Genomic DNA, 56,196 nt, shown 5'->3' with positions numbered 1-56,196 from the left:
GCCCGACGTCGAGGACGCCATTTCCATTCTTCGCGGCCTGCGGGAGCGGCTTGAGGTCTTCCACGGCGTCCGGATCCAGGACAGTGCTCTGGTGGCTGCGGCCACCCTTTCCCACCGGTACATCACTGACCGGTTCCTTCCGGACAAGGCCATTGACCTTGTGGATGAGGCGTGCGCCAGGCTGCGGACGGAAATTGATTCGATGCCGGCGGAACTGGATGAGCTCACACGGAAAGTCACACGGCTCGAAATAGAAGAGGCAGCACTCTCCAAGGAGACCGATCCGGCCAGCAAGACCCGGCTCGAGGAGCTGAGGCGTGAATTGGCGGACCTGCGGGCTGAGGCCGACGCGAAGAGGGCCCAATGGGAAGCCGAGCGCCAGGCGATCCACAAACTGCAGGAAATCCGCAGTGAACTGGAGCGGCTGCGGCAGGAGGCCGAGGAAGCCGAGCGGAATTACGACCTCAACCGGGCGGCTGAGCTACGCTACGGCAGACTTGCCGACCTCGAGCGGCGGCTGGCCTCCGAGGAGGACCGGCTGACCGCGAAACAGGGTGAAAAACGCCTGCTCCGCGAGGTGGTGACGGAGGACGAGATCGCCGACATCGTCGCGGCGTGGACAGGCATACCGGTCGCACGGCTGAAGCAGGGCGAACGTGAAAAAGTCCTGCACCTGGATGAAATCCTGCGCGCCCGCGTCGTTGGGCAGGAAGAAGCAATTAGCGCGGTGTCGGACGCCATCATCCGCGCCCGCTCCGGTATCCGGGATCCCCGCCGGCCCATCGGCTCCTTCATCTTCCTCGGCCCGACCGGCGTCGGGAAGACCGAGCTTGCAAAGGCTCTGGCTGCGGCGCTTTTCGACAGCGAGAACGCAATGGTCCGGCTGGACATGAGTGAGTACCAGGAGCGCCACACCGTGAGCCGCCTGCTGGGGGCTCCTCCTGGCTACATCGGCTACGACGAAGGAGGACAGCTCACGGAAGCGGTACGCCGGAAGCCGTACTCGGTGGTGCTGTTCGATGAGGTGGAAAAGGCCCACCCGGACATTTTCAACACCTTGCTACAGGTACTCGACGACGGAAGGATTACGGACTCGCAGGGCCGCACCGTCGATTTCCGCAACACCGTCATCATCATGACTTCCAATATCGGCTCCCAGTATCTTCTGGAGGGTTCGGCCGAAGGCGGGGCGATCACCGAGGAGGCGCGCGGCATGGTGATGGGCGAGCTCCGGGCGCACTTCCGCCCCGAGTTCCTCAACCGCGTGGACGACACGGTCCTGTTCGCACCCCTGGGACTGCCGCAAATCGAGCGCATCGTTGATCTGCAGTTCCAGCAGCTGCGGCAGCGGCTGGCCGAGCAGCAAATAGAGCTGCACCTGACCGAGGAGGCGCGCCTTCTGATAGCCGAACGAGGCTTCGATCCGGTCTACGGAGCCCGCCCCCTGCGCCGCTACATTTCCCATGTGGTGGAAACGCAAGTGGGCCGGGCCCTGCTGCGTGGCAGCATCGCGGAAGGCGGAGTGGTCACGGTGACCGCATCCGGAGGGGAACTAGTGGTTGACTACAGCACGATGGAGCTGGAAGGGGCCGGAACAGCATGAACAAGGCCATCATCAAATGTCCCCATTGCGGCAAATCCAACCGCGTGCCGGCCGTCGCCGACGGCCGGCCACGCTGCGGGAATTGCCACCGGGAGCTTCCCTGGGTTGTTGAGGCAGGCGACGACGACTTCGGCGAGATCGCCGAACGGTCCGGCGTTCCGGTACTGGTGGACTTTTGGGCGGTGTGGTGCGGACCCTGCCGGATGGTCAGCCCTGTGTTGGACGAGTTGGCTCACGAACGCGCGGGACAAATCAAACTTGTAAAGGTCGACGTCGACCACTCACCGAATCTCTCCGCCAGATTCGCCATACAGGCAGTGCCGACGTTGATGATCATCGTCGACGGCAAGATCGTCGCGAGGCAGGCCGGCGCAGCTCCCGCCCCCGCGCTGAGGTCGTGGCTGGAGGGGGCGCTCACGAAGTAGCACAAGAACAGCGGACGACGGCGGGCGGTTCCGGCCAGCGACCCTCACGCTGTCTGCGGGTTAATGCGAAACCGGCCAATTACGTTCCCGGGCCTCGCTCTCAGGAGAACTCTTTCAGCGCGTCTGTGAGAAGTATGCCCGGTGTGCCAAGCCGCAAGTGGACGCCGTTTGAAGCCACCATTTTTCCCGCAATGACGACGTCGGTTACGTCGCTGGCCGTGGCGCTGAATGGAAACTGCAGGGGCTTGGATCCAGCGGTTCGGGTTGAATCGGGACCCACGGCCATCAGGTCGCAGACGGAGCCGACCGCCAGGGCCGATGGAGCGATGGGCGTTGCCATGGATCGGGCGGCACCGCCTGTAGCGGCCTGCAGCAGTTCCTGCGGGGAGAACCTGCCGCGCTGGCCGGAGCCGAGCCGTTCCCCGTGTTCCAACATTCGCATTTCGATCCAGGGGTCGATCACGGCATGCTGGTCCGTGCCTAGCGCGATTGCGGCTCCTGCGTCGGAAAGTGCGCGTGCCGGGCCGATCCCGTCGGCGAGGTCCGCCTCGGTGCTGGGGCACATCACCACCGTTGCAGCGGCGTTGCCCAGCAATGCGATGTCGCCGGGTGTCAGGTGTGTGGAATGGACGGCCGAGAGCCGCCCTGACATCAGGCCGTGCCGCTCCAGAAGGCCCGCAGGGGTGACTCCGTAGGCCGCTAGGCAGGCCTCGTTCTCAGCAGGCTGTTCGCTGAGGTGGATGTGAAGGGGCATATCCTCGGGCAGCTGCTCGGCCACCACCGCCAGGTCCTTATCTGGGACGCCACGCACGGAATGAAGGGCGGCCCCCACACTGATCATTTCCGCTGGAAAGCCTCGCGCCACTTCTGTTCGAAGCGACGCGAGCCTCTCCAGCCAGGACTGGACGGTGGCATCGCCGAACCGCGACTGTTCGGGACTCAGCGGCGCACCGATCCCTCCTGCCAGATACAGCGTGTCCAGGAGGGTCAGGCGTATGCCGGCCGCCATTGCTGCCCGGGCCAGGGCCAGCTCCATGGCATGCGGTTCCGCGTAGCGGGCGCCGCCCGGCCGGTGGTGGACATAGTGGAACTCCGCCACGCTGCTGAAGCCGGCAACCACCATTTCCGCAAACACCGCACTGGCGAGCTTTTCGTAGGTCTCTGGCGTCAGCTCGGCCGCGCTCCGGTACATCTGCTCCCGCCACACCCAAAAATCACCGCGTCCGTCATGCGTCCGTCCACGCAGGATCCTGTGGAAAGCGTGGGAGTGGGCGTTGGCGGCAGCCGGAAAGACGACCCCCTTCAAAATGTGGTCGCCGGGCTGCGCTTCCGCACCCCGTGTCAGTGTTGCAATGCGGCCGTCCCGTACATCCAGCCGCACCGACTCGAGTACGGCGGGACCGCCGTCGGCTTCGCGCGGGACACCATGGCCGCCCACCACTGCTGACTCGCACCAGAACCCGGTCACAGGAGGCCCTCCAAGACATCCGCCAGGGCCTCGGCGCCGGTGTTGGCGTCCTCGTCGGCGACATACTCTTCGGGGGAATGCGAGATGCCGCTGGGATTGCGGACGAAGAGCATCGCAGATGGCACATAGGCGGCGAGCACGCCGGCGTCGTGGCCGGCACCGGTCGCCAGCAGCGGAGCGCCGGGCAGGATCCCGCTGATCCGCCGGGTCAGGCCGGGATCGAAATGGACAGTGTCGCTGTAGGACTCCTCGATGAGGGAAATGGAGCACCCCTCGCCTGCCGCTATCTGCTGGGCGGCAGCGTATATCGATTCGATCAGCCGGGCGGTCACGGCGTCGTCGGGATGCCGGGCATCGAGCCAGATGTCCACGCGCGAGGCAATGACATTGGTTCCGCCGGGCACCGGCAGCAGGCGTCCTACCGTGGCACGCGCATCCGGCTGAGCTGCGGCGGCGTCGCGCACGGCGACGATGATCTGCGCCGCTGCGACCATCGGATCCGCGCGGTCCGCCATCAGGGTGGTGCCGGCGTGGTTGCCCTGTCCGCTGATGCTCAGCTTCCAGCGGCCGTGCCCCAGGATGGAACTTCCGACGGCGATGGCCGGGCCTCCCGTGCCCAGGCCCTTGCCCTGCTCCACGTGCAGTTCGACAAAGTCGCCAATCCGGGCCAGGGCCTGGGGATCCGGACCGACATGCCGGGGATCGAGGCCGTTCAACCGGGCGACGTCCGCAAACGTGTTGCCGTCACCGTCGCGCAGGTTCCGGGCCTTGTCGACGTCGATGGCCCCCGTGAGAAGGCGGGATCCGAGACAGGCCACACCGAAACGGGAGCCTTCCTCTTCGGGGAACACGGTGATGGCCAGAGACCGGTTCGGCACTATTCCGCGGGCCATAAGGATGTCGACGGCGGTTAGTGCCGATGCGACGCCGAGCGGGCCGTCGAAGGCGCCGCCGCCGGGTACTGAATCGAGATGGCTTCCCGTGACCAGTGCGCCATCCTGGGGCTTGCCCCACCACGCCCAGATGATGCCGTTGCGGTCGGTGTCGACGGCGAGGCCACGCTGGAGCGCCTGTTCGATGAACCACGCCCTCAGGTCGAGTTCCGCCGTCGAATAGACGGCCCGGGAATAGCCTCCGCGGACCGCATCACGGCCCACGTCCTTGATCGAGTCAAGGAGCTGATTGACGGTTTCCAAATGAACCTCCGAGTAGTACGAACTGCCACCAAGTAAAAACCACTTTCCACTGTATGACAAGGACTGGCGGGAAGGATCCCGGACAATTAACGCGCCCGCAACATGGCCGAAACGGGACCGTTGCGCACGGCCTCCAGCAGCCCCCGCTTCATGAAGAACCCGTGAAATATAGAAATCACCTCTTGCCATCGGATGAAAGTTGATTTTTACTTGTTGGCAAGACAAGGTGATTCGGACCACGTGAAAGTGGGTCAAACAATGGCCGCAGATTCTTCAACACGGACGGTTGAGAGGGCGCTGGCGCTGCTCAGTGCAGTGTGTACTGACGGCTCCCTCACCCTGAGCGACGCCGCCCGCGTCGTCGACCTGTCAGCAAGCACGGCCCTTCGCCTCCTGCGCACTTTGGAAGGCAGCGGTTTCGTTTCACGGGATCCGGGCGGGAACTTCCGCCCCGGTGCAAGTGTCATCCAGCTGGGAGCCCTGGCCTTGGGCCAGGAGTCACTGGTTTCGCTTTGCACCCCGCACATGAAGCGGCTGGTGGCCCATACAGGCGAATCCTGCTATCTCAGCATTCCCGGTCCTGGGGACACCGGAATCTACATAGCAATTGTCGAAGGTACCCGCTCGGTCCGGCATGCCAGCTGGGTCGGCAGGAGCATCCCGCTGGAAGGGTCTGCCGCCGGGCAGGTCCTGACAGGCGGCCAGCCGGACCGCGGCTTCGCAATAGTGCGCAGCGGCGTTGAAGACGACATAACAGCCGTCGCCGCACCGATTGTGATTGGTGGCCGAACTGTGGCCGCCCTGAGCATCGTCGTACCCAGCTACCGGCTGGACGAGGCGAAGGCCGTGACCATCGGCGAGGAGCTCGTGAAGGTGGCCGACAACATCCTCACCGAGCCCTCCGGAGAGCATGAACTGCCCCAGGAAAGCATGGAAGAGAAATGATCAAGTTTGAAAATGTCACCAAGGCCTACCCGGACGGGACGGTTGCCGTCGACGGGCTGAACCTTGAAGCCCCCACCGGGAAGCTGACCATTCTGGTCGGGCCTTCGGGCTGCGGCAAGACCACGTCCCTGCGGATGATCAACCGGCTGATCGAACCCACCAGCGGCACCATCTACCTCGATGACCAGCCCACGTCCGGTATGGACGCGGCACTGCTGCGCCGCCGCATCGGCTATGTCATCCAGCACGCGGGACTCTTCCCGCACCGCACCATCGTGGATAACGTCGCAACCATGCCGGTGCTGCTCGGCGAGAGCCGGCAGAAGGCCCGCATGAAGGCCCTCGAGCTTATGGAGCGTGTGGGCCTTCCGGCGAACTTCGCCAAACGCTACCCTTGGCAGCTCTCGGGCGGCCAGCAGCAGCGTGTTGGCGTGGCGCGGGCCTTGGCTTCGGACCCTGCCTTCATGCTCATGGACGAACCCTTCAGCGCTGTGGACCCCGTGGTCCGTGCGCAGCTCCAGGACGAGTTCCTCCGCCTGCAGCGCGAAATCGGCAAGACCATCATCATGGTTACCCACGACATCGACGAGGCCCTGAAGCTCGGGGACCAGGTGGCCGTGATGCGCGTCGGCGGAAAGCTCGCCCAGATGGCCACGCCGTCGGAGCTGCTGACCTCCCCGGCCGACGACTTCGTGGCCGACTTCGTGGGACGCGACCGGGGCTACCGTTCCCTCGGCTTCACCAACGTGGCTGGAACCGTTACGGTCAGCGAAGAGGCAGTGGTTCAGCTCGGAGCGTCCGCCGCGGAGGCGCACGCGAAGGCCTCCGGCGCGTGGGTCCTGGTGGTCGACGGCGGACGGAAGCCGCTTGGCTGGGCACAGCCCGAGCTGATCACCGGTGAGCTGAAGCGGGAGCATGTGAACCTCAGCGGCACGTCCGCGACATCGTCCGGAACCATGCGCCAGCTGCTTGACGCCGCACTGTCTTCACCCAGCCGCCGCGGCGTCGTCGTCAATGACCGCGGCGAGCTCATCGGCACGGTCACTGCCTCCCACATCGTCAAAGCCATCGAGGCCGAACCGCATCTGGAGACGGCCCGATGAACATGGAATGGCTGGGCCGCCAGTTCGACAACATTGTGTTCCTGCTCGGCTGGCATGTGCTGTTGGCCGTCACCCCGCTGATCCTCGGCCTGCTGATTGCCTTGCCCCTGGGCTGGTGGGCACACCGCAGCCGCCGGATCTACCCCCTCCTGGTGGGCATCGCGGGCCTGCTCTACACGGTGCCATCGCTGGCATTGTTCGTGCTGCTGCCGCTGGTGCTGGGGACCAAGATCCTGGACCCCCTCAACATTGTGGCCGCGCTGACTATCTATACCGTGGCCCTGCTGGTCCGCGTGGTGGCAGACGCCCTCGATTCCGTGCCCGAGGACACCGTCCAGGCCGCGAAGGCAATGGGCTACCGCGGCTACCAGAGCCTCGTAAAGGTCGAGCTTCCCGTGGGCGTCCCTGTCATCGCTGCCGGCCTGCGCGTGGCCGCAGTCTCCAACGTGAGCCTCGTGTCCGTGGCCGCACTGCTGGGCATCCCGCAGCTCGGTTCCCTCTTCACCCAGGGCTTCCAGCTGCGGTTCTTCACCCCGATCATCGCCGGAATCATCCTCTGCGTGGTCCTCGCGATGATCCTTGACGGGCTGATCATTCTCCTCAACCGGTGGCTGACGCCGTGGACCCCCAAGGTGGTGGCATCATGAACTACTTGTTCGACCCCGCGCACTGGACCGGCGCCGACGGCATCCCCAACCTGCTCGGCGAGCACCTGCTCTACTCCCTCATTGCCCTCGCCATCGCTGCCGCTATCGCCATTCCGGTCGGCATCTACATCGGTGTCACCGGCAAGGGCGTGTTCCTGATCGCCGGCCTCGCCAATGCCCTCCGCGCCCTCCCCAGCGTGGGTCTGCTGATCCTGCTCGTGCTGCTGATCTCGCCGGCCTTCCCGTCCAAGATGGGCTACATCCTGCCGAGCCTCATCGTGCTGGTGCTGCTCGCTGTGCCGCCCATCCTGACCAACACCTATGCCGGCATTCGCGCGGTGGATGCGGCCGCCGTCGACGCCGCCAAGGGCATGGGCTTCCGCACCACGAAGATCCTCACGGATGTTCAGCTCCCCTGCTCACTCCCGCTGGTGCTGTCCGGCGTCCGTAGCGCATTGCTGCAGATCATCTCGACGGCGACCATCGCCGCCTACATTTCGCTCGGCGGCCTCGGCCGCCTGCTGATCGACGGCAAGGCCCAGAACGACTACGGCCAGATGGTTGCCGGCGCCGTGCTGGTGGCACTGATGGCTCTGTTCTTCGACCAGTTGCTCGCCTTCATCACCCGCCGGGTCGTCTCACCAGGACTCACCCGTCGTCTCGTCAAGACCGCCGCCGCGGCCGACACCGTGAAAATCCCCGCCACGGTCTGAACCACCCCGCGCATCATCCCAACTGCCATCCGGCAACAGACCCACCCCAGCCTTGCCGCTGCATGCCCTGCGCCGGCCTCCGAGAGAGCATTGACATGAAAAAGTACCTGACCGGCTTCACCCTCGCGGCTGCTGCAGCCCTTGCCCTGACCGCCTGCGGCGGGGATCCGATGAGCAGCTCCAATACCCAGACCGCCGCCTCGGGCGACAGCATCATCGTCGGCTCCGCGGACTTCCCGGAAAGCCAGCTGATCGCCAAGATTTACGCGGAAGCCCTCAAGGCCAAGGGCGTCCAAGTGACCGAAAAGCCCAGCATCGGCAGCCGCGAAGTCACCATCCCGGCCCTCAAGGACGGTTCCATCGACCTCATGCCCGAATACGGCGGGGCCCTCCTGCAGTACCTCAATTCCGCCACCAAGGCGGTCACCTCCGAGGAAGTTACCAAGGAGCTGGCCACGAAGATCCCCTCCGGACTGACCATGCTGACCGCCTCCGGAGCAGAGGACAAGGATGTCCTGGCCGTCAAGAAGGAAACGGCCGACAAGCATAACCTCAAGTCCGTCAGCGACCTTCAGCCTGTGGCCAAGGAGCTCGTCCTGGGCGGCCCGCCGGAATGGAAGACCCGCATCAACGGTGTGGCTGGCCTGAAGTCCGTCTACGGTCTTGAATTCAAGGAATTTTCGGCGCTCGACGCCGGCGGCCCCCTGACGCTGAACGCCCTCCTTTCCGGCCAGGTGCAGGTTGCAGACCTCTTCAGTACCGACCCCGCGCTGGCCGCCAACAACCTGGTTGCCCTCAAGGACGATAAGAACCTTTTCCTGTCCGAGAACATCGTCCCGGTCATCAACGAAAAGAAGTCCACGGCCACCGTCAAGGAGGTCCTGGACAAGGTCTCCGCCGCGCTCACCACGGAAGACCTGATCGAGATGAACGGCCGGGTGGCGAAGTTCGAGGACGCCGGCGAGATCGCCAAGGACTGGCTCAAGTCCAAGAACCTGGCCTAGGGCCGCGGCAATACAACAGGAGTACACAATGACAGCCGATTTCACCACCGGTGCCCGCCCGGTCAAAGCAGCCCGCGGCACCGAGCTCACCGCCAGGTCCTGGCAGACCGAGGCGCCCCTGCGCATGCTCATGAACAACCTCGACCCCGAGGTCGCCGAGCGTCCCGACGACCTCGTGGTCTACGGCGGAACCGGCCGGGCTGTGCGTTCCTGGGCTGCGTTCGACGCCATCACCCGCACCCTGGAAACCATGGACAAGGACGAGACCCTGCTGGTCCAGTCCGGCAAGCCGGTCGGCGTCTTCCGCACCAACGAATGGGCACCGCGGGTGCTGCTGGCCAACTCCAACCTCGTCGGGGACTGGGCCACGTGGCCCGAGTTCCGCCGGCTCGAGGCCGAGGGCCTGATGATGTACGGCCAGATGACGGCCGGCTCCTGGATCTACATCGGTACCCAGGGCATCCTGCAGGGCACGTTCGAGACCTTCGCCGCGATCGCCCGCAAGCTCACGGGGGACGAGAACGGCACCTTGGCCGGCACCCTGACGCTGACCGGCGGCTGCGGCGGCATGGGCGGCGCCCAGCCCCTCGCTGTCACCCTCAACGACGGCGCGTGCCTGATTGTCGACGTGGACGAGACCCGGCTGCGCCGCCGGGCCGGCAAGCGCTACCTCGACGAGGTGGAAACGGACCTCGACGCCGCGATCGCCAAGGTCCTCAAAGCCAAGGAGGAACGCCGCGGCTGGTCCGTGGGCTACGTGGGCAACGCCGCCGAGGTCTTCCCCGAACTGCTGCGCCGCCACAACGCCGGCGAGCTCACGGTGGACATCGTCACCGACCAGACCTCCGCCCACGACCCCCTGTCCTACCTGCCCGAAGGCATCTCCGTGGAGGAATGGCGCCGCGAAGCCGAAGCAGACCCGGAGGGCTTCACCAAGAAGGCCCAGGCCTCGATGGCCAGGCACGTCCAGGCCATGGTGGAGTTCCAGGACGCCGGCGCCGAGGTGTTCGATTACGGCAACTCCATCCGCGACGAGGCCCGCAAGGGCGGCTACAGCCGGGCGTTCGAGTTCCCCGGCTTCGTCCCGGCCTACATCCGCCCGCTGTTCTGCGAGGGCCTGGGCCCGTTCCGCTGGGTGGCGCTTTCCGGTGACCCCGAGGACATCGCCGTCACAGACAAGGCCATCAAGGAACTGTTCCCGGAGAACAAGCACCTGCACCGCTGGATCGACGCCGCCGGCGAGCGGGTCGAGTTCGAGGGCCTGCCGGCCCGTATCTGCTGGCTGGGCTACGGCGAACGCGCCAAGGCCGGCCTGCTGTTCAACCAGCTCGTCAAGGAAGGCAAGGTCAAAGCTCCCATCGTGATCGGCCGCGACCACCTGGACTCCGGCTCCGTCGCCTCCCCCTACCGCGAAACCGAAGCCATGGCGGACGGTTCGGACGCGATCGCCGACTGGCCGCTGCTCAACGCCCTGCTCAATACTTCCTCCGGCGCCACCTGGGTCTCGATCCACCACGGCGGGGGAGTGGGCATCGGCCGCTCCATCCACGCCGGCCAGGTCTCCGTTGCCGACGGCACCGACCTCGCGGCGCAGAAGCTTGAGAGGCTCCTCACCAACGACCCCGGCATGGGCGTGATCCGCCATGTCGACGCCGGCTACGACCGCGCCGTCGACGTCGCCAAGGAACGCGGCGTCCGCATCCCCATGAACGAAACAAACTAACTAGCCCCTTCGGCGGTCGGGCCTTGTCCGAACCTGGATTTGGACAAGCCCGGCCGCCGGTTGAGAGGAAACCCTTGATGCCATGCTAGAAATCAACGGCGTCCACCTGCCGCTCTCCGATATCGCCAAGGTAGCTGCGGGGGGCGTGGAACTAGGCCTGTCCCAGGGTGCGCTGCAGCGAATGGCCCAATCTCACCAATCCGCTCTAAGCACCTCGTCACGCAGGCCCGTCTACGGCCGCTCAACCGGCGTTGGCGCAAACCGCAACGTTCCTCTCCAAGCCTCCACGGAACCATCTCTTCACGGGCTGAACCTCCTCAGAAGCCACGCGGTGGACGCCGGTACCAGCCTCAGCCGGGAAACCGTTCGGGCAATGCTGCTGATCAGGCTGTCCCAGCTCGCGGCCGGCGCTTCGGGCATCGATCCGGCGATACCGCTCGCTTTGCTGGCGATGCTCAACGACGACACACTGCCGGACATCCGCAACTTCGGAGGCATCGGCACAGCCGACCTCCCGGCACTGGCCGGCACGGCGCTGACCCTGCTGGGAGAACGCCCAACACTCGGCGGAGGGAGAGTCAACGAACCCCTCAAAGGCTGGACAACAGACAATGCCCTTCCCTTCATTAGCTCCAACGCGCTCACCATCGCCCAGACCGTGCTGGCACATCAACGGGTGGAACGTATCCTCTACAACGCCGCAACAGTCAGCGCCCTGTCCTTCGTCGCGGTGTCTGGAAATCCGGAAGCGTTCAGCCCCGCCGTCGCTGCAGCCGCTGACACGAGATTTGTGGCGGATGCAGCCGCAACTATGCGATCGCTGGTTCTGGGCCACCGGTTGCCCGCCAGAATCCAGGACCCCTACAGCCTGCGCACCCTCCCTCAGGTCCACGGCTCCCAGGCCGAAGAACTCTGGCTGCTCAAAAAACTTCTTGAACGCCTCGTCACCGCTGGCCACGAAAACCCGATGATCCACGGCGGTTCCGCAGACCAGACAGAAGACGTCTCCCATCACGGCTTGTTTCAAATGACGAATCTGGCGCGGCGCATCGACTCCATGCACATCGCCCTTGGGACTGGATCCGCGGTCAACCTGCGCCGCATCGGGCTACTGTGCGATCCGGCCTACACAGGACTCAACCGCTTCCTGGCCGCCGATAACTCCGGCCAATCCGGTGTCATGATGCTCGAGTACGTTGCGGCGGCAGCCGTCGGCCGGATTCGCATTAACTCACAGCCAGCGAGCCTCCAAACCGTGGTGTTGTCCCTGGGCGCCGAAGAAGATGCTAGCTTCGCAACCCTGGCCGCGGCACAGCTGGAGTCAACCGCGGACGCACTGTCAAAGCTGGTCGCAATAGAGCTTATCTGTGCAATCCGTGCCCTGCGGCTGCAAGGCACGGAAGCGCAACAGCTCCCCTCTGAGAGAATCCGGAAGATCCTCGATGTGGCTCAAGCCCTGCCCGACTCCATCGAAGACCGCGACCTTCGAGACGATCTCGCCCTAGCTGAGAACATCGTGCTCACCGCCCATGAGTGACGGAGGATTCGGTTGTACCGGCCTCGGCCGGCGGAAGCTTTGTAGCGGAGATTGTTGTCTTGGTGAGGGGTAGCGGGTTCACAGCTAGGGCCCATGCCGCGGTCCACCAGGACTGACAAAATCCTACTTCGCGGCGATGGCCAGGAACCGGATGGGCAGGTCCAGCAGCTCCAGCGGACCATGCGGGCCTTCGCCGTCCAGGAGCAGGGAATCGCCGGGCTCCATGGTGTATTCATAGGCGCCGTGGCCGTAGACCATCCTGCCAGAGAGCATGTAGATGAACTCGGTGCCGGGGTGCTGGAACAGTGGGAACACGTCGGATGCGTCGGTCAGTGTCACCAGCGTCGGCTCGAGGGCGTCGGTCCGTCCCTTCAGGGTTCCCAGCACCCGGTATTCGTGCCCGTGCTGGGTTCCGCTGCGCACCGTCAGGCTGCCCTGGCCGTTCTTGGTGAAGGTAGCGTCCCGGTCTGTGTCCGCGCCCCGGAACAGGGCGGTGACCGGAATCTTCAGCCCGTCCGCAAGGCGCTGCAGCGTGGTGAGGGAACACGATGTGCTGGCGGTTTCAATCTTGGAGATCATCGCCTTGGACATCCCTGCCCGTGAGGCCAGCTCCGACGCGGAGAGCCCGTTTGCGGTCCGGTAGTGGCGGACCTGGCCGGCAATGATCCGTTCCAGCTTGCCGGCCACGCCGTCGTCGGTGTCTTCCGTGGCCATGTCCCTCGCTTCGCCAACCTGATCCGTCATCAAGCCATCATAGGCGGAGCCTGCAGGTCGGATCCGAGCACTCTGGCTGTTCCCAGCAGCCCTGCGAGGGTTTCCGCCAGTGCCGCCGCACCTGCCTCGGCGTCGGCATCCTCCACCAGTTCCTCAGGCGAATGCGAGATCCCGGTTGGGTTCCGCACGAACAGCATGGCGGTGGGAATGCGCCCTGCCAGCACGCCGGCGTCGTGGCCCGCTCCGGTGTCCAGCACCGGGGCCTCAGGAAGCATCGCCTTGAGCTGGTCACGCAGGCCGCCGTCGAAATGCACTGTGGGGCTGAGGGATTCGACGCCGAACGTCACCGTGCAGTTTTCCTCCGCCGCCATCACTTGGGCGTTGAGGTGGATGGATTCCACCAGGGCCGCGGTGACCTCGTCACGAGGATGCCGGACGTCGATCCACATGTCGGCGCGGGAGGCGATGACGTTGGTCCCACCGGGTACGGGCTGGAACCGGCCCACGGTGGCCCGCGCGTCACGGTACTTCGCAGCAGTATCCCTGATGCCGATCATGATCTTGGCCGCGGCAATCATGGGGTCTTTGCGGTCCTTCATGAGGGTGGTTCCGGCGTGGTTGCCCTGGCCGTGCACCGACAGTTTCCACCGGCCGTGGCCCAGGATCGAGGAGCCGACGGCCACTGGCTGGCCGAGGTCGGCCAACCCCCGTCCCTGTTCGACGTGCAGCTCCACAAACATGCCCAGCTGGCTGAGGGTCTTGTGGTCGGCACCGATGAGCCGGGGGTCCTGTCCGTTCTTGGTGGCCACCTCGGCGTATGTGTTGCCGTCCGCGTCCCTCAAGTTGCGGGCTTTGTTTGGATCCAGAGCGCCGGTCAGCAGCCGTGACCCGAGGCAGGCGACGCCGAAGCGGGAGCCTTCCTCCTCCGGGAAGACGGCTATGGCCAGGGGCCGCCGGGGACGGAACCCGCGGGTTTTCAGGATGTCGACGGCGACGAGTGCGGAGGCAACGCCGAGCGGCCCGTCGTATTCGCCGCCGCCGGGCACCGAGTCCAGGTGGCTGCCTGTGACAACGGCGTCCCGGCGGGTTCCGATTGCCGTGTCCCACCACGCCCAGATGATGCCGTTCTCATCAGTGTGGACGTCCAGCCCGCGCCGTTGGGCCTGCTCCATGAACCAGCTCCGGAGCTCGGTTTCAGCATTGGAGAAAACCGGCCTGGAGTAGCCGCCGCGGCGGGCGTCAGCACCGACGTCGGAGATGTCCCGCATGAGCCCTGCTACGGTGGCGGTTGCCGGTTTGGTTGCCGAGGAGGTCACTGGCTGGTCCGTTTCTCTTGGAGTGGTTCGTGGATGTCGGGAGTTAGCTGGCGCCGGCTTTGACGCCAGCCCCCGCCGGGCGAAACCGGCCTGGCGGCTCCGCCGCCCGGGTGGCGAGATCCGCCGCCCACTGGCCGATCAGCGGCGCGAATTTGGCGCCGTGGCCAGAGCACGGCGAGACGACCGTGACGCCGCCGGCCCTGTCGATGATGAAATCCTCGTTCGGTGTGCTGGTGAAAAGGCATGTGGTTTCCGCATAGGGCTCGGGGTACAGTCCGGGCAGGTACTTTCGCACGTAATCCACCACCCGCTGCCGGTTGGCCGGGTCCACGACACCTGTCTGCTGTGCGGCGGAGGGGATCAGGCCGCCGCCGTTGTACTCGGCCACCTTCTGGCCGGAGAAGCCGGCGTCCCGCCCCCCGGGCAGTCCGTATGTCTGGATCTCCGGTCCCTTGTGGATAAACGTTGGCCAAGGTCCCTCGTCGCGGTACCGGAAGTGGAAGGCCTGCTCCTGCCGGACGGTGATCCCGGGCATCCCCGCGAGGAACCCTGCCGGAAGCGAGAGCCGTCCCAGCAGATCCGGAAGCCAGCCGCCGGCGGTGATCACGACGTTCCCGGCAAGTACGGACTCGCCGCCGTCGGACAGCACGCGGTAGCCGGCACCCTCTTCCTCCACGCCGCTGACGTTCCACCCGGTCTTCAGCAAGGCCCCGTGCCCTACGGCCAGGTCCACCATGGCGTTGACCGAGCTCTCGGCGTCGATCACGCCGGCGCCGGGGTGCCAGAGCACAGGGGTGTCGAAGGCGATGTGGGGCCACCGTGCCTTGGCCTCGGCAGCGGTGAGGAGTTCGTGCTCAATCCCGGCGCGGGCGAGGACTCCGGCCAGCTGCTCCGGCTGTCGCCGGGAGCCGTAGTCCACGGCCCCGAACGGGGTGATCAGGTTCAGGCCGCTGGCCCGGTCCAGTTCGTCCCACAGGGACTTGGACTCGACGGCTGCCCGGGTGTAAAGCGCGTCGGGGTAGGCGTAGCGGAAGATCCGCGCCGAGCCGTGGGAGCTTCCGTCGTGGCTGGCCGGAACGTTGCGCTCCAGCAGGGTGACCTCGTGGCCGCGGGATGCGAGGTGCCAGGCGGTGGCGGCGCCGGCCAATCCGGCGCCCACCACCACGTAGTCGGAGGACTCTGCCATTACCCGGCTCCGGGGATCCAGCTGGTGCCGGCGAGGGGAACGCGGGCCATGGCCGACGCCTCGATGGTGAGGGCCACCAGGTCTTCGGGTTCGAGGTTGCGCAGGTGCGACTTTCCGCAGGCCCGGGCGATGGTCTGGGCTTCCATGGTCAGGACGCGGAGGTAGTTGGCCAGGCGCCGACCGCCGGCGATGGGGTCAAGCCGGGACGAGAGTTCCGGGTCCTGGGTGGTGATGCCGGCGGGGTCCCGGCCGTCCTGGAAGTCGTCGTAGAAGCCTGCGGCCGATCCCATGGCCGCGTATTCGGCGGCGTACCGGGGGTCGTTGTCGCCCAGCGCAATCAGCGCCGCCGTGCCGATGGCGACGGCGTCGGCGCCGAGGGCCATGGCCTTGGCGACGTCGGCGCCGGTGCGGATGCCGCCGGAGACGAGGAGCTGGACCTTGCGGTGGAGGCCGAGTTCCTGCAGTGCCTGGACGGCCTGGGGGATGGCCGCGAGCGTGGGGATCCCGACGTTTTCGATGAAGACCTGCTGCGTCGCGGCGGTTCCGCCCTGCATGCCATCGACGACGACGACGTCGGCTCCGGCCTTCACGGCCAGTGCGGTGTCGTAGTAGGGCCGGGAGGCGCCGATCTTGACGTAGATGGGCGTCTTCCAGTCGGTGATCTCCCGGAGCTCGCCGATCTTGATTTCCAGGTCGTCGGGTCCGGTCCAGTCGGGGTGCCGGCTAGCGGAGCGCTGGTCGATGCCGACCGGCAGGGTGCGCATGCCGGCCACGCGCTCGGTGATCTTCTGGCCGAGGAGCATGCCGCCGCCGCCGGGCTTGGCGCCCTGGCCAAGGACCACTTCGATCGCGTCGGCCTTCCGGAGGTCGTCCGGGTTCATGCCGTAGCGGGACGGCAGGTACTGGTAGACGAGGTGCTTGGACTGGCCGCGCTCCTCGGGGGTCATGCCGCCGTCGCCGGTGGTGGTGGAGGTGCCCACCTCGGACGCGCCGCGGCCCAGGGCCTCCTTGGCGTTGGCGGACAGGGCGCCGAAGCTCATGCCGGCGATGGTCACCGGCGTTTCCAGGTGCAGCGGCCGGGAGGCGTAGCGGTCACCGAGGACGACGTCGGTATCGCATTTTTCACGGTAGCCCTCCAGTGGGTAGCGGGACATGGAGGCGCCGAGGAACAGCAGGTCATCGAAGTGCGGGACCTTGCGCTTGGCTCCCCAGCCGCGGATGTCGTAGACGCCGGTGGCGGCTGCGCGCTGGATGTCGGCGATGGTGGCGCGGTCGAAGGTGGCCGATTCGCGCAGGCCCAGCTCTTCGGCCTGCCGTGCGGGGGAGGCTGCAGGAGCGCCCTGGGTCAGGGAGGTGATGGTCATGGCGTTGTCCTTCTAGTAAGACGTCGAGTTGTGGACGCTGAAGTGGTAGAGGTTCCGCGCCGAGCCGTAGCGCTTGAAGTCCGCGGGGTTGTCGGTGCGGCCGGCGGCGGCGAGCAGCCCGGCGAGCTCCTCCAGGTGCTCGGCCTTCATCGGCTTCTCGATGCAGTCCGCCCCCAGGGAAGCTACGGATCCCTTGACGTAGATGCGGGCCTCGTAGATGGAGTCACCGAGGGCGTCCCCCGCATCGCCGCAGACCACGAGCCGGCCGGCCTGGGCCATGAAGGCGGACATGTGGCCGATGTTGCCGCCCACCACAATGTCCACGCCCTTCATGGAGATCCCGCAGCGGGCTCCTGCGTTTCCGTCGATCACCACGAGGCCGCCGTGGCCGGTGGCCGCGGCAGACTGGGAGGCGTCACCCTTTACATGAACCTTTCCGGACATGATGTTCTCGGCGAGTCCGACGCCGGCATTGCCGTTGACGGTCACCTCGCCTTTTTGGTGCATCCCGGCAGCGTAATAGCCTGCATGGCCGTTGATGGTGACAGAGACCTCGGCATTGATGCCGACGGCCAGGCTGTGCTTCCCGCCCGGGCTCTCGACAGTCCAGGACTGCCCGTCGACTGCATCGTGCAGGGCCTGGTTGAGCCGGCGGACCGGGCTGTCGGCGAGGTCCACGAGGGTCGAAAACTCGTCGGTGACCGTGGCGTAATCCTGCGTCTGGGTTTCGATCAGAGTGACCATGTGTAGACCTTTCCGGGTTCCGGTTCAAATATGCGGGCTGTGTCGATGCCTGGCAGGGATGCCAGAGCACGGTATTCGGAGGCCATGGCCACATAGTCGTCAGTTTCGGCGATGATGGCCGGCTTGCAGGCGATGGGGTCGCGGACCACTGCCATGCTGTCGGCAGTGGTGACGACGAGCGTGTAGAAGCCGTCGAAGACCTTGCCGAGATTGGTCAGGGCCTCTTCGAGGGTGTCGCCCTGCTTCAGGCGGGAGGCGATGTACCGGGCGCCGACTTCGGTGTCGTTGTCGGAGTCGAACACCACGCCTTCGCGCAGCAGGTCCCGGCGGACGGTGGCGTGGTTGGAGAACGAGCCGTTGTGGACCAGGCACAGGTCGTCGGCGACGGAGAACGGGTGGGATCCGCCGGCGGTGACGGCCGATTCCGTGGCCATCCGGGTGTGGGACAGGCCCTGGCTGCCGGCCATGGCCTCCAGCCCGTGCTCGGCGGCGATGTCCATCGGATGGCCCACGCCCTTCATCACGGCCACGTGTTCGCCGCGGCCGATGATGGTGGACTCCGGAAGGGTTTCGCGCACCGCCTTGGCGAGCAGCTCGGTATCGACGGCGGAGCTGACGAAGGTGGTATCACCCACCACTTTCACTGCTGTCCCGGCGGAGGCGGGCAGCAGGTTTTCCAGTGCCGCGGCGATCCCGGCTGTCGGCAGGGCCTGCTCCTTGCCCAGGAGGCTGAGCGTGGAGGTGTTGCCGGAAACGATGCCCGGGGTGTCATAGACGGCGAGGCCGGCGGAGTCCGGGCCGCGGTCCACGATCTGGCACATCATGGAGGACAGAAGGCTGCCCATCTGTGGGTGCAGCAGGGGGTTGCGCAGCTGCAGCGCGGCGATTCCGCACATTTCAGGGTCCTTTGCTTAGGTGGGGGCTGATTCTTGGTTGGAGCCGGTCAGATCGAGGTCAGATAGGTGCGGATTTCCCAGTCGCTCACTTGGTTGTGCCAGGTCAGGAACTCCTCTTCCTTGGCGTCGGCGTAGTACCGGCCGATCGCCTCGTTCCCGCTGAGGCTGGAGAGGATGACGGGATCCCGGCGCAGCGCCTCCACGGCGTGGAGCAGCGTTGCCGGCAGCAAATGCGCATCGGGCCGCGCTTCACCCGGACCGGACGGGGCTCCCGGGTCCGTTGCCCGGGCAATGCCGTCCAGCCCTGCCTCGATGGCAGTGGCAATGGCGAGGTAGGGGTTGGCCGAGCCGTCCCCGGAGCGCAACTCGATGCGCTTTTCGTCCGGAACGCGCACCATGTGGGTACGGTCATTGCCGCCGAACGACGCCTTCCGCGGCGACCATGTTGCCCCGGAGGAGCTGGTGGTGGCACCGCTGCGCTTGTAGGAATTCACTGTCGGTGCAAGGAAAGCCTGCAGCGCCGGTGCATGTTCGAGGAGGCCGCCGATGAACGAATAGGCGAGCTCTGAGAGCCCAAGGCCGCGGTCGCCGTCGTCCCCGGGGAAGAGGGCGTCAGCCCCTGACCACAGCGAGAGGTGGAAGTGCAGCCCCGTGCCGGTGCGGTCGGTAAAGGGCTTGGGCATGAAGGTTGCCGTCATGCCCCGCTGTTCGGCGAGGATGTTCAGGATGTAGCGCAGGGAGACCACGCGGTCGGCCGTGGTGAGGGCGTCGGCGTAGTTGAAGTTCTGCTCGAACTGCCCGGCGGCGTCCTCGTGGTCGCTGGCGTAGTTGCCCCAGCCCAGGCTGTTCATGGCCGTGGAGATCGACGTGAGGTGCTCGTACATGCGGGTCACGCCGCGAGCGTCATAACAGGGGCGGGGAGAGTCGTCGCGGGCGTCGGCGGTGCTGAGGGTGCCGTCGGCGTTCTTGTTGACGAGGAAGTATTCCACCTCGGCGCCGATCTTTGCCTGCATGCCCTTCCCGGCCAGGCGGCCGAGGGTGTTCTTGAGGATGACGCGGGGCGCGTAGGGCCAGGGCATGCCGTCGACATAGGGGTCACAGTGGATCAGCGCCAGGCCTTCTTTGATGAATGGCACCGGGGTGAAGGACGCGAGGTCGGGAACGGCAATGAGGTCGGAATCCTGCGGCTTCTGGCCGATGAGGCCGGCCGCGTAGCCGGCGAATCCCATGGCGCCTGCCTCGAGCTCGTCGGCGGCCTCGACCGGCACCAGCTTGGCGCACGGCTTGCCGGTCATGTCCACGAAAGTGGCCAGCAGGAAGCGCACATCGTGGGCCTTGGCGATGTCCGCCAGGGAGATCCGGCCGGCTTCCATTGAAACGGCGGTCTCCGTTGCTACTTCAGGTGTTGCGAGACTTGTCATCGGAACTGTCCTGTTCGGATTGGGGTTACCTGCGATGAAACGTTGTTGAACCACAGTAGCCAAAGCGATGTTACAAAAGTGCGCTCCGTTTGTTAAACCTGCGTGACGCGCGAGGACGGCGATAGCAACGGGAAGTTAACCCAAGTGAAACCCAACGTAGTTCACTAGCGTGAATCATTGTTTCACGTCACTACTCATGCAGTTCACAGGAGGTACAGGTGGAAAGCACCACCGCAGGCACACTCAGCAAGGCCGGCTCCATCCACAAAGTGGAGGGTGGCTACGTCGGTCTGCCGTCCATGAACGAGCCCGGCTGCGAGGCAGCCATCGGCGACTCCCTGTCCAACCCGGAGGGCGCGGCCATCAGCGCGGGCTTCTTCGAGCTCAAGGCCTCGGAACCGCTGGTGTACGAGTACACCTACGACGAGATGAAGGTAGTGGTGCAGGGGGAATTCGTCCTCACCGACCAGGCCACCGGCGACGTCACCCATGCCAGGGAACGGGATGTCCTGTTTTTCCCCAAGGGCACAACGGTCAAGTTTGAAACCCCGGACTACGCCCTGGGGTTTTACACCGGCCACAGGTCCTTCGCACCCTAGCCCGCGGCCATGGGACCCACGTCCGCACCCCCGTCCAGAACCATTTACGCGACGTTCGGCGCCGAAGCGCACTCTGGCGCCTGTCCTGAGGCCGGCAACGGACACCCATCCGGCACCAAATTCCGCCAGGAACTGGCGTTCGGGCAGGCATCGCCCGAGTCCCTGGAACGTCTGAAGGATGTCCTCAACCGGGCCCATGTGGGGGTCCGCCTTGTGATCGCCGGCCCGTCGGCTGACATCCTTGCCGCCCGCTCCGCCGCGGCGGAGTGCGGCATGGTGGAGGAAGAAATGACCCTGCAGTACCGGGGCACGGGCCACCGCCGCGTATTCTGCGCCCATTGCCGCACAACAACGTCCCTGCCGGAGGCGTCCGCCAATGAGATCGGCTGCAGCGGCTGCGCCACTGTCTTAGCCGTCTCGGAGCACTTCTCGCGGCGTCTCGCCGCTTACCTGGGCTACGCTGCCAACGCGGAGGAGGCGGCGTGACAGCCACAGCAGCACTGCGGGCAACGGCCGGCCCGAACGCCCTTCACCCCGGTTTGGCGGGCGGCCTCGAGCTGCAGGTTGCCGGCGTCGATGCCCAGACACCGTCCATCACCAGCATCAGGTTCACGGATCCGGCCGGCAGCCCGCTGCCAACATATGTTCCGGGGAGCCATCTGCTGATCCGGTGCGGCGACGGCGTCAACGCCTATTCCCTCACGGATTCAGGCAGGTCGCCGTCGGATTACAGCGTCTCGGTCCTCCGCGTTGCGAGCGGCGCGGGCGGATCAGCCGCCATGCACCGCCTCCGTGTTGGTGACCGGGTAACGGTTTCACACCCCCGCAGCGCCTTCGCCCCCCTGGCCACAGCCAGGCACCAGCTGCTCGTGGCGGGAGGGATTGGCGTCACGCCCATGCTCTCCCATGCGCGGGCCGCCGCTGAGCGGGGCACTCCGGCATCCATGCTCTACACGTACCGGGCCGGGGAAGGGGCTCATTTGCCGGAACTCAGGGAGCGGAAGGGCGTCTGCGGCGAATCTTCCATTCCAGTGCTCCGCGGCACCCCGCAGCACCGGGACCTGTACCTCGGCGAGGACCAGAAGGCTGCCGGCCGGACCATGATGTGCTGCGTTTCCCGCAGCCTGGACCAAGAATTGGAGCTCGATCTTTGAGCACCAACCTCATCCACCACGAAATCGACAGCGAAGCCGGGACCGGCCTGCCGGAGCGCATCACCCGCTTCCCGTTCCCGTTCCCCGGCGACAGCTACCGCTACAGCACCAACATCGAGCCAGCCCTCAAGCCGGTGGCCACCGAAGCCGGCGAATGGGGCACCCGCCTGCTGAACGTCGACGAACACTACCTGCAGGAACTCGGCGAGCGCACGACCGTGCTGCAGCGGGACCCGTCCCGGCTGCAGGTCCTGCCCCACATGGGCCCGGCCGTGTGGGACGCCATCACCACACTGCTGCCGATCCTGGCGGGGGAATACCCGGAAACGATGGCCTTCCACCGCGAAGGCGACTCCTGCCGGTGGCAGAACCGGAAGCAGGGCCTCGACCTCGAGTTCACGGCCGGCGTCGATGCGTCCCTGCCCGCCGAACCCCTCCTGTTCCTGGGCAGCCAGATCCAGGACGACATCGCCCTCCTGGACCAGCGCGAGAACGCCCTCTGGCTCGACGCCGGGCTGGTCACCTTCGCCGCTGACTGGTCCCTGGGATTCGACGTCGGCATGAAGTTCCTGGAAGTCCACGGCCCCGTCCCCCGCGTGCACGACGAGCAAATCATCACCCGTGCCCAGCAGTTCCTCATGAATCTCCAACCCGGAGAGATGTACCGGCGGACCAACTGGACCATGACCGTGGACCGGCGCCTGGACACCTCCACGGAGACCTACCCCGAGTGGGCACAGGACTGCAGCGCCGTCGTGGCGGACCCCGCCCTTCCCCGCAGGCTCCACCTGCGGGTGGAGGTCCAGCACCTCATCCGCCTCCCGCACTCGGGAGCAATCCTGTTCCTGGTCCGCACCCGCCTGCTGTCCCTGTCCGACATAGCCCGGGTACCGGCCTGGCGGGAACGCCTCGGCAGGGTCCTGGCCGAGCTCCCGCCTGACACGGCCGACTACAAGGGCATCAGCCGCTACCGCGAGGCAGCTTCCGCCTGGCTCCTGGCCGGCTGAGCGCCCGGCTGAACAAATCCGCCCCACCCTCAAGGCCGCATTGGCCGCCCCCTTCCGTCCCTGATTGGAGTTCCCATGAATTCTGGAGATGTTGCCTGGATTCTCGCCGCGAGTTCTTTGGTGTGCATGATGATCCCCGCGCTTGCCCTTTTCTACGGGGGCATGGTGGGTTCCCGCCGGATCCTGAACATGATGATGATGTGCTTCGGCGGCGTCAGCGTCGTCGCTGTCCTCTGGGCAGTGTTCGGCTACTCGATGGTCTTCGGCAATTCCCTCGGCGGCGCCGGCCTCCTCGGTGATCCCCTCGAATACCTCGGCCTGGGCCAGCTGCTGGCCGAGGATCCCGACGCCGCCCTGCCGCCGGCCCTTTTCGCAGCCTTCCAGCTGTTCTTCGCCGGAATTACTACTGCCATCATCGCCGGAGCCGCGGCGGGCCGGATGAAGTTCGGCGCCTGGATGACCTTCGCCGCCCTGTGGGCAGCCCTGGTCTACTTTCCGGTCGCCCACTGGGTCTTCGCCTTCAGCTCGGCGGACGCTTCCGTAACCGGCGGCTGGATCGTCAACAACCTCAAGGCGATCGACTTCGCCGGCGGAACGGCCGTGCACATGAACGCCGGCATCGCCGCCCTGGCCCTCGCACTGGTCCTGGGACGCAGCGCCGGCTGGCCCAAGAGCGAGCATGTCAAGCCGCACAGCCGCCCGTTGGTGCTGGTCGGCGCAGGACTGCTCTGGGCCGGCTGGTTCGGCTTCAACGCCGGCTCCGCCCTCACCGCCGGGCACTCCGCCTCGGTGGTGTTCCTGAACACGGCTGTTGCCGGCGCCGCCGGCCTGCTCGCCTGGGCGCTCGTGGAACGCATCAGGCTCGGCAGCGCCAGCAGCATGGGCGCCGCCTCCGGACTGATTTCCGCCCTCGTGGCCATCACCCCGGCATGCGGCGCCGTGAGCCCCCTGGGCGCGCTGGCCGTCGGAGTGATCGCCGGGGCCGTCTGCTCCCTGGCCATTGAACTGAAGTTCCGCCTCGGCTTCGACGACTCGCTCGACGTCGTCGGCGTGCACCTCATCGGCGGCATCATCGGAACCCTGCTGATCGGGTTCTTCGCCACGGACGCCGCCCCGAACGAGGTCAACGGGCTCTTCTACGGCGGAGGGTTTGACCTCCTCGGCATCCAGACAGTCGCAACCGTTGCCGTGCTTGCCTACTCCTTTGCGGTCACCTGGGTCATCGCCAAGGTCATCAACATCACCGTGGGCCTCCGCATCGACGAGGCAGCCGAGCTCCGCGGCATCGACATTGCCGCCCACTCCGAATCCGCCTACCTGATGGATGAGGAACCGGTGGAATTGGGGTCCCCGCACCGCGTCTGACAAACAGAATCAGACCCCGATAGGGGAAGGGCCGCCGCCCGCGCATGCAGTTAGCCTGCTATGCGAGGGCGGCGCGCTTGGTCGCGGGCTTAACCGTCGGAACTTAAACTGGGAGCGGAGGCGATGGCCTTCTCGCCCAGGAAGGTGTTTTGTGATTCGCCTGACAGCCACCGCAGATCCGGTCAAACCAGCCAGCGCCACCAGCGTGACCGCTCCGGTTCCGGCGTCGGTTCCGGCTCCGGCTCCTCGCCCAAGGCCAGCGCGGCCCCGACGATGTCGTCCGCGGTGAGCGTCATGACGGCCTCACGATCGAGCGCATCGAGACTTTGTTCCTCGTCGAGCGACAGCCGCAGCGCCTGGCGGTTGAGCGCCTGCTCGAACAGCGTGCGGGCGAACCGTGCGTTACCGGAGTCCTCGCCCGCGTGGAGGCCGGTGAGGATACGGCGCAACATCTGGTCCGCACCCGGCTCCAATGTGTACTCGTGCTGAGCCAGCATCTGGTGGAATATCGTCTGGAGTGCATCGACGGAGTAGTCGGGGAACGTGATCTCGCGGGCGAACCGGGAGCGCAGTCCCGGGTTCGAGAGCAAGAAGGACTCCATCAGCCGCGGGTACCCGGCCACGATCACGACCAGGCGGTGGCGGTGGTCCTCCATCCGCTTGAGCAGGACCTCGATCGCCTCGGGGCCGAAGTCCATCCGGCCGTCCTCCGGGGCCAGCGCGTAGGCCTCGTCGATGAACAGGACGCCGTCCAGCGCACGCCGGATCACGCGGTCCGTCTTGATGGCTGTCGCTCCGACGTACTGCCCCACCAGGCCCGAACGGTCGACTTCGACCAGGTGGCCTTTCTGCAGCAGACCGACCGCGCGGTACATCTCGGCCAGGAGCCGCGCCACGGTGGTCTTGCCCGTGCCCGGGTTTCCGAGGAACACCAGATGTTGTGACGTGGCCACCTCCGGCAGGCCGTGCGCCTTCCGGCGGGCCTGGACCTGGAGCAGTGCGACGAGGGCCCGCACCTGTTCCTTCACTGTCTCCAGTCCGACCAGGGCGTCGAGCTCAGTCTGCACCGCGGACAGCGGCCGGGCCGGTCCGGGCCTCGCACCGATGAGATCGCCGACCAGGTCGTCAACCCGCTCCGAACCGGGCAGCTTGAGCTGATCGGCCAGATGGCCGATGGTTTCGCGCAGGTCGTCGAGCGGATGGCGGCTGGCAGCCATGTATCCACTGTAGTACTCGATTCCCACGTATTGAACGCGGCAACCCATCCTGCCTCACGCGCGCGGGACAGAATTAACGGGTGAATGCAAAGGACTTTTACTGCATTTGACTACGCTGTTTCCTACGCAGAGGCGGGTCCTCGCCTGCACGGAAAACGCTAAACCATCAATTTTACGGGAGTGGGGCGTGTCTTCCCGAACCTGGTTCCGCCGGCGCGGGCGATACCTTTCTGCCCCGTGGGGCAAGGAGTAGAGCGCGTAACGCCTGGATGGTGTCGGCCTCCGCGGCCGTCTTGTCGTCACGGTAGCGCTTGACGCGCGCGAACCGAAGGGCGATTCCACCCGGATAGCGGGGAGAGTGTTGGACGCCGTCGATGGCGATCTCGACCACGGTGACCGGCTCGGTCCACACCGTACCCGCCGTACGCCGCACCTCCAACTCCTGGAACCTTTGAGTCTGCCATTGCAGCAGCGCATCGGTGAGGCCCTTGAAAGTCTTGCCCACCATCACGTAGCCGCCGGGTTCGCCGAACTCGCCAACAGGGTCCAGGGCTCCGAGGTGCAGGTTCGACAGCAGCCCGGTCCGCCGTCCTGACCCCCATTCGCAGGCGAGCACCACCAGGTCGTAGGTGAGCACCGGCTTCACCTTGATCCAGTTCGAACCCCGCCGCCCGGCGGCGTAGGCCGAGCCCACCGCCTTCACGACCACACCCTCATGGCCGGCGGCCAGCGCATCGCGCGACACGCCCTCGGCAACAGCCGCATCCGCAGTGATTTTCCCCGGGATGCGGTGACCGGGGGCGATGCGCTCGAGCACGCCGATGCGTGTGGACAGCGGCTCGTCGAGCAGGTCGCGCCCGTCGATGTGCAGCACGTCGAAAAACCACGGATGCAGCAGCGTGGTGCGCGCCGCGTTCGCCCCGAACCGTGACATGGTCTCCTGGAACGGCCGGGGGCCGCCGTCCTCGTCTAGGGCTAGAGTCTCGCCGTCGAGGATCACATCGCGCACGGGCAGTCCGCGCACCACCTCCACAACCTCAGGCAGCCGATGGGTCACTTCGGCCAGGGTTCGGGTGTAGATGCGCACGTCGTCGCCGGCACGGTGAACCTGGATGCGTGCGCCGTCGAGCTTGTATTCCACCGACGCTTCCCCCGTCGCCTCCAGCGCCTCGCTGGCACTGGCCGCGGTTGCGGCGAGCATGGGCTGCACGGGACGCCCGACGACGAGGCCGACAGCGTCAAGCTGGGCCGCGGTGCCCGTGATCGCCAGCAGGGCGGCCCAGCCGAGATCGCCGGAGAGCATCGCTGCGCGGCGTATGGCCTCGACCGGCCGGCCGGCGGCGCGGGCGACCGCATCCGTCAGTACGCCTTCGAGTGCACCGGTACGAAGTTCTCCGAGCAGCACGCCGGCGATGAAGGCCTGCTCTCGTTCGGTGGCTTCCGCCATCAGAGTCCGAAGGGTGGCGGCGCGTTCCACGGTCGAGCCAGCGCCTGCGGCTGCCTGCAGCCTGTCCAAGGCAGCGTCGAGGTGGGCAATAGTGAGATTCGGCTCAGGAGCGGACTCGCCACTGGCCGCCCTCATGCCGCTCCAGCCGATCCCGACTCGGCCCTGGCGAGGCTTAGCGGTGAGCAGGCCGACCGCCGTCGGGATGTCCGCGGGGTCGAGCCGGAGCAGAAGGTCTGCAAGTTCGTTGACCTTGGCGAGCCGGGAGCGGGTGGCAGCGACGGCTTCCAAGGTCCTCACGAGCACGTCGAGCAGCATGGCACCAGTCTGTCACGGCCGCTGGCTATGGACAGCGATTAGCCCCTGTTCCAGAATGGGCGCGTGGGAATCATCATCGCCAACCTGTTTGTCACTCTCGACGGCGTCTACCAGGCGCCGGGCGGCAGCGAAGAAGATACCGCGGACGGATTTGCCTTCGGTGGCTGGCAGGCGCCGGTGTCCGATGACGAGGCCGGCGCTGCCATCGGCGAGGAGATTGGCCGCATCGACGCCCTGCTCCTCGGCCGGAAGACCTACGACATTTTCGCGGCCTACTGGCCGCACCAGTCCGACGAGATCGGCGGCACGCTTAACCGGGTTCCCAAGTTCGTCGTCTCCAACTCACTGGTTGATCCCGCCTGGGCGGGCACCAAGGTGCTGCCAAATGCCGAGGCAGCGGGCCGGCTCCGTGAAGAGTTCGACGAGGTGCACATGTTCGGCAGCGGCGTCCTCATCCGGTCGCTACTGGCGGCGGACGTGCTCGACCGCCTCCACCTCTGGCTCTATCCGATCACCCTCGGACAGGGCAAGCGCATCTTCGACGCCGGGACCGTCCCCGCCTCCTTCCGCCTCGCCGTGCCGGCGCGCACGTTCCCGAAGGGGGCAGTGTCGCTGGTCTACGAACGAGCGGGCAGCGTGGCGACGCAGGACATGCGGGGCGGTTGATGGGCAAGGGCGGAGATCCCTTACGTCGAATCCCAGCCTCCGGCATGCTCCCACAGCAGCCCTCAGTCAATGTAGTGCACCGGACTCCAAGTGGCTCCGGGAAAGAACGGTTAGGCGAGGCGGAGCGATGGCGTGCGTTGTGCCGAACTTTCACCGGCACTGGAGCAGGATCGGGTTGCTGGCCTCTGGGGGCTCTTCGTCAACGGCGAACTCGATATCCTGCGGCGCCTGATGGATCCGCTCCAGCCTCTTGCCGAGCGTTGCCAGGGCCACCACCTCTTCGCCCTGCAGGCACAGCACGTCCCGGTCCGGACCTGGCATGACGGCACCCGTGCATGGTCAGGTTCCCAGGGATGCGGCGCCGGCCGTGCTGGTGCGGTCGGAGACCGGTGCGCCGTGGTCATGAACTTGGTTCACGGCCACGGCGCCATCGGCTTTTAGGCGTTGTTGGCTACAAGCTGCGGATAGACGGCCTCGATTGGTGCGCTGAGTGCGGCCTTGAGCTGCACAGATGTCTCGTCGGCCAGAACGTCGTACTCACCGGCTTCCACGGCATCCAATACGGTCCGCACGAGATCGGCGGGGTCCATCTTGGGATCGGTGGCGTCCGCAGCCATCGCCGTGTCGACATAGCCGACGTGCAGGCCCACTACATGGACCCCTGCGGGGGCGAGTTCCAGGCGCAACGAGTTGGTGGCCGACCAGAGGGCGGCCTTGGTGGCGCTGTAAATGCCGCCGACGGCGTACCAGCTCATTGCGGAGTGGATGTCGATGATCACCGATTCATCATTCGCGGACAGGATCGGCGCGAGTGCGCGGGCAAGGAACAGCGGCCCGAGGAAGTTCGTCTCCACGTTCGTGCGGATTTCCTCCTCGGTGTGGGTAAGTATCCCGGCGCTGGCCACAGAGGCTCCGGCATTGTTGATTAACACCGTGACGTCCCCGGCGGCCTCGACTGCCGCTTGGATGGATGCGGGGTCGGTGACATCGAGGGTGAGCGGGACGATGCGCTCGTCATCCCAGGTGCGGGGGCTGCGGGCGGTGGCGTAGACCTTGCTGGCGCCGCGGGCGAGGGCGTCGTTGACGAAGTGGGCTCCGATGCCGCCGTTTGCTCCGGTGACGAGGACGACTGCTCCATTGAGTGAAGGCATTTCAAGGTTCTTTCTTGTTGCGGGGTGCATCCGCAGCGGTGGGCGCGCATGGTTTCTTGTTGGTTATGTTTGAGCCGCCTATCGGCTGGCCCGGGGAGTGGCCGCGCGGCGGCCGGCTGACCGGCCTCCGATCAGGCGGGGGCCAGGGCCGGCTTTCCGTAGCGGACCACGAGCACCGCCGTCGGCCACACGTCCCTGAAAGAGCGGAGGAGCTCGTCGTCGCCGACATGGTGCAGGTGCAGGTAGGCCAGGTTCAGCCTGGCGAGCTCAGTGACCAGGTGCCGGTACTGAGAGCGCGCGCGCTCGGTGTCGCCCTCGTCGATTCCGCCCAACGGCATGCCGGGGGAGAGGCGGATTCCAACCCGGTCTGCCCCGATTTCATCCGCGACTGGAGCCAGCGCAGTAGTGATTTTCATACCCGATCGATCAAAGGACCCCTTTCACATGACCTCGTCCTCTCTCTGGCAACCATTCACCCTCGGCCGCTTGGAAGGTGCTCCCGCCGGGGAGGGAGCGAAATCGAGGATTAGTGATTCTAATCATAACTGAGCATACTCAGTTTATGTTCCCGAGGAAGTGGGAGGTCAGCCTCTGGCGGCACTGGAGGGGGACTGGCAGGATGATCGAGGCGCCGGACTGCTATCAGCGGTCCGCCCGTTAGAGCCCCTTTGCTTGTGCGATAAGTCGGCTGGGGGAGCGCCGCTTTTTTGCCGGCTCCGCCACCCACCGTGATCGAGCGTGTGGGCTCGGGAGCAACAAGCTAGTTCGGTGCGCCCGGGCCGGATCCGCCTGCTGGATTCGTTTTCTGGGCAGCATCCCGCGTGGTAGTACGGATCCGGTAGAGGCTGGTGGTTGCTGTTATGAAGAGATCGCGGCCATCCGGGCCGCCGAAGCACAGGTTCGACACCCGCTCGGGCAACGGAAGAGTCGCGAGAAGTTCGGCCGACGGGGAGTAGACCTGTATCGAAGGCCCTGCCGAAGTCCAGATCCTGCCTTCAACATCGACACGGAGGCCGTCGGCCGGGTGATCGTCGTCGAACTCAAGGAAGGTACCGGTGGGGCGGCAGGAACCGTCGCTTACGGCGTACGCGGCAATCCGCAGCGGCACGCCGTGACTGGCACCGGCGGTGTCCGCCACGTACAGCACGGATTCGTCGGGTGAAAACGCGAGACCGTTCGGGTGGACCAGGTCTTTGATCTCGTCAGTGAGCGTGTCGGTCGCCGGCTCGTAGCGGAAGACGTAGCAACCGCCGTACTCCTGGGCGCCCTCGTGCCCCTCCACGGTGCCGGGCAGGATCCCGTAGGGCGGGTCGGTGAACCAGATCGTCCCGTCTCGGGCGGTCACCACATCGTTGGGCGAGTTCAGCCGCCTGCCCCCGAAGGAGTCGACCAGGGCGGTCACAGTCCCTTCGCGGTCGCGCTCAACCCGGCGCCGTCCGTGGCTGCACTGCACAACGCTGCCATCGGCGTCCAGGGTCCGGCCATTGGTGAACTCGACTCCCGTTGCATACTCGCGGGTCATTCCCGTCGCGGGGTAGAACTCGAGTATGCGGTCGTTCGGTATGTCGCTCCAGCGCACGGCCTCGGATGAGGGCACCCACACCGGGCCTTCGGCCCACACGGTGCCGTTGAAGAGCCGCTCCACTCGGCCAGTCATCAGTTCCGGACCCATGCAATCTCCTCCTTTGATCCACCTAGTATTCCCGCCTGCCATGGCGGAGCCTGTTACGGCACGCGCGACCGCTGGTTTCCGCCAACGAGCTCTTTTAGTAGGAACAAGTATCCGTCCGTCTGTTGAACCGTTTTCGTCAAGGCTTCCGCTGCCCGGATTGAAAAGCTGAATCACCTGCCGGGACGGTTGGGGCTTGGACTATTGCGTTGCTTTGATTTCGTGGATGGTCAGGTTCCGGAAGGTGGCGGCTCCTTCATGGGCGTAAAGCCGGATTCCGTTGTCGCCTTCAAGCGGGAACACCCGGTGTGAGTGCACCACCCGTCCGTCTCCCACGAACATCTCCACGCTCGTGAGGTCCACGAGGATGCGGATGGTGAGCCGGCCAGTCGAGGAATCGATCGGAGTCTGGGTTTCGCCGCCGGTTGGGTTGATCGTTGGCCGCCTGTTGAGATACGCGAAGGGGCCTCGCAGGAAAGCACCGGCGGCAACATGCCTGCCGCCACCCTGTGCGCGGCATACTTCAAGACCCACGTTGCAGTTCGGTCATGCGGAGGCCTTCACTTGAGCGTTCGACGCCGGGAGGTTGGGTTGCGTCGGTTCGCTCGCCAGGGCATGGCCGTCGGCACCAGCCCACGGCTGGTAGAGATGGCAGCGCACCCAATGGCGGTTTTCGGGGTCTCCAACCTGATGGCGCACGGGTTCTTCGGCCGAACAGGCTTGGTTCGGGTCGCCGTCGTAAGCGCAGTTCGTCGAAGCCATGACCGCTTGCCGCAGTTCGGCCCGGCGCACGGGATCGTACGAGCCTGCCCGGGCGGGGTCCGGGACAGCCGAAACCAGGAGTTGCGTGTAGGGGTGCGCGGGGTTTGACAGCAGGTCCAGGGACTCGCCTTCTTCAACGAGTTCGCCGGCGAACATGACTGCTGTCCGGTCCGCCAGGTAGCGGGCGGATGCGAGGTCGTGTGTGATGTAGAGCATGGAGATTCCCTGCTCGTCGCGGAGCTTTCGCATCAGGTTCAGCACGCCGATCCGGACGGAAACATCCAGCATGGAGGTGGGCTCGTCGGCCAGGATGACTTGTGGTTCGACGGCGAGGGCCCGGGCAATCGCAACACGTTGGCGCTGACCGCCGGAGAGCTCGTGCGGATAGGAGTTCAGCATGTCAGCCTGCAGGCCCACAGTGATCATGAGTTCTTTGAGCCGCCGCTGGGTCTCTTCCTCGGCACCGCCACTCTTGCCGTGGATCGCCAACGAACGCCGCAGGAAATGCTCGATCCTGTGGGCCGGGTTCAGGGAACCGAAGGGGTCCTGGAAAACCATCTGCAGCTGGGATCGAAACGCACGCGACGCGTGGAAACGATCGCGTTTGAGGATGTCGACGCCGTCGATCAGGATCGCGCCGGCGTTCGGCTTCTCGAGCCGGGCAACACAGCGGGCCAACGTGCTCTTGCCGGAACCGGACTCCCCGACAAGCGCCACGATTTCGCCGCGGTCAAGAGTCAAGTCGACACCGTGCAGGGCGCGGACCGACGCGCGGGTGAACAGCCCTCCAATGGGGAACGACTTGCCCAGGCCACGAATTTCAAGGGCCGGGGTGCTGGTGGTGGAACCAGCCGCCGGGGATGTTAGGGAGTGGCTCATCGTGCGGCTCCTGCCAGGGTTGCGGAATCAATCGCTGAAGCGTCGGCACTCACCGGAGCCACGAAATGCCCGGGTGCCGCCTCACTGAGGTCCGGGATGTTCCGGAACTTCACGCCGTCGGGCAGTCCCGTCAGCGGAACCCGCGGGCCGGTGAGCGGCGGGAACGCGCCCATCAGCGCCTGGGTGTAGGGGTGGCGGGGGTTGGCGTAGACGTCCTGGGCCTTCGCGGTCTCCACGATCCTGCCGGCGTACATCACGGCCATGCGGTGCGAAAGTTCCACCATGAGCGACATATCGTGCGTGATGAAGAGGACAGAGAAGCCGAGCTCGCGCTGGAGTTCCTTGATCTGAGCCATAATCTCCTGCTGCACCACCACGTCCAGCGCGGTGGTGGGCTCGTCGAGGATCAACAGCGACGGCTTGAGCGCCACGGCCATCGCTATCACAGCCCGTTGACGCATGCCGCCCGAGAGCTGGTGCGGGTAGGACTTGAGGCGCGCGGGGTCGATCCTCACGAGTTCCAGCAGTTCACCCGCGCGCCGCAGGGACTCCTTGCGGGAGTAACCGGCGTGGGTGGTGAAAATGTCCACGATCTGTTCGCCGATGGTCAGCACCGGATTGAGCGAGTTCATGGCTGACTGGAAGACCATGGCCACGTCCTGCCAGCGGAAGCGCCGCAGCTCCTCCGGGCTCATGGCCAGGACGTCCTTGCCGCCGAAGGAAATGCTGCCGCCTGCGATCTTCGCGGGATCCTTCAGGAGCCGCATGATCGAGTTGGCGATGGTGGACTTCCCACAGCCTGACTCCCCGGCGAGGCCGAACACCTCACCGGTGCCGATGCTGAAGGAAACGCGGTCTACGGCGGTGGTGGAGCGGGTGTCGCCGATGTACTTGACGGTGAGGTCCTTGACGTCCAGGACGGGTGCGTGGGAGCCGAAGGAAACTTGGGAGATGGTCATTTGGAGGCGCTCCTTTCGGTATCTTTCGGAGTTTTGATCTTCCGTAGCCGCGGGTTGGTGACCTCGTCCACGGCGTAGTTGATGAGGGCAAGAGCGAAGGCGACCAGCGCGATGCAAACGCCTGAGGGCACGAAGACCCACCAGCTGCCAGTGAGCAGGGCGCCTTCGTTGCCGGCCCAGAAGAGATTGTTGCCCCAAGAGACCGTGCTGACATCGCCCAGGCCCAGGAACTCCAGGCCCGCTTGCGCGCCGATGCCGTAGATCACGCAGGCCAGCAGGGTACCCATGACGATCGAGGCCATGTTCGGCAGGATCTCGCGGAACATGATCCGGCCCGCCCGTTCGCCGGACACCACGGCCGCGGCTACAAAGTCCTTGGAGCGGATGGACAGTGCCTGCGACCGCAACACACGTGCCGATCCCGCCCACCCCGTGACGACGAGTACAAGAATCACGGTGCCAAGGCCCGGAGGCAGGAACGCGGCAAGGATGACCAGCAGCGGCAGGCCGGGAAGAAGCAGGAAGACGTTGGTTACCAGGGACAGCGCTTCGTCGATGAACTTGCCGAAGTACGCGGAGGCAAGTCCCACCAGGATACCGATGAAGGTTGACGCGAGGCCCACGCTTAGCCCCACGAACAAGGAACTCCGGGAGCCGTGGACGGTCAGCGCGAGCACGTCCTGTCCCTTGGCTGTAGTTCCCAGCCAGTGCTCCGCTGATGGTTCCAGGGAGGCCATGGCGGTGATCCGCGACGGGTCGCCGGGAAAAAGCACTGGTGCCAGCAGGGCCAGTGCGATGAAGACGAGCATCACGGCCATGCCGGTCAGTGCCTTCTTGTTGGTGATAAGTCCGTGGACGAAACTGCGGTTGGGCTTGCGGGCCGCGGTGGTTTTGCCGGCCGTCTTGCCGGGCTGCTTCAGAATTGCGGTTGTCATGATCGGTCCCTCAGTTGCTGCGCACGCGCGGGTCGAGGCGGACATAGAGGATGTCCACCAGGAAGTTGGCCAGCAGCACGGCGGCGGTAATGGTCAGGAACAGGCCCTGCATGAGCGGGTAGTCCAGGCCCTGCACGGCGTTCAGCAGTTGGTAGCCCACGCCCGGGTAGGCGAACACCACCTCGGTGAGCAGCGCACCGCCCACTACGAAGCCCAGGCTCATGCCGAAGCTGGTCACGGACGGCAGCATGGCGTTGCGGGCGGCGTAGCGGAGCATGATGCGTCCGGGGCGCAGGCCCTTGGCCTCGGCCATGGTGATGTAGTCCTCGGAGTTGGTGGCAATCATGGTGTTGCGCATGCCGAGCATCCAGCCGCCCACCGAGACCAGCACGATGGTCAACGCGGGCAGCACCAAGTGCGCACCGGCGTCGGAGATGAACTCCCAGGTGAATCCGGGTTCCAGGCCGTCGCTGAACGCATGGCGCAGCGGGGACCAGCCCAGGATCACGCCGAACAGGTACAGCGCGCCCATCGCCAGCCAGAAGTACGGGAAGGAGCCGATGAAGATCAGCAGGGGCGGCAGGGCCGAGTCGATCGCGCCGCCGCGCCGCCAGGCGGCCAGGATGCCCAGGAGATTACCCACGACGGCGGCAATCACCAGAGAGGTTCCGCCCAGCAGGAGCGTCCAGCCGATCTGGGAGGCGATGACCTCCGTGACGGGCGTGGGGAAGCGGGAGATGGAAATACCCATGTTGCCGGTGACGATGTTGTGCATGTAGTCGGCGTACTGCTCCCAGATGGGGCGGTCGTCGACGCCGAGGAGCTTGCGCAGCGCCTCCAGTTGTTCGGGCTGCATCTTGCCCTGGGTGCGGGCAAACATGCGGGAGACAGGGTCACCGGGCATGAAGCGCGGGAGCAGGAAATTCAGCGTGATGGATGCCCAGAAGGCGATCAGGTAGAAACCTAAACGGCGCAGGATGAAGCGCACGGTTTCCCTCCATTCGGGAATTGCGGAGATGGGGGCGGTATGCCCGACGCGTAATCCGGCGCCGGGCATACCGGTCGTGGGCCCCGCCAGGGGCTACAGCAGAACCGTTACTTGCGTGGTTCCAGCGTGGTTAGGACAAGCACCGTCGTGGCGGACCGGTCCGAGAGGGTTGCGTAGGCGTTCTCTTCGGTGGGCCAGCCGGTGAAGCGGGTGTCGTTGTAGGCGCCCCATTCCGGGCCGGAGAAGAGCGGCACCAGCGGTGCCACCTCGTTGTACTCCTCCTGGAGCTTGTAGGCGATGTCCTTCTGCTTGGTTTCGTCACCGCTCGCGGCGAATTCCTTCAGGAGGGCGTCGGCCTTCGGATCGCCGAAGCGGTGGTAGTTGTCGAAGGTCTTGGTCCCGACGGGCTTGACCGAGGCGGTGCCCATGGAGTTGTTGAAGTACTTGTACGGGCTGGGATCGTTGGCGCTCCAGACGATGCCGGAATCGAAGGTGCCCTGTTCGTAGCCGGCCACCACCGAGGCCCAGTCCGGGGAGTCCACCCTGGCAGTGACGCCCACGGCCTGCAGGTTCTGGGAGATCACGTTGGCCACGGAGAGCCAGTCCGAAGAGCTGGCGCCCACGGAAATCTTGAACTCGAAGGGCTTGCCGTCCTTGAGGGTGCGCTTGCCGTCGGCGCCCTTGGCATAGCCTGCCTCGTCCAGCAGCTTGTTGGCTTCGTCCACGTTGAGCTTGGTCCAGCTGCAGTTGTCCTTGACAGCCGGGTTCTTCCAGCTCTCGTAATGGCCGGAGAGGCCGGTGCAGTCGGCGGGCTGGGCGTAGCCGCTCATGCCGATCTTGGTGACCTGGTCCCGGTCAACGGCCATGCTGAGCGCCTTGCGGACCTGGGGATCGTTGAACGGGGCCTTGGTGGTGTTGAGCTGCCAGTTGATCATGGCGCCCGTGGGCGGGAACCAATAGTGGCGGTGTTCCTTGTCCTTGGAGACGAAGGTCTTCTCGATGTTCGGAATGTATTGCGTGGCCCAGTCGACGTCGCCGTTCGCGGCGGCGAGGTTGGCTGCATCGTTGCCGGACATGGCCAGCATCTTGATGCCGGCGATCTTCTGCTTTTCCGGCTGCCAGTAGTTGGGGTTCTTCTTCAGTACGAAGGACTGGGCCTGGAAGGACTCCACCTCGGTGTACGGGCCGGTGCCCACGGGCTTGGCGTTGGCATCCTTGCCGGGATCCTTCACTGCGGACCAGACGTGCTTGGGCAGGATGGGGAGCTGCCCGACTTCGTAGAGGGCCGGTGACCACGGGGTGTTGAAGCTGAAGGTAACCTTGTTGCTTCCCTCGGCCGCGACCTCTTTCAGGTATTCGAAGCCGCCCTTGATCTTCTTCTGCAGCTGGAATGTCAGTACTACGTCCTCGGCCACGAGCGGCTTGCCGTCGGACCACTTCACGCCGTCCCGCAGGGTGAAGGTGATGGACTTGCCGTCGTTGGCCACGTCCCATTTGGTGGCGAGCCACGGCACCGCATCGCCCTTGAGCGGGTTGGAAATGAGCAGTGGCTCGTAGATTGCCTGCTGGACCATCGGGGTCACGGTGGGGGCGAACGGATTGAAGTTGCGGTCAAAGGTGCTCATGTCCTCACGCGGAATGGTGAGAAAGGCGCTGGCGTTCGCTGCGGCGTCGGTGCCGGCAGGCTTGTTGACGGTGGCTGCACAGCCGGTCAGCAGCAGTGCGCCTACCGCCAGCCCGGCTGCCGTCACGCGGGCAGCCCTCAGGAATCGGGGTTGTGTCATGATGGTTATCTCTTTCCTATCTTCATCAGCAAGGTGAAGGGGTGGGGGAGGGGTTGCTCTTCGCTATTGATTTCGCGGTCAGACCGAAGAGCGTTCTAGCAGCGGACAGTCGACTAATTGCTGGTCGGCAATTATCGGCTGTCCTGCTGTAAGAGCTGCGAGCGTCTGGACTCCCAGGGCGCCCATTTTTTCGAACGGCAACGCAACCGTGGTCAGCTTGGGCCTGAGGTAGGCCGCAATCAGTTCCTGGTTGTCGAAACCGATCACGGCGATGTCTCCGGGAATGGTCAGGCCCCGTTCCTTGATGGCGTCGTAAGCGCCCATCGCCATGCGGTCGTTGAGGCAGAACAGGGCCGTCGGCCGGCCTTCCCCCTCGTTGTACCGGTCAAGAATCGTGCAGGCGGCCGCATAGCCGCCGTCCGCCGTCGCGTATCCCGAGACGACGAGTTCCGGGTCCAGTTCCAGCCCGGCCTCGGCGAGTGCTTCGCGGGCACCCGCCAGGCGGCCGACGGCGGCCGGAATGTCCGGATCCAGGTTGATGACCCCAATGCGGGTGTGTCCCGCCTGGAGCAAACGTTCGACGGCGACCCGTCCCCCGGCGTGTTCGTCCGGGACGATCGAGGGGAGTTTGCCGTCCGCGTCGAAACAGTTGATGAGGACCGTGGGAACCTCGTTGGCACTCTTCGGAACGTGCACTCCCCGGTGGAATGTGGCGGCGTAGAGAACGCCTTCCACCCGCTGTTCCAGAAGCTTTTCAAAGGCGGCATCTTCGAGGCCCTGGTTGGGTCCTACGGCATCGGCCTGGTCGGAGGGCGCGATGAGCAGGAACCGACGGTCAAGCCAGGCCTGGTCCTGGGCTCCTTTGATGATGTCGACGGCGAACGGTGCCGTCACGATCTCGGTGACAATCCCGTACCAATCACTTCGTTGGGACGCCAGTGCACGTGCTCCGGCATTCGGGCGGTAGCCCAAGGCCTGAACAGCTTCGTTGATCCGAGCGCGGGTCTCCTCGGAAATGCTGGCACTTTCGCGGTTACTCAGCACGAACGAGACCGCGGTCCGGGAAACGCCGGCGCGCTTGGCGACATCACTCATGGTGACACCCCGCTGCCGCGTAGCCCCGGCATGGTTCGAGGTGGTGGTCTTCGCCATTGAATGCTCCGGTGGTCGTCATTGATGTTGCCGTGAAGTAACGCGCGTTACTGGCGCATGTGATACAGGTTACGCGCGTTACTGGATCACTGTCAAGAGGTACTTTGGGGCTATGAGATCAGTGGAGGAGCGACGTCCGACGTGGCGCCAAAACCTGGGGATCCTGCCTGAAGGGTGTTGGCGCTCACCCGGGCGAGACTGTCAGACGACGGCAGGAAAAGGCCCTTTACCAGCACTCTCCCGCTTATTTGGAAGGCCGATAGCCGGACCTTCCGTCAACTCTGTTTTTCCTGGCTTGGGTGCTGCCCCTACGCGAGCTGCGTCACCTGAAGGCTGCTGATGGTTGCCGTGCCGCCGATGGCGTAAACGGCGAGGTCGGTGCTGGTCTCGGCCGGGAAGATCAGTTCGGTCATGGTGACCTGGCCGCCTTGGGCAAAGACTTCCACGGAGCAGCGGTCCACATAGATGGTGAGGTCGTAGGACCCCTCCTTTGCCAGGATGGGAGCGGTGTCGATGGAGGCGAAGGATGCGTGGAAGTCCGTCCTGCCGGATTCCCGCCGGTCCACTAACAGTTTGGCTTGGCCGGGGCGGATGCCGACACGGGTTCCCTTCGCGCTGTCTCCACGCAGGATGAGGCCGAATTCCTCTGCGCTTCCGGGGGTGAAGCTGACGTCTATGCGCTGGACCGTGCCGGCTGCGCCGGCCAGAACCTGCACGCCGTCGTGGATGATGGTTTCAGAAAGGCAGAACGACTCCGGGTCAGCCAGGGCAGTCCAATCACCGGCGGGCTGCTGGACCAGGGACAGGTTTCCGTCGCTGGTCTGGAGTGAAATTTCGCGGGCGAGGCTCATGGGGCTGCGCCAGGGTGTGGTGGGGATGTGGTTGGCGTATTCCCAGTTGTTCATCCAGGCGATCATGAGGCGGCGGTTGTCGGGGGCGTCGCTGAAGGAGACGGCGGCATAGTAGTCCCGCCCCCAGTCCAGCCACCGGTATTCGCCCAGCCGGTCAGGGTCCTGGGGGCCTTCGGTTACGGTGCTGGCGGAGGTGAATGCGGTTCCGTCGAAGTCGCCGATGAAGTATTGGCCGGCTGAGCCGTTGTTGGGCCCGCCGGGGTTGAGGTTGACGGTAAGGACCCACTTGAGGTTTTGGGGGTCGCCGTCCACGGGCAGGGAAAACAGGTCGGGGCATTCCCAGATGCCGCCTGTGGCGTTTGCGGGGCCGAAAGTGCTCAGCAGTTCCCAGTTCTTGAGGTCTTCGGATTTGTAGAGGACCACCTGGAAGTCTGTGGCTTCGACGGCGATCATCACCCAGTAGCTGCCCGCGTCGCCGTTGTACCGGAAGACTTTGGGGTCGCGGAACTCGGCGGACCCGCGGTTCAGTACGGGGTTGCCAGTGTGTTTTGTCCAGGAGTAGCCCCCGTCCAGGCTGTAGGCCAGGGACTGGGCCTGGACGCCCTCATACACGGAGCCCGGCTTGAAGGCACTGGTGTAGATCGCCACGAGCGGGCCAACGGACCCGCTGCCGAATCCGCTGGTGTTGTGACGGTCATAGACGATGCTGCCGGAAAAGATGTCTTCGTTCTCGTCACAGGCGATGGCGACGGGATGTTCGGTCCAGGTCAGCAGGTCGGTAGAGGTGGCGTGACCCCAGGACATGTTTCCCCAGACGTTACCCAGCGGGTTGTTCTGGTAGTAAAGGTGATAGACGCCTTCATGAAAAATCAGGCCGTTGGGATCATTGAGCCAGGTGTCTTTTGCGGTGTAGTGCAGGGCCGGGCGGTAGCTGTCTGCTGTGGCTGCCGTGTGAGTCGAAGTAAGTGTTTCCACGAGGTTCCTTTTGAGAGTTTGTGTTATTTGCTGGCGCCGGCCGTGAGGCCTTCGCGCAGGGTGCGCTGGCCGAAGATAAAGACCACCAGTGCGGGCAGCATGGACAGGATCACGCCGGCGAGGACCACGGAAATGCTCCCGGTGCCAAGGTTGCCTTGGAGTGTGACCAGGCCGAGGGGGAGGGTGAAGTTCTGTTCGCTGATGGTGAGGATCAGCGGCCGGAAGAACTCGTTCCAGTGGAAATTGAAGGCCAGGATCCCGACGATTGCCATACCGGGGACCGCCAGCGGGACGTAGACAGAACGGAAGATCCGCCATGGTCCGGCGCCGTCCAGGGCGGCCGCTTCTGCGAAGTCGTTTGGCAGGCCCAGAAAGTATTGGCGCATCAGGAAGGTGCCGAAGGCTGTGGGAATGGCCGGCAGGATCAGGGCCAGCAGGGTGTCGGACAGACCCATCCCTCGGATGAGCATGAACACCGGGACGATAGTGACCTGCACCGGGACCATCATGGTGGCCAGCACCAGCGAGAAGATGGCCTTCTTGCCGCGGAAGTCCAGACGGGCGAAGGCGTAGCCGGCCAGGGTGGCGGAAGCCATCTGGCCAAGCGCGATCAGCCCGGTCACCAGGGCGCTGTTCAGGACCAGGACGCCGACATTGATCTGCCTGAACACCTCCTGGTAGGCGGTGAAGTCAGGATTGATGGGCAGGAAGGACGGCGGCAGGTTGAATGATTCCGACGGCGTACGCAGTGAGGTGGACAGTGTCCACAGGACAGGACCGAGGGTCAGCGCGGCCGCCACGGCCAAAGCGGCGTACCTGCCGACGGTTCCAGCGGCAGGCAGGCGGCGGCTGCGGTAGCGCTTGTGGGTGTTCGGCGTGCCGGTGGCGGAACCGGACTGCCTGTCGGTCCCGGTGTGCAGGGTCTGTGTGGACATGAGGGACCTCACTGGTAGAAGACGAAGCGGCGGCTAAGACGGAACTGCAGGGCGGTGACGGCAAGGATTAGCACGGTGAGTACCAGGCCGATGGCCGAGGCTTCGCCGAACTCCAGTTGCTGGAAGGCGGATTCAAAGATCACCATGACGGCGGTGCGGGTGGAATCCCCTGGACCGCCGTTGGTCAGGACGTAGGGCTGGTCGAAGACCTGCAGTGCACTGATGATTGCCATGACGGAGGCGACGAGCACCGTGGGACTGATCAGCGGAAGGGTGACATTGCTGAACTGTTTCCAGCCTGTGGCGCCGTCCAGGTTCGCGGCCTCGTGCAGTTCCTTTGGAATGTTGGTCAAGGCGCCGAGGAAGAGCAGAAAGGAGAACCCGAAGTTCTGCCATACATAAACCAGGACCACCACGGTTGCGGATGCCACGGGACTGGTCAGCCATGGCACTGCGGGAATGCCGACCAGGGACAGGAGCCAGTTCACTACGCCGAACTGTTCGTTGAACATGTACCGCATGAAGATGGACACGGACGCGGCGGAAAGGACCAGAGGGAAGAAGAAGGTGGAACGAAGGAATACCCTCAGCCAGGAAGGCATTCTGGCCTGCAGCATGGAAGCCAGGCCAAGGGCGATGCCCAGTTGAAGTACCACTGCGACAATGACGAACACGATGGTGTTCAGGAAGGACACACGGACGGTGGGGTCCTGTGCCAGCGAGGTGAAATTGGCGAAACCGACGAACTGGGGTGCTGAAATGATGTCCCAGCGGAAGAAGGCAAGCACCAGCGAGCCGATGATCGGCAGAAAGGTGAACAGGGCCATGCCGAGCACCGTGGGAGCAAGGAAGATCATGGCCAGCCACCGCTCGATCAACGAGCGGCGCGCGGCCGCTGGTTGCGCCGTTCGGCGTGGGGCGGTGGAAGTGGTGGTCATGAGTTCCTCCTCAGAGCCAGTTCGAGATCGCGCTGCAGGGTGCCCATCGCGGCCCGCACATCAGCGGAGCTGCCGCTGACGGCGGTGGAAACGTTTTTCATCAGGGCAGTTTCGACGGCGGCCTGCTGGGGCGGAGCGGGGATGGGGCCGGAGGTGGGGAACCTGTCGAGGGTGTCGTAGAAGACTTTCCAATGCCTGGGTCCGGTGCCCGCGTAAAAGGACTCATTGACCATCGAACGGCGGGTCGGAGTGGTGTTCGGCTTGGGAATGGCCAACTGCATCGCTTCCCGGCTCGAGCAGAACTTAACCCATTCCCAGGCGGCGTCCTTGTCCTTCGCCGTGCGCATGATCGCGTAGCCGGCGGCACCGAACTGATGCCGCTGCGTCCGCCAGCGGGGGAAGAACTGGACGTCGAACTGGTCGGCGGTCATTCCGGCGTCGTGCAGGCCCTGCGCCCAGTAACCGCCTGCCGGCGTGGTGCCGATGCGGTTGTTGCCGAACAAGCCGACCAGGGCGTTGCCGCCCCCGGATTCGGGACGCACGCCTAGTCCTTCGGCAACGAGTTCGCGCAGGTAGTCGAAGGTTTCGATAACGCGCCCGTCTTCGGCGTTGGGAGCCAGCCATTGATAGCCGCCTCCGCGGGTCGCCCGGGCCGGGTCGTTCGGGTAAAAACGGTCCCAAACCCAGTCCCCGCCGGAAGCCTTGGTTTCGGTCAGGAAGCTGGTGTCGTTGGCGTACAGCCACGGCACTACCCCGCCGAAAAGCCGGTTCGTCCAGTAGTACGGGGTGAAGTCGGCCGGGCGTGCTTTCCGCAGGGCGCGGAGGGTGGCGCTGAAGTCGTCCTGCGTCCAATCGTCCCTGGGCCGGTCGAGCCCGGCCTGGGCGAAGGTGGTGGTATTCAAATACATGTTCGCCGCGTTCCAGTCCAGCGGAAGCTGGTAAAGGCTGCCTTGGTACATGAAGGCTTCCAGCAGGCTCGGATGAACGTCATCGAAGTAATCGCCCATGTCCGCAGCGTCCCGGCGGACATAGTCATCCAGCGGCTCGGCGAGCTTGTCGGCAAACAGCTGGGCGCCCTCGGTGGCTACGTAGACGACGTCCGGCGGTGTTCCCGCGGCGACCATGGTGAGGATTTTGGAAAAGAAATCCTTCCAGTCCGCCCCCTGAATGGCCTGCACCTGGACCGGAATATCGGGGTGGGCGGCGGTAAAGGCCTGAACCAGACCCTGGCGGGCCGCCGCATCCGCTGCCGTTCCAAGGATGGCGATTTTCAGGGCCTTGCTGCTGCGGCCGGGAATGTCAGTCCCCGTCAGCCGTGGCCAGGCGCCCACAGTGGCTCCCGCCACAGCGAGTCCCGTAAGGCCCAGCATGGAACGCCGCGTGAGTTGCGAAAGTCCTCTGCCGGACCGCAGCGCACGCGAGGGGGCTGGTTGCCCCGGTGTCTCTTCAGACGTCATTGTCGGCTCCTCCTAACACGTGTTAAGTAGGTTAGGTAACGTACCTAACACGTGTCAAGTAAGACTTTTGCTATTCGTTCAACCTGAATGAAACGTGACCGAATGATGGGCGGTGTTCAACATGCCGCGGACAGAGGGCCCCGCCGGATGCTGGATCAGGTCATTCCTGTTGTGAGGTTTCAGCAGCGAAGTGGCCGAGGAAACGTCCCGCCTAGTTAGCAGCCGGGACCGTTGCGGTGGATGCCCGTGGGATGATCCGGCAGGGCATGTGGACGGTTCCTGCTTCCGTGTTCCCTTCTGCCGCGGCTTTTCCTTCGACCGCATCCAACAGCATGGACATGGCTGCTGCTCCGATTTCGGCGTGCGGAAGTGCCACCGTGGTCAGGGCGGGAACAAGGTTGGCGGCGAGGTGCTGCTGGTCGTCGTAGCCGACCACGGACAGATCCTGCGGTACGCGGAGGCCTGCGGCAGCCGCGAACAGCAAGACGCCGGTGGCCACCCTGTCGTTAGAGCAAATGATCGCCGTCGGCCGGTCTCTGCCGTCCAGCACAGAGGAAGCGGCCCGGTAGCCCTCATCGATGTCCCACCCGGTCACATGGACGTGCTGTTGTTCAGGGCCCAGCCCCGCCCCTTCCATGGCCTCACGGTAACCCTGCTCGCGCTGCGGGGCGGCGGGCGAGCTGAGAGTTCCGGTCAACAGGGTGATGCGGCGGTGGCCCAGGTCAATCAGCAGCTGTGCCGCGGCGCGCCCGCCGTCGACCTCTGCCGGTATTACCGACTGGAGCTGGGAGCCGACATCAGTGCAATTGGCCAGAATGGCCGGCAAGGTAAGCATCGCCGGCGGGGTGGTAACTTCACGCAGGCTGCCGGTGGCGTACATGATTCCGTCTACCTGCCGGTGCACGAGTTGCTGTGCCGCGGCGCTCTCGCGGGCCAAGTCATGTTCCGTATCGACGACCAGGACCATGTACCCGCGGGCCAACGCCGTGCGTGAGGCGCCGCTGATCAGCCGACCGGCGAAAGGGCTGGTGACGATGTCATCCGTAATGATGCCGATCGTTGATGTCTGCTGGTTGCGCAGGCTGAGGGCAACGGAGTTGGGCGTGTAATCCAGCTCCGCCGCGGCGCGGAGCACGCGCTCCTGGCGTTCTGCGGTGACGTTGCCGCTGGCCCTGCCGTTAAGCACCAGTGACACTGCACTGCGGGATACCCCTGCCCGTTGTGCCACATCCAGTGCCGTAGCTTTACGTTTGACCATGCCGATCCCCTTGCTTTTCGAATTAGCATACCTAACTCGTGTGAGGTCGGGAGATGTCTTGTTCGGTGCCCCTTCTGCGGCCCGGGCGCAACGAGATCAACGGGTCACGCGTCCGGCGCAGGTGCCAGGGGGCATTCAAGTGGTTCCATCGCTCCCGCGGGTGAGCGCCACGCCTCGAACCGCCCTTCCCTGCAATCACGGAGCTGTCCCGGTACGCATCTCGGGTATTCGTTCATCGGCTGCTTCTCCACGACGAGCCTCCCTCGTTATTTCAGGCAGCCGGAGTCTGATGGAGGTGTGCATGACGGGCCGCCGCCGTAGGTTCTGGTCATGCGCGGAGGCCGCGGAATGCCGGGGTGGTTACTTGATTCTGAGGCCCCTGCTAGGCCTTGCGGTGCTGCTCCGCTTCTTTCACGAGTTCAGTCAGCCAGGGCCGGTGCCCCTTGTGGAAAACCATTCCTTCGGGCAGGCCTTGGACCGTGGGTACCGAATTGGCGATGTCGATCGTGATCCGGCCGCCGCCCATGGGGGCGTTGGTGATGTGCAGGTCGCCGTAGGACTCCGGGAGGACGGGATCCATCCAGAAGCCGCCGCGGGAAACATGGGTGTCGTACCGCATCAGAGTCGTCACGAGCTGGATCGGTGTTGTGGCTGCCCAGGCTTGTGGCGAACACGCTGTCGGGTAGGGGACGGGCTCGGCGAACTGGTCCCGGCTGAAGCCGCAGAACAGCTCGGGCAGGCGGCCGTCGGAATATTCGGCGGCCTCCAGGAGTGCCGTGGAGATGCGTTGCGCCTCTGCCACGAATCCGTAGCGCATCAGGCCTGCCGCAATGACTGCGTTGTCGTGCGGCCAGACCGAGCCGTTGTGGTAGCTGGCGGGGTTGTAGGCGCCCATGTCGCTGGCCAAAGTGCGCACGCCCCAGCCGCTGAACATCTCCGGCGACATGAGGTGTTCAGCCACCTGCGGCGCCTTATCCTCATCCACCAGGCCTACCCACAGGCAGTGGCCCATGTTGGACGCGCACCCATCGACTTGCCGCTTCTTGCCGTCCAGGGCTATGGCGTAATATCCGCGCTCTGGGATCCAGAACTGCTCGTTGAACCGCTTCTTCAGTAGCTTCGCGCGGTCGGCGAGTTCATCGCCCAAAGGCGTGTCGCCGGCGTCGTACGCAATCCAGGCGCGGGCCATGTAGGCGTCGTAGACGTACGCCTGCACTTCGCAGAGCGCTATAGGGGGCTCGGCCATGCGGCCGTTGGCGAAGTTGATGCCGTCCCAGGAGTCCTTCCAGCCTTGGTTGATAAGCCCCCGCGGATTAAGGCGCTCGTATTCGACGAACCCGTCGCCGTCCCTGTCGCCGTAGTCGCGGATCCAGTCCAGTGCACGGTCCGCGTGGGGCAGCAGTGCGGCGATGGTTTCCTTGCCGAAGCCCCAGCGGCTCACCGATCCAAGTACTGTCACGAAGAGCGGGGTGGCGTCGATGCTGCCGTAGTAGACGGACTTGCCGCCGAGCGCGAGCCCGCTGGAGACGTCCAGCCTGACCTCGTGCAGGATCTTGCCCGGTTCCTCCTCGCTCATCTGGTCCACCACGTTGCCTTGGCGGTCGGCCAGCGTTTGCAGCGTGCCCAGCGCCAGGGAAGGGTCGACAGGCATTGCCATCTCCGACGCCCACAGTGAGTCGCGGCCGAACAGGGTCATGAACCACGGCGCGCCGGCCGCCACCACGACCCGCTCCGGATGGTTCGGGTCCTCGATCCGGAGCGCGCCCAGATCGTCGTAGCTGCGCCGCAGGGTCCGTTCGATGGAGTGGTTGGCCATATGGAGCTTGGGAATCTTGGCCACCCACTCCTGCCGGCGGTGGTCCCGGGGGGACAGTTTCTCGCCGTCGCCATGGATGAACGACGGCGGGGGAGGACTTGTGGCCTCGGCGCTCGGCACCGCGGTGAGTACCGTACTCCACTGGCTGTGCGGTGCGAGGGATACGGTGTATGTCAGGGCATCCTGGCGGACGTCGGCTCCGGGAGCCTGGACCAGAAGTCCCTTCCGGACATCCTGCCAGGCAGCGCGGATGGTCAAGGTGTCACCGTCGACTTCCCTGGTTTCTTCCCAGCGCCCCTGGATCCGTGCCTCCTTGACCTCGAAAAGATCCGCGAAATCTGCCTCAGCCCTGACGGAAAGGGTGCATTCGGCCGCGTCCGGGGAGTAGTTGCGAATCGTGACCTGCTCCTGGATGCCCGCCCCCACTTCGCGCAGCCGCTCCACGATCAGCGGGCTGTCGGCATACGCGTCTGAGCGGGTGACGCGGCCGGCAAACAGCGCGCGGTACGGTTCCTTCGTCTCTGCCGCCAAAGGTTCCAACGGCTGCCCATTAACGGTCAGGCTCCAGCGGGACAGAATGCGCGTGTCCTGGAAGAAAACTCCGTGCGGATATTCCGGATGGATGTCCCCGTTCGGCAGGGAGATGCAGAAGGACGTGCCTTCCACCAGGGTGATTGTCCCCGCCCCCACAGGTCCGGCAGCAGTGTCAGCGTTCCATCCCGCCATCCCGGCCCCTCCAAGAACCCGACGCCACGGCGCCTGAACCTCATGTGCAGGCAGCCGCCGTCGCCAATTCTGCCACCGACGGTACTCTTGCTTGCTCCGGTAGGCCAGAGCACCCGGAAATCGCGGGGCCCGGGGGTCGCAGGATCTTCGAATTGGTGCGGACGGAGAAGACGAGCGGGGCCCCGCCACCCAGCCCGCGGAATCCCGGGATGTGCCCGCCGTCGAAACGCAACATGGGGGAGAGGCCTTTGAACCGACGTATTCCCATGCGCTGCCTAGCAGGAGTAGACATTGCCGGAAACCAGCAGGTCGTAGTCATCCTCGACATGGAACAGGCGACGGTCTCCGATCTGGTCTGTCACCCAGATTGTTCGACCATCCTCAGTCCGCTCATCGATCGAACCCTTGTAGCATTCGACGCCCTGCCGGCAAAGAGTGATGACGTCTCCGCGCTGAAGGGACGTCCACATGGATACACGACGGCTCTGTCGCATTTTGTGTGCCTTTCTGTAATTGTCTCGGTGGCCGGGCCCGCCCTCCCCAATCATTCGCTCGGAAAAACGGTACGTCGTTCGCGGCAGCTGCCGGTGGAAAAACTTCCCCGCAAAAGCCTATCGTCGATTGTTGACAATTGTTAGGATGAAATCCGTGCCCGCCAACGCAGGCAGGCAGCTAGGTACAGGGCGCAGCCCACGAAGGAGCAACTATGGTCAAGGCGACCGTCATGAGCGATGCAACAACTGCAAACCCGGGTGAACCCAAAGCCAAGGAAACCTCAATTACCGAAGGACAGACCGAGGTCTGCCTGCGTCTCTGGGCCAGGGACGACTTCAAGACGGGCATCTGGGAGGTAACGCCGGGAACGTTTAAGAGCACCCGGCCCGGCTACGACGAGATCTGCCAGATTCTGAGCGGGACCGGCACCATCACGGAGCCGGATGGCACCAGCTTCGACATCGGCCCGGGTACCCTGTTCGTTACTCCTGCCGGCTGGGAGGGCAGCTGGACGATCCATGAGACGGTACGCAAGATGTGGGTCGTCAAGGATCTTCCGGCCACGGCTGAGTAGTCCTCAACACCCCAGTGCCCCCGGGCAGCAGCAGCTGCCCGGGGGCACTTGTGCAGAAGCTGCGGCCGAGTGCTGGGCGTGGGTGTCAGCTACTTGGTGGCGGTGAGATCCTCCACGGCCTTTTGCATGTGCCGTTTGATGGCGTTCTGGAGTCCCCTTCTGTCCCGTGCTGCCAGGAGATCCAGGATGTTCTGGTGTTCCTGCACGAGATCATCCACACGGGGATAGGAGACCTCCAGACTGAGAATACACATCCGGGATTCGGCGGCCAGCGTCTCGTAGACCCGGATCAGGCGGGTATTTCCTGTGCCGGCGACGAAGGAGGTGTGGAATTGCATGTCCAGCCGTGCGATTGCCTGCCAGTCGGAAACGGCAACCTGCTTTGCCATGTCCTTGATGATTCCCTGCAGCACGTCGCAGGTGTCTGTGATCTGTGCCTCGCTGCCGTCCAGCAGCGTATTTGCTGCGGCTATTTCCACGGCCTCGCGGACTGCGTAGATCTCCTTGATGTCCTCGGTTGTAAGCTCCAGGACGAACACTCCGCGGTTGCGGTGGTTGACCAGTATCCCTTCCTGGCACAGTCGCTGCAGTGCTTCCCGGAGCGGTCCCCTGGACGTGCGCAGCCGGCTGGCCATGGCAGACTCATTGATCTGCTCGCCCGGACGGAAGATCCCCTGCACGATTTGCTCCCGCAGTTGATCGGCAATCAGCTGGGCCGTGGGCCTTCCTTCCAGGACAAATAATCCTTCGGTCGCTGCCATTTCATTCCTCATTTCACTCTTCGGCATATTACCTTTACCAGCCCAGGGCCGGATGCCTGTTCATGCTTCGTTAGAGCACCTTTTCCAGGAAGGACCGGGTCCGGCGCTCCTTCGGGTTGCGGAGAATTTCCCTGGCGTCGCCGCGCTCGATGATGCAGCCTTCCGCCATGAACAGCAGCGAGTCTGCGACTTCGCGGGCGAACCCCATTTCGTGGGTAACCACCACCATGGTCATCCCTTTGCTGGCCAGGTCCTTCATGACGGCGAGGACTTCGCCGACCTTTTCGGGGTCCAGGGCCGACGTGGGTTCATCGAAGAGCATGATCTCGGGGTCCATCGCCAGGGAACGCGCGATGGCCACGCGCTGCTGTTGGCCGCCGGACAGCTGAGCGGGATAGTGGTGGCCGAAACCAGAGAGGCCCACACTGGCCAACAGCTCGCTTGCCTGCGTGGCGGCCCGCTTCCTGTCATGGCCTTTGACCAGCACGGGGCCGGCCATGACATTCTCCTGGGCGGTCATGTTGGGGAAGAGGTTGAACTGCTGGAAGACCATGCCGATCCTGGTGCGCTGCCGGGCGACATCCTTCGGGCTGAGGGCGTGATAGGCAGTTTCGCTTTCGTAGTACCCCAAATTTTCACCGTTGACTTTCAGCACTCCAGTATCGACGGTCTCGAGGCCGTTGATGCAGCGCAGGAGGGTGGACTTTCCGGAGCCGCTGGGGCCGATGATGCAGCAGACCTCTCCGCTGGCGATGTCCAGATCGATGCCTTGCAGGACTGTTTTCGGTCCGAACGACTTCCGGATTCCACGGGCGTGAATGGTGCCGTCGGCAGTCATCGTGCCATGCCTTCCGGTGCTGTCAGGGACCCTCGTCTTGCCTTCCTCGGCAGTGCGGAGGTTGCACGCGAGTACCTTTTCTCGAGCCTGGATTGCGGGTAGCTCAGCAGCAGGGTCATCGCGAGGTACCAGAGGCTGGCGACGATAAGCAGCGGGATGGTCTCGTAGGTGCGGGCGTAGATGAGCTGGGCGCTTTGGAGCAGCTCGGCGACGCCGAGCACGCTGACGAGGGAGGTTTCCTTGAACATACCGATGACCTGGTTTCCGGTCGCAGGGATGATCGAGGGCATCGCCTGGGGAATGATGACCTTGCGCATCTTCATCCCGGCGCTCATGCCGAGGGAGTCCGCGGCCTCGATCTGGCCCTTTCCGACGGCGGAGAAGCCTCCTCGGATGATCTCCGCCATGTAGGCGGCTTCATTGAGCGTGAGGCCGACAAGTGCTGCAGTGATGGGTGCCATCAAGGCATTGACATCGACGGCGGTGCTGAAGTCGGTGAACGGAATGCCGATCGTCAGGTTCGGGTACAGCGCAGCGATGTTGAACCAGAAGATCAGCTGGACCAGGACCGGGGTGCCGCGGAACAGCGTGATGTAGACGCCCGCGGTGACGGCCACCGGTTTGATGCTGGACGCCCTCATGATGGCAAGCAGCAGGCCCAGCAGGGTACCGAGGGCCATGCTTGCCAGGGTCAGGAAGACCGTGAGCAGCAGGCCGCGGATGATGGTCTCATGGGTGAAATATCTGGCGACAACATGCCACTTGAAGTTGGGATTGGTTGCAACAGAGATCAGAATGCCAAGACCAAGCAGGGTGCACAGAACCCACGCCACGTACTCAGGGGTGCTCCGGCGCCGCAGCCTCGGTTTAAGGGCGGGGTTTGTGGCGCGCAATGTCTGCTGCCTTCCGCGATTGATGAACTTCAGCACTGTGGGTCCTCAGTTAAGCTTCGCTTCGGTGATGGCGCCTGATTCCAAGCCCCAGTTGCCGAGCGACTTCTTGTATTCGGGGCTGTCAAGCGCGGACTGCGTGGCCTTCTGCAGTGCAGGAGTCAGCGGTGATCCCTTCTTCAGGCCAATGGCAGCGACGTGATCCGAGCGGGTATCCACCTGCGGAGAAAGAATCGTGAAGGTGTTCGGCTGTTGCTGGTCTGCCCAGACCAGCGAAGGGGTGTCGTACAGGATGCCGTCGATCCGCTTGGACGCCAGCTGCGTGAGGGCTTCCTGGATGTTGGGGAGCGTCACAGCGTTAATGGCCTGCTTGCCCTTGGAAGTGCAGGTCCACTCCGAGATGTTCGGAAGATGCTTCAACTGGGCGTTGGATCCCTTGGTGACCGCGATGTTCCTGCCGCACATGTCGTCGTTGCTGATATTCAAAGGATTGCCGGCGCTCACGGCAACCGACAGGCCGCTGTTGAAGTAGTCAATCATGTCCAGCACCTTCAGCCGTTCGGCGGTGGGGGACATGGTAGTGACAGTAAAGTCGTACCGGCCGCCATCAATGCCGGGAATGATGGTGTCAAACGAGGTGTTCTCGAACTTCAGCTTCAGGCCCAGTTTCTTGGCCACGAGGCGTGCGATGTCCGGGTTCAGGCCGATCGGCGTGCTGTTATCGTCTGCCAGGAACGTGGTGGGCGGGTAGTGCAGGTCCATCGCCACCGTCAGTTCACCCTTGTCCTTGTAGGACTGCGGCAACAGCTTGCCTGCGGCCGCGTCGGGCTGGACACCCTCGGAGATGTCGGCCGTACTTGACGTCTTGGAGTCGGCTTCCGAATCGCTGTTGGCACCCGAGCCACACGCGGCCAATGCCAATACAACCGCCAAGCCTGCTACTACGCTCTGGACCCTGGTTCTGATCCTCATCACTGCTTTCCTATTACGACGGCGGTGCCGGACTTGTTCTGCATGCTTTCCCGCCGCCTCCTACCTAATAATGCAACCTCCGGATAGCAGATCATCGACAATTTACAGAAAAATTTTCAAAGTTTTGTCTCCGCCTATCCCTTCCGAGCCGGTGATCCGGTCCTCCCCTCGCGCTCGTGCACTTCCAACGAAGAGGTGGCCCGGTCCATTGGACCGGGCCACCTCTTCGTTGGAAGTGCGCTTCGAGTGACTCTCTAGGCGGTGATATCGATGTCTTGGCTGGATGCGGTGAGGTCCTCCACACCCTTATGCATGTGCCGCTTTATGGCGTGCTGGAGTCCCTTTCGGTCTCCTGCTTCCAGCAGGTCCAGGATGTTCTCGTGTTCCTGCACCAGAACATCCACCCGGGGATAGGCGACTTCCAGGTTGAGAATACACATCCTCGATTCCGCCGCCAGGGTCTTGTAGATCCTGATCAGGCGTGTGTTCCCAGCACCGGCAACGAAGGCCGTGTGGAACTCCATGTCCAGTCGAGCGATCGCCTGCCAGTCTGAGACCGCGACCTGCTTCGCCATGTCCCCGACTATTCCCTTCAGCACATCGCAGGTGTTGTTGATTTCCTCCTGCCCGGCGTCGAGCAGTGTATTCGCAGCGGCTAATTCCACGGACTCGCGGACGGCATAGATCTCCTTGACGTCCGCCGTCGAAAGCTCAAGGACGAACACTCCGCGGTTGCGGTGGCTGACCAGGATCCCCTCCTGGCACAGGCGCTGCAGCGCTTCCCGGAGAGGTCCCCGGGAGGTTCGAAGCTGGCTGGCCAGGAGAGATTCGTTGATTTGCTGCCCGGGGCGGAAGGTTCCTTGGACGATTTGTTCCCGCAACTGATCTGCAATCAGCTGCGCCGTGGGCCTTCCCTCCAGTACGAACAGTCCCTCTGGTGCCGCCATTGATATCCCCTCATCTCACTCTTCGGCGTATTGCATATTTTCAGACGGCTATTGCCGTGTACTTGTACTCAAGAAATTCTTCAATGCCGACCTTGCCGCCTTCACGCCCCAGCCCCGACTGCTTGATGCCGCCAAAGGGAGCTATTGGGTTGGATACGAGGCCCGTATTGAGGCCGACCATTCCGACTTCCAGTTCTGCGGAGAAGCGCAGGGCCTTGTCCATGTTCTCAGTAAAAACGTAACCAACGAGGCCCCATTCGGTGTCATTGGACAGGCGGAGGACCTCATCCTCGCTGTCGAAGGCGGTGATGGCGGCTACCGGACCGAAGATCTCGGTGCTCATAAGTTCGGCATCCGTGGTCACGTCGGTCAGGACGGTGGGGGTGAAGAAGTATCCCGGGCCTTCCGGGCGGCTTCCGCCGGTCAGGATCCGCGCACCCTTGGCGACTGCATCCGAGACGAGGCTTTCGACCTTGTCCAGGCCCTTCTGCTCGATGAGGGGACCGACATCGGTTCCGTCCAGGGCGCCATTGCCGACCTGGAGTTCCGACATCCTCTTGGCGAACTTCTCGCTGAATTCCTCGACGACGGAACGGTGCACGAAGAAGCGGTTCGCCGCGGTGCAGGCTTCGCCCATGTTGCGCATCTTGGCCTTCATGGCACCGTCCACGGCCTTCTCGATGTCCGCGTCGGCGAGGACGATGAACGGAGCATTGCCGCCCAGTTCCATGGAGGAGCGCATGACGTTCTCCGCCGCCTGCCGGAGCAGAATCTTGCCGACCCCAGTAGACCCTGTGAAGCTGATCTTGCGGGCGATGCCACTGTTGGTCCAGTGCTCCACCACGGTGGCTGCAGTGGACGTGGTCACGACGTTCAGGACCCCGTCCGGAAGACCCGCCTGGTGGAAGATGTCCGCGAGGGCCAAGGAGGTCAGCGGTGTCAGTTCGGCAGGCTTGAAGACCATGGTGCAGCCTGCTGCCACGGCGGGAGCAATTTTGCGGGCGCCCATGGCCAGCGGGAAGTTCCACGGGGTGACCAACACGCAGGGGCCGACGGGTTCCTTTGTGATCAGGATTCGCGTGTTGCCATCCACCGAGGTGGTGTGGTCTCCGCCGATCCGGACGGCTTCTTCGGAGAACCAGCGGAGCATCTCGGCGCCGTAGGCCACTTCGCCTTTGGCCTCGGCCAGGGGCTTGCCCATCTCCGCGGTCATGATGGCTGCCAGCCGGTCGGTGCCAGCGATGACCAGTTCGTAGGCGCGGCGCAGGATGTCGGCGCGTTCACGGGGAGTGGACTTGCCCCATTCCGCCTGGGCGCGGCCTGCTGCCTCAATGGCGCGTGCTGCGTCTTCAGCGTCGCCGTCGGCCACCTGGGCGATGATTTCATTCGTGGCCGGGTTCTCGACGGGGAAGGTCGCGCCATTGCTGGACTTCTGCCAGGCACCGTCGATAAACAAGTCTGTGTGAAGGGTGTTGGGGTCAAATGAGAGGCTCATTGGCACACTTTCAGTGATGGTAGGGCGGGGTTTCGCCGGGGCGGGTCTGGATGCGCCGCCGGCGAAGTCCGTTCCAGCTTTGGACTAGGAGGTGGCTGCTTTCAGCGCTTGGGTGAACCTGGCGAGACCGCTCTGGATCTCGTCGCTGCTGACGTTGAGCGCCGGAATGATGCGGATGACGTTGCCATAAGGGCCGCAGGTGAGGAGCAGGAGCTCTTCCTTGATCGCGGCCTGCTGGACGGCCAGCGCTGTGGCGGAATCGGGAGTGTTATCCGCAGCGGTGAACTCGACGGACTGCATCAGCCCTCGGCCCCGAACGTCCCCGATTACCGCAAACTGGGTCCTGAGGCCGTCAAGCCCGGAGCGCAACTCGTCGCCCCGCACCAGTGCATTGGACACCAGGTTCTCGCGCTCTATGACGCCCAACGTTGCGACGCCTGCTGCGGCGGCGACGGCGTTTCCACCATAGGTGCCGCCCTGCGAGCCAGGCCATGCCTTGCCCATCAGCTCCGCCGAGGCGGCAATCGCCGAGATGGGGTATCCGCTGGCGAGGCCCTTGGCGGTTATGACAATGTCAGGGCGGATGTCGGCCCAGTTGTGTCCCCAGAACTTTCCGGTCCTGCCCACGCCAGCCTGGACTTCGTCCACGACAAGGACGATCCCGTGCCGGTCGGCACGCTCCCGCAACCCCTGCAGGAAGGCAACAGGCGTTGGGATGTAGCCGCCGTCGCCGAGGACGGGCTCGATGATGAAGCCTGCCGTATCACTGGGGCTGCTGATGCTGACCAGGAGGTGGTCCAGTTCCTTCAGGGCGAAGGCAACGGCTGTTTCTTCATCCCAGCCGTACCTGTAGGCGTGGGGGAAGGGTGCAACATGCACGCCGCCCATGAGGGGGGAGAAGCCGGAACGGAATTTTGTGCCTGCAGTGGTGAGGGAGGCTGCTCCGACTGTCCTGCCGTGGAAGCCGCCCTGGAAGGAGATAATGTTCGGCCGGCCGGTTGCCATGCGGGCCAGTCGCACTGAGGCTTCCACGGCTTCGGAGCCCGAGGTGGCGTAGAAGACGCTGTCCAGCCCCGAGGGCAGGAATTGTCCCAGCTTTTCTGTGAGCTCAAGGAGGGGCTTGTGCATCACGGTGGTGTATTGGGCATGGACAATCTTGCCCACCTGTTCGCGGGCTGCCGCGACGACGTCCGGGTGGCAGTGACCTGTGCTGGTGACGCCGATGCCGGTGGTGAAGTCGAGGTACTTCTTGCCGTCGGTGGCGTGAATCCAGGAGCCAACTGCGTGATCAACGATGACCGGCGTTGCCTGCTTGAGGATGGGGCTAAGAGTTGCCATGGCTTCATACTTTCTCAGGAGATGTAGATTGTCAACAATTGGCGATATGAGGTGAATCGCCGTTTGTCCGACGAGATGGGGTATTTAGGCGGTAAAACGTTGGGGCCGCACGAAATCCAGGCCGTCGAAGGAGCTTTTGCCCAAGGCCTCGTGGGCGGCAATCTCCCCGAATCCGGTGGCGTTCTTGAAGCCGGCACCGGAGAAGCCGGTGGCGCAGTAGATTCTGCCGCCTTGGTTGAGTCGGCCGAGGAGAGGGTGGCTGTCTTTGGTGAAGAGGTCCGGGAAGGCGTCCGAGCGGACGATATGGGGAAACAGCCCGGGGAAGAAGTCGGTGACGGTCTCGGTCGTTTCGGCGATTTCTGCCGGCGTGAGTTCCCTTGGCACTGAGTCCGCGGATGGCGTTGGTGCGCCGCGGCCGTCCAGGGTGGCTTTGACTGTGACGCCGTCGACGGCGGGTGCGCCGTACATGGAGCGGTCCCCGGAGATGCGAATGAAGACGGGGAACTTTTCCGGTGTGAACTCGGCTGCGTCGCGGGCGACGAACCAGGTCAGGAAGATCCGTCGGGTTTCCGTGGCTGCTTTGAGGTCGTCGGGCATGAGGCGTTGGGACCAGCCGCCGGAGGAGACGATGACGTTCTCGAAGGTCCATGACTTCTCCCCGGAGGTGATGAGGACGCCGTCGTCGGTTTCGGTGATGCTGTCGATGGGGGTGTTGGTGTGGATGGTGGCCCCGTTGGCCTGGGCGGCGGCGACGGCGGCGGTGACGGCGCGGTCGGTGCGCAGGGCCCCGGCGTGGGGGTCGTAGACGGCGACGTCGTCGTCGCGGAGGTTGTGCTGGGGGTAGCGGTGTGCCATTTCGGCGCGGCTGAGGAGTTC

The 56,196-nt window shown here is 64.7% G+C and carries 53 protein-coding genes (2 of these 53 cut by a window edge); 16 read left to right on the top strand and 37 right to left on the bottom strand.

The window, feature by feature from the left end:
- A protein-coding gene (gene clpB / locus AC57BR_RS08530; RefSeq protein ID WP_496359466.1) for an ATP-dependent chaperone ClpB crosses the window boundary here: on the top strand, positions 1 to 1,603 show its 3' portion. It extends 1,034 nt beyond the left edge of the window; only the last 1,603 of its 2,637 coding nucleotides appear in the window; its start codon lies off the left edge, out of view; the stop codon is at positions 1,601 to 1,603.
- Positions 1,600 to 2,028, top strand: coding sequence for a thioredoxin (trxA, locus tag AC57BR_RS08525; protein WP_496359464.1), 429 nt, complete (start codon positions 1,600 to 1,602; stop codon positions 2,026 to 2,028). The genes clpB and trxA overlap by 4 nt, the downstream gene beginning before the upstream one ends.
- A gap of 100 nt (positions 2,029 to 2,128) precedes the next feature.
- On the opposite strand, the gene AC57BR_RS08520 is transcribed toward trxA, so the two are convergent.
- Positions 2,129 to 3,496 (bottom strand): formimidoylglutamate deiminase, encoded by a 1,368-nt coding sequence (locus tag AC57BR_RS08520; protein ID WP_496359462.1) that lies wholly within the window; start codon positions 3,494 to 3,496, stop codon positions 2,129 to 2,131.
- Complete coding sequence (locus tag AC57BR_RS08515) at positions 3,493 to 4,692, bottom strand: allantoate amidohydrolase (RefSeq protein WP_496359460.1); 1,200 nt, start codon at positions 4,690 to 4,692, stop codon at positions 3,493 to 3,495. The genes AC57BR_RS08520 and AC57BR_RS08515 overlap by 4 nt, the downstream gene beginning before the upstream one ends.
- A gap of 258 nt (positions 4,693 to 4,950) precedes the next feature.
- Here AC57BR_RS08515 and AC57BR_RS08510 point away from each other — a divergent pair, with 258 nt between their 5' ends.
- The 7 genes from AC57BR_RS08510 (at position 4,951) to AC57BR_RS08480 (ending at position 12,364) form a co-directional block, all read left to right on the top strand.
- Positions 4,951 to 5,637, top strand: a complete 687-nt coding sequence (locus AC57BR_RS08510; RefSeq protein WP_496359458.1) for an IclR family transcriptional regulator — start codon at positions 4,951 to 4,953, stop codon at positions 5,635 to 5,637.
- A complete protein-coding gene (locus AC57BR_RS08505; RefSeq protein ID WP_496359456.1) occupies positions 5,634 to 6,740 on the top strand; it encodes an ABC transporter ATP-binding protein in 1,107 nt (368 codons plus the stop codon). The genes AC57BR_RS08510 and AC57BR_RS08505 overlap by 4 nt, the downstream gene beginning before the upstream one ends.
- Complete coding sequence (locus tag AC57BR_RS08500) at positions 6,737 to 7,387, top strand: ABC transporter permease (protein ID WP_496359454.1); 651 nt, start codon at positions 6,737 to 6,739, stop codon at positions 7,385 to 7,387. The genes AC57BR_RS08505 and AC57BR_RS08500 overlap by 4 nt, the downstream gene beginning before the upstream one ends.
- Positions 7,384 to 8,100 (top strand): ABC transporter permease, encoded by a 717-nt coding sequence (locus AC57BR_RS08495; RefSeq protein WP_496359452.1) that lies wholly within the window; start codon positions 7,384 to 7,386, stop codon positions 8,098 to 8,100. The genes AC57BR_RS08500 and AC57BR_RS08495 overlap by 4 nt, the downstream gene beginning before the upstream one ends.
- 95 nt (positions 8,101 to 8,195) lie before the next feature.
- Entirely contained in the window at positions 8,196 to 9,104 is a 909-nt protein-coding gene (locus AC57BR_RS08490; RefSeq protein ID WP_496359450.1) for an ABC transporter substrate-binding protein, read from the top strand.
- Between the two features lie 28 nt (positions 9,105 to 9,132).
- Positions 9,133 to 10,827, top strand: coding sequence for a urocanate hydratase (gene hutU / locus AC57BR_RS08485; protein WP_496359448.1), 1,695 nt, complete (start codon positions 9,133 to 9,135; stop codon positions 10,825 to 10,827).
- 82 nt (positions 10,828 to 10,909) lie between these two features.
- Entirely contained in the window at positions 10,910 to 12,364 is a 1,455-nt protein-coding gene (locus AC57BR_RS08480) for an aromatic amino acid lyase (protein ID WP_496359446.1), read from the top strand.
- 123 nt (positions 12,365 to 12,487) lie between these two features.
- Here the strand turns inward: AC57BR_RS08480 and AC57BR_RS08475 are convergent, their stop codons facing one another.
- Genes AC57BR_RS08475 through glnT form a run of 7 tightly spaced genes read right to left on the bottom strand, consistent with a single transcriptional unit; the run spans position 12,488 to position 20,005 of the window.
- On the bottom strand, positions 12,488 to 13,108 hold the full coding sequence (locus AC57BR_RS08475) for a helix-turn-helix domain-containing protein (protein WP_496359444.1): 621 nt from the start codon (positions 13,106 to 13,108) through the stop codon (positions 12,488 to 12,490).
- The gene (locus tag AC57BR_RS08470; RefSeq protein WP_496359442.1) at positions 13,108 to 14,394 is read right to left on the bottom strand and encodes an allantoate amidohydrolase; all 1,287 of its coding nucleotides are present in this window, start codon (positions 14,392 to 14,394) and stop codon (positions 13,108 to 13,110) included. Before AC57BR_RS08470 ends, AC57BR_RS08475 begins: the two co-directional genes overlap by 1 nt.
- 43 nt (positions 14,395 to 14,437) lie before the next feature.
- A complete protein-coding gene (locus AC57BR_RS08465; RefSeq protein WP_496359440.1) occupies positions 14,438 to 15,580 on the bottom strand; it encodes an FAD-dependent oxidoreductase in 1,143 nt (380 codons plus the stop codon).
- Entirely contained in the window at positions 15,580 to 16,944 is a 1,365-nt protein-coding gene (locus AC57BR_RS08460) for an FMN-binding glutamate synthase family protein (protein WP_496359438.1), read from the bottom strand. The genes AC57BR_RS08465 and AC57BR_RS08460 overlap by 1 nt, the downstream gene beginning before the upstream one ends.
- Positions 16,945 to 16,956: 12 nt before the next feature.
- Entirely contained in the window at positions 16,957 to 17,688 is a 732-nt protein-coding gene (locus AC57BR_RS08455) for a protein glxC (protein WP_496359436.1), read from the bottom strand.
- The gene (locus AC57BR_RS08450; protein WP_496359434.1) at positions 17,676 to 18,584 is read right to left on the bottom strand and encodes a class II glutamine amidotransferase domain-containing protein; all 909 of its coding nucleotides are present in this window, start codon (positions 18,582 to 18,584) and stop codon (positions 17,676 to 17,678) included. Before AC57BR_RS08450 ends, AC57BR_RS08455 begins: the two co-directional genes overlap by 13 nt.
- Positions 18,585 to 18,631: 47 nt before the next feature.
- Positions 18,632 to 20,005: a type III glutamate--ammonia ligase gene (glnT, locus tag AC57BR_RS08445; protein WP_496359432.1), complete on the bottom strand. Its 1,374-nt coding sequence runs from the start codon at positions 20,003 to 20,005 to the stop codon at positions 18,632 to 18,634.
- Positions 20,006 to 20,223: 218 nt separating this feature from the next.
- Here glnT and AC57BR_RS08440 point away from each other — a divergent pair, with 218 nt between their 5' ends.
- The 5 genes from AC57BR_RS08440 to AC57BR_RS08420 all read left to right on the top strand — a co-directional run bounded on the left by AC57BR_RS08440 (position 20,224) and on the right by AC57BR_RS08420 (position 24,130).
- On the top strand, positions 20,224 to 20,604 hold the full coding sequence (locus AC57BR_RS08440; protein WP_496359430.1) for a cupin domain-containing protein: 381 nt from the start codon (positions 20,224 to 20,226) through the stop codon (positions 20,602 to 20,604).
- Positions 20,605 to 20,613: 9 nt separating this feature from the next.
- Positions 20,614 to 21,090: a dimethylamine monooxygenase subunit DmmA family protein gene (locus AC57BR_RS08435; protein WP_496359428.1), complete on the top strand. Its 477-nt coding sequence runs from the start codon at positions 20,614 to 20,616 to the stop codon at positions 21,088 to 21,090.
- Positions 21,087 to 21,758: a hypothetical protein gene (locus AC57BR_RS08430; protein ID WP_496359426.1), complete on the top strand. Its 672-nt coding sequence runs from the start codon at positions 21,087 to 21,089 to the stop codon at positions 21,756 to 21,758. The genes AC57BR_RS08435 and AC57BR_RS08430 overlap by 4 nt, the downstream gene beginning before the upstream one ends.
- The gene (locus AC57BR_RS08425) at positions 21,755 to 22,765 is read left to right on the top strand and encodes a heme-dependent oxidative N-demethylase family protein (RefSeq protein WP_496359424.1); all 1,011 of its coding nucleotides are present in this window, start codon (positions 21,755 to 21,757) and stop codon (positions 22,763 to 22,765) included. Before AC57BR_RS08430 ends, AC57BR_RS08425 begins: the two co-directional genes overlap by 4 nt.
- 75 nt (positions 22,766 to 22,840) lie before the next feature.
- Entirely contained in the window at positions 22,841 to 24,130 is a 1,290-nt protein-coding gene (locus tag AC57BR_RS08420) for an ammonium transporter (protein WP_496359422.1), read from the top strand.
- A gap of 182 nt (positions 24,131 to 24,312) precedes the next feature.
- Here the strand turns inward: AC57BR_RS08420 and AC57BR_RS08415 are convergent, their stop codons facing one another.
- Both AC57BR_RS08415 and AC57BR_RS08410 read right to left on the bottom strand, forming a co-directional pair.
- The gene (locus AC57BR_RS08415) at positions 24,313 to 25,347 is read right to left on the bottom strand and encodes an AAA family ATPase (protein ID WP_496359420.1); all 1,035 of its coding nucleotides are present in this window, start codon (positions 25,345 to 25,347) and stop codon (positions 24,313 to 24,315) included.
- A 172-nt stretch (positions 25,348 to 25,519) separates the two neighbouring features.
- Complete coding sequence (locus AC57BR_RS08410; RefSeq protein ID WP_496359418.1) at positions 25,520 to 27,109, bottom strand: ATP-dependent DNA ligase; 1,590 nt, start codon at positions 27,107 to 27,109, stop codon at positions 25,520 to 25,522.
- 63 nt (positions 27,110 to 27,172) lie between these two features.
- Here AC57BR_RS08410 and AC57BR_RS08405 point away from each other — a divergent pair, with 63 nt between their 5' ends.
- Positions 27,173 to 27,775 carry a dihydrofolate reductase family protein gene (locus tag AC57BR_RS08405; protein WP_496359416.1) on the top strand — a complete coding sequence of 201 codons (603 nt, stop codon included), beginning with the start codon at positions 27,173 to 27,175 and terminating at the stop codon, positions 27,773 to 27,775.
- Between the two features lie 150 nt (positions 27,776 to 27,925).
- Here the strand turns inward: AC57BR_RS08405 and AC57BR_RS08400 are convergent, their stop codons facing one another.
- The 18 genes from AC57BR_RS08400 to AC57BR_RS08315 all read right to left on the bottom strand — a co-directional run bounded on the left by AC57BR_RS08400 (position 27,926) and on the right by AC57BR_RS08315 (position 47,504).
- Positions 27,926 to 28,096 (bottom strand): PEP/pyruvate-binding domain-containing protein, encoded by a 171-nt coding sequence (locus AC57BR_RS08400; protein ID WP_496359414.1) that lies wholly within the window; start codon positions 28,094 to 28,096, stop codon positions 27,926 to 27,928.
- A 116-nt stretch (positions 28,097 to 28,212) separates the two neighbouring features.
- On the bottom strand, positions 28,213 to 28,926 hold the full coding sequence (locus AC57BR_RS08395; protein ID WP_496359412.1) for an SDR family oxidoreductase: 714 nt from the start codon (positions 28,924 to 28,926) through the stop codon (positions 28,213 to 28,215).
- Positions 28,927 to 29,057: 131 nt separating this feature from the next.
- Entirely contained in the window at positions 29,058 to 29,342 is a 285-nt protein-coding gene (locus AC57BR_RS08390) for a hypothetical protein (RefSeq protein WP_496359410.1), read from the bottom strand.
- Between the two features lie 344 nt (positions 29,343 to 29,686).
- Positions 29,687 to 30,598 (bottom strand): SMP-30/gluconolactonase/LRE family protein, encoded by a 912-nt coding sequence (locus AC57BR_RS08385; RefSeq protein WP_496359408.1) that lies wholly within the window; start codon positions 30,596 to 30,598, stop codon positions 29,687 to 29,689.
- Between the two features lie 198 nt (positions 30,599 to 30,796).
- Positions 30,797 to 31,129 carry a GH32 C-terminal domain-containing protein gene (locus AC57BR_RS08380; protein ID WP_496359406.1) on the bottom strand — a complete coding sequence of 111 codons (333 nt, stop codon included), beginning with the start codon at positions 31,127 to 31,129 and terminating at the stop codon, positions 30,797 to 30,799.
- A 12-nt stretch (positions 31,130 to 31,141) separates the two neighbouring features.
- Positions 31,142 to 32,236 carry an ATP-binding cassette domain-containing protein gene (locus AC57BR_RS08375; protein ID WP_496359404.1) on the bottom strand — a complete coding sequence of 365 codons (1,095 nt, stop codon included), beginning with the start codon at positions 32,234 to 32,236 and terminating at the stop codon, positions 31,142 to 31,144.
- Positions 32,233 to 33,195: an ABC transporter ATP-binding protein gene (locus AC57BR_RS08370; RefSeq protein ID WP_496359401.1), complete on the bottom strand. Its 963-nt coding sequence runs from the start codon at positions 33,193 to 33,195 to the stop codon at positions 32,233 to 32,235. Before AC57BR_RS08370 ends, AC57BR_RS08375 begins: the two co-directional genes overlap by 4 nt.
- Positions 33,192 to 34,130, bottom strand: coding sequence for an ABC transporter permease (locus AC57BR_RS08365; protein ID WP_496359399.1), 939 nt, complete (start codon positions 34,128 to 34,130; stop codon positions 33,192 to 33,194). Before AC57BR_RS08365 ends, AC57BR_RS08370 begins: the two co-directional genes overlap by 4 nt.
- Before the next feature lie 10 nt (positions 34,131 to 34,140).
- Positions 34,141 to 35,118, bottom strand: coding sequence for an ABC transporter permease (locus AC57BR_RS08360; protein WP_496359397.1), 978 nt, complete (start codon positions 35,116 to 35,118; stop codon positions 34,141 to 34,143).
- A gap of 107 nt (positions 35,119 to 35,225) precedes the next feature.
- Positions 35,226 to 36,902, bottom strand: coding sequence for an ABC transporter substrate-binding protein (locus tag AC57BR_RS08355; RefSeq protein ID WP_496359394.1), 1,677 nt, complete (start codon positions 36,900 to 36,902; stop codon positions 35,226 to 35,228).
- 78 nt (positions 36,903 to 36,980) lie between these two features.
- Positions 36,981 to 38,054, bottom strand: a complete 1,074-nt coding sequence (locus tag AC57BR_RS08350; protein ID WP_496359392.1) for a LacI family DNA-binding transcriptional regulator — start codon at positions 38,052 to 38,054, stop codon at positions 36,981 to 36,983.
- A gap of 308 nt (positions 38,055 to 38,362) precedes the next feature.
- Positions 38,363 to 39,880: a glycoside hydrolase family 32 protein gene (locus AC57BR_RS08345; RefSeq protein ID WP_496359390.1), complete on the bottom strand. Its 1,518-nt coding sequence runs from the start codon at positions 39,878 to 39,880 to the stop codon at positions 38,363 to 38,365.
- A 23-nt stretch (positions 39,881 to 39,903) separates the two neighbouring features.
- Positions 39,904 to 40,815, bottom strand: coding sequence for a carbohydrate ABC transporter permease (locus AC57BR_RS08340; protein WP_496359388.1), 912 nt, complete (start codon positions 40,813 to 40,815; stop codon positions 39,904 to 39,906).
- Positions 40,816 to 40,823: 8 nt separating this feature from the next.
- Positions 40,824 to 41,753 carry a carbohydrate ABC transporter permease gene (locus AC57BR_RS08335; protein WP_496359386.1) on the bottom strand — a complete coding sequence of 310 codons (930 nt, stop codon included), beginning with the start codon at positions 41,751 to 41,753 and terminating at the stop codon, positions 40,824 to 40,826.
- The gene (locus AC57BR_RS08330; protein WP_496359384.1) at positions 41,750 to 43,210 is read right to left on the bottom strand and encodes an extracellular solute-binding protein; all 1,461 of its coding nucleotides are present in this window, start codon (positions 43,208 to 43,210) and stop codon (positions 41,750 to 41,752) included. Before AC57BR_RS08330 ends, AC57BR_RS08335 begins: the two co-directional genes overlap by 4 nt.
- Before the next feature lie 211 nt (positions 43,211 to 43,421).
- Positions 43,422 to 44,468: a LacI family DNA-binding transcriptional regulator gene (locus tag AC57BR_RS08325; protein WP_496359382.1), complete on the bottom strand. Its 1,047-nt coding sequence runs from the start codon at positions 44,466 to 44,468 to the stop codon at positions 43,422 to 43,424.
- A gap of 382 nt (positions 44,469 to 44,850) precedes the next feature.
- Entirely contained in the window at positions 44,851 to 47,010 is a 2,160-nt protein-coding gene (locus AC57BR_RS08320; RefSeq protein ID WP_496359380.1) for an amylo-alpha-1,6-glucosidase, read from the bottom strand.
- Positions 47,011 to 47,285: 275 nt separating this feature from the next.
- On the bottom strand, positions 47,286 to 47,504 hold the full coding sequence (locus tag AC57BR_RS08315) for a hypothetical protein (protein WP_496359378.1): 219 nt from the start codon (positions 47,502 to 47,504) through the stop codon (positions 47,286 to 47,288).
- A gap of 212 nt (positions 47,505 to 47,716) precedes the next feature.
- On the opposite strand from AC57BR_RS08315, the gene AC57BR_RS08310 reads away from it, so the two are divergent.
- A complete protein-coding gene (locus AC57BR_RS08310) occupies positions 47,717 to 48,079 on the top strand; it encodes a cupin domain-containing protein (RefSeq protein WP_496359376.1) in 363 nt (120 codons plus the stop codon).
- A gap of 89 nt (positions 48,080 to 48,168) precedes the next feature.
- Here AC57BR_RS08310 and AC57BR_RS08305 read toward each other — a convergent pair whose 3' ends face one another.
- From AC57BR_RS08305 to solA, 8 genes are all read right to left on the bottom strand, one after another.
- A complete protein-coding gene (locus AC57BR_RS08305) occupies positions 48,169 to 48,840 on the bottom strand; it encodes a GntR family transcriptional regulator (RefSeq protein WP_496359374.1) in 672 nt (223 codons plus the stop codon).
- A gap of 70 nt (positions 48,841 to 48,910) precedes the next feature.
- Positions 48,911 to 49,678, bottom strand: coding sequence for an amino acid ABC transporter ATP-binding protein (locus AC57BR_RS08300; protein ID WP_496359372.1), 768 nt, complete (start codon positions 49,676 to 49,678; stop codon positions 48,911 to 48,913).
- Positions 49,675 to 50,571, bottom strand: coding sequence for an amino acid ABC transporter permease (locus tag AC57BR_RS08295; RefSeq protein WP_496359370.1), 897 nt, complete (start codon positions 50,569 to 50,571; stop codon positions 49,675 to 49,677). The genes AC57BR_RS08300 and AC57BR_RS08295 overlap by 4 nt, the downstream gene beginning before the upstream one ends.
- A 45-nt stretch (positions 50,572 to 50,616) precedes the next feature.
- Positions 50,617 to 51,540 (bottom strand): ABC transporter substrate-binding protein, encoded by a 924-nt coding sequence (locus AC57BR_RS08290; protein WP_496359368.1) that lies wholly within the window; start codon positions 51,538 to 51,540, stop codon positions 50,617 to 50,619.
- Positions 51,541 to 51,794: 254 nt separating this feature from the next.
- Positions 51,795 to 52,487, bottom strand: coding sequence for a GntR family transcriptional regulator (locus AC57BR_RS08285; RefSeq protein WP_496359366.1), 693 nt, complete (start codon positions 52,485 to 52,487; stop codon positions 51,795 to 51,797).
- 40 nt (positions 52,488 to 52,527) lie between these two features.
- Positions 52,528 to 53,982 carry an NAD-dependent succinate-semialdehyde dehydrogenase gene (locus tag AC57BR_RS08280; RefSeq protein WP_496359364.1) on the bottom strand — a complete coding sequence of 485 codons (1,455 nt, stop codon included), beginning with the start codon at positions 53,980 to 53,982 and terminating at the stop codon, positions 52,528 to 52,530.
- Between the two features lie 84 nt (positions 53,983 to 54,066).
- Positions 54,067 to 55,320 carry an aspartate aminotransferase family protein gene (locus AC57BR_RS08275; protein WP_496359362.1) on the bottom strand — a complete coding sequence of 418 codons (1,254 nt, stop codon included), beginning with the start codon at positions 55,318 to 55,320 and terminating at the stop codon, positions 54,067 to 54,069.
- Positions 55,321 to 55,404: 84 nt separating this feature from the next.
- Positions 55,405 to 56,196: the 3' portion of an N-methyl-L-tryptophan oxidase gene (gene solA / locus AC57BR_RS08270; RefSeq protein WP_496359360.1), read on the bottom strand. Its footprint extends 342 nt past the window's final position; the window shows 792 of its 1,134 coding nt (coding positions 343-1,134); the start codon falls outside the window, past its right edge; it ends in the stop codon at positions 55,405 to 55,407.

The sequence above is a fragment of the Arthrobacter sp. BGA-UO-ETr-C19 genome (assembly GCF_059568005.1).
Note: the sequence above shows the minus strand (reverse complement) of the source record. Positions and strands in the feature narration are given on the sequence as shown.

What these genes read in the sequence shown, in the direction of transcription:
- AC57BR_RS08305 (WP_496359374.1), bottom strand. Translation starts at nt 48,840, where the DNA reads ATGGCAGCGACCGAAGGATTATTTGTCCTGGAAGGAAGGCCCACGGCC.
- AC57BR_RS08350 (WP_496359392.1), bottom strand. Translation starts at nt 38,054, where the DNA reads ATGGCGAAGACCACCACCTCGAACCATGCCGGGGCTACGCGGCAGCGG.
- AC57BR_RS08465 (WP_496359440.1), bottom strand. Translation starts at nt 15,580, where the DNA reads ATGGCAGAGTCCTCCGACTACGTGGTGGTGGGCGCCGGATTGGCCGGC.
- AC57BR_RS08500 (WP_496359454.1), top strand. Translation starts at nt 6,737, where the DNA reads ATGAACATGGAATGGCTGGGCCGCCAGTTCGACAACATTGTGTTCCTG.
- AC57BR_RS08385 (WP_496359408.1), bottom strand. Translation starts at nt 30,598, where the DNA reads ATGGGTCCGGAACTGATGACTGGCCGAGTGGAGCGGCTCTTCAACGGC.
- AC57BR_RS08505 (WP_496359456.1), top strand. Translation starts at nt 5,634, where the DNA reads ATGATCAAGTTTGAAAATGTCACCAAGGCCTACCCGGACGGGACGGTT.
- trxA (WP_496359464.1), top strand. Translation starts at nt 1,600, where the DNA reads ATGAACAAGGCCATCATCAAATGTCCCCATTGCGGCAAATCCAACCGC.
- AC57BR_RS08460 (WP_496359438.1), bottom strand. Translation starts at nt 16,944, where the DNA reads ATGACCATCACCTCCCTGACCCAGGGCGCTCCTGCAGCCTCCCCCGCA.
- glnT (WP_496359432.1), bottom strand. Translation starts at nt 20,005, where the DNA reads ATGACAAGTCTCGCAACACCTGAAGTAGCAACGGAGACCGCCGTTTCA.
- AC57BR_RS08410 (WP_496359418.1), bottom strand. Translation starts at nt 27,109, where the DNA reads ATGCTGCTCGACGTGCTCGTGAGGACCTTGGAAGCCGTCGCTGCCACC.
- AC57BR_RS08370 (WP_496359401.1), bottom strand. Translation starts at nt 33,195, where the DNA reads ATGACCATCTCCCAAGTTTCCTTCGGCTCCCACGCACCCGTCCTGGAC.
- AC57BR_RS08480 (WP_496359446.1), top strand. Translation starts at nt 10,910, where the DNA reads ATGCTAGAAATCAACGGCGTCCACCTGCCGCTCTCCGATATCGCCAAG.
- AC57BR_RS08435 (WP_496359428.1), top strand. Translation starts at nt 20,614, where the DNA reads ATGGGACCCACGTCCGCACCCCCGTCCAGAACCATTTACGCGACGTTC.
- AC57BR_RS08455 (WP_496359436.1), bottom strand. Translation starts at nt 17,688, where the DNA reads ATGGTCACTCTGATCGAAACCCAGACGCAGGATTACGCCACGGTCACC.
- AC57BR_RS08320 (WP_496359380.1), bottom strand. Translation starts at nt 47,010, where the DNA reads ATGGCGGGATGGAACGCTGACACTGCTGCCGGACCTGTGGGGGCGGGG.
- AC57BR_RS08450 (WP_496359434.1), bottom strand. Translation starts at nt 18,584, where the DNA reads ATGTGCGGAATCGCCGCGCTGCAGCTGCGCAACCCCCTGCTGCACCCA.
- AC57BR_RS08315 (WP_496359378.1), bottom strand. Translation starts at nt 47,504, where the DNA reads ATGCGACAGAGCCGTCGTGTATCCATGTGGACGTCCCTTCAGCGCGGA.
- AC57BR_RS08420 (WP_496359422.1), top strand. Translation starts at nt 22,841, where the DNA reads ATGAATTCTGGAGATGTTGCCTGGATTCTCGCCGCGAGTTCTTTGGTG.
- AC57BR_RS08300 (WP_496359372.1), bottom strand. Translation starts at nt 49,678, where the DNA reads ATGACTGCCGACGGCACCATTCACGCCCGTGGAATCCGGAAGTCGTTC.
- AC57BR_RS08335 (WP_496359386.1), bottom strand. Translation starts at nt 41,753, where the DNA reads ATGACCACCACTTCCACCGCCCCACGCCGAACGGCGCAACCAGCGGCC.
- AC57BR_RS08365 (WP_496359399.1), bottom strand. Translation starts at nt 34,130, where the DNA reads ATGACAACCGCAATTCTGAAGCAGCCCGGCAAGACGGCCGGCAAAACC.
- AC57BR_RS08400 (WP_496359414.1), bottom strand. Translation starts at nt 28,096, where the DNA reads ATGCCAGGTCCGGACCGGGACGTGCTGTGCCTGCAGGGCGAAGAGGTG.
- AC57BR_RS08475 (WP_496359444.1), bottom strand. Translation starts at nt 13,108, where the DNA reads ATGACGGATCAGGTTGGCGAAGCGAGGGACATGGCCACGGAAGACACC.
- AC57BR_RS08290 (WP_496359368.1), bottom strand. Translation starts at nt 51,540, where the DNA reads ATGAGGATCAGAACCAGGGTCCAGAGCGTAGTAGCAGGCTTGGCGGTT.
- hutU (WP_496359448.1), top strand. Translation starts at nt 9,133, where the DNA reads ATGACAGCCGATTTCACCACCGGTGCCCGCCCGGTCAAAGCAGCCCGC.
- AC57BR_RS08395 (WP_496359412.1), bottom strand. Translation starts at nt 28,926, where the DNA reads ATGCCTTCACTCAATGGAGCAGTCGTCCTCGTCACCGGAGCAAACGGC.
- AC57BR_RS08325 (WP_496359382.1), bottom strand. Translation starts at nt 44,468, where the DNA reads ATGGTCAAACGTAAAGCTACGGCACTGGATGTGGCACAACGGGCAGGG.
- AC57BR_RS08280 (WP_496359364.1), bottom strand. Translation starts at nt 53,982, where the DNA reads ATGAGCCTCTCATTTGACCCCAACACCCTTCACACAGACTTGTTTATC.
- AC57BR_RS08490 (WP_496359450.1), top strand. Translation starts at nt 8,196, where the DNA reads ATGAAAAAGTACCTGACCGGCTTCACCCTCGCGGCTGCTGCAGCCCTT.
- AC57BR_RS08310 (WP_496359376.1), top strand. Translation starts at nt 47,717, where the DNA reads ATGGTCAAGGCGACCGTCATGAGCGATGCAACAACTGCAAACCCGGGT.
- AC57BR_RS08275 (WP_496359362.1), bottom strand. Translation starts at nt 55,320, where the DNA reads ATGGCAACTCTTAGCCCCATCCTCAAGCAGGCAACGCCGGTCATCGTT.
- AC57BR_RS08415 (WP_496359420.1), bottom strand. Translation starts at nt 25,347, where the DNA reads ATGGCTGCCAGCCGCCATCCGCTCGACGACCTGCGCGAAACCATCGGC.
- AC57BR_RS08285 (WP_496359366.1), bottom strand. Translation starts at nt 52,487, where the DNA reads ATGGCGGCACCAGAGGGACTGTTCGTACTGGAGGGAAGGCCCACGGCG.
- AC57BR_RS08390 (WP_496359410.1), bottom strand. Translation starts at nt 29,342, where the DNA reads ATGAAAATCACTACTGCGCTGGCTCCAGTCGCGGATGAAATCGGGGCA.
- AC57BR_RS08510 (WP_496359458.1), top strand. Translation starts at nt 4,951, where the DNA reads ATGGCCGCAGATTCTTCAACACGGACGGTTGAGAGGGCGCTGGCGCTG.
- AC57BR_RS08375 (WP_496359404.1), bottom strand. Translation starts at nt 32,236, where the DNA reads ATGAGCCACTCCCTAACATCCCCGGCGGCTGGTTCCACCACCAGCACC.
- AC57BR_RS08330 (WP_496359384.1), bottom strand. Translation starts at nt 43,210, where the DNA reads ATGACGTCTGAAGAGACACCGGGGCAACCAGCCCCCTCGCGTGCGCTG.
- AC57BR_RS08495 (WP_496359452.1), top strand. Translation starts at nt 7,384, where the DNA reads ATGAACTACTTGTTCGACCCCGCGCACTGGACCGGCGCCGACGGCATC.
- AC57BR_RS08355 (WP_496359394.1), bottom strand. Translation starts at nt 36,902, where the DNA reads ATGACACAACCCCGATTCCTGAGGGCTGCCCGCGTGACGGCAGCCGGG.
- AC57BR_RS08340 (WP_496359388.1), bottom strand. Translation starts at nt 40,815, where the DNA reads ATGTCCACACAGACCCTGCACACCGGGACCGACAGGCAGTCCGGTTCC.